General features: G+C 70.2%; 51 protein-coding genes (1 of these 51 running past the window's edge). 22 read left to right on the plus strand and 29 right to left on the minus strand.

From position 1 onward, the window contains the following. Positions 1-787, minus strand: a 787-nt coding sequence (locus AB0J09_RS02180) for a BTAD domain-containing putative transcriptional regulator (protein WP_360683665.1), incomplete at its 3' end; no start/stop codon positions are given. A 168-nt stretch (positions 788-955) separates the two neighbouring features. Between AB0J09_RS02180 and AB0J09_RS02185 the strand changes: the two genes are divergently transcribed. After that, positions 956-1,441 (plus strand): hypothetical protein, encoded by a 486-nt coding sequence (locus AB0J09_RS02185; RefSeq protein WP_360683668.1) that lies wholly within the window; start codon positions 956-958, stop codon positions 1,439-1,441. 36 nt (positions 1,442-1,477) lie between these two features. Here AB0J09_RS02185 and AB0J09_RS02190 read toward each other — a convergent pair whose 3' ends face one another. Continuing rightward, entirely contained in the window at positions 1,478-2,059 is a 582-nt protein-coding gene (locus AB0J09_RS02190; RefSeq protein WP_360683671.1) for a GNAT family N-acetyltransferase, read from the minus strand. A gap of 243 nt (positions 2,060-2,302) precedes the next feature. Between AB0J09_RS02190 and AB0J09_RS02195 the strand changes: the two genes are divergently transcribed. The 8 genes from AB0J09_RS02195 to AB0J09_RS02230 are packed head-to-tail and all read left to right on the plus strand — an operon-like array spanning position 2,303 to position 10,276. Beyond that, on the plus strand, positions 2,303-4,519 hold the full coding sequence (locus AB0J09_RS02195; protein WP_360683674.1) for a glycoside hydrolase family 9 protein: 2,217 nt from the start codon (positions 2,303-2,305) through the stop codon (positions 4,517-4,519). Between the two features lie 43 nt (positions 4,520-4,562). After that, positions 4,563-4,883 carry a PadR family transcriptional regulator gene (locus tag AB0J09_RS02200; RefSeq protein ID WP_360683677.1) on the plus strand — a complete coding sequence of 107 codons (321 nt, stop codon included), beginning with the start codon at positions 4,563-4,565 and terminating at the stop codon, positions 4,881-4,883. Continuing rightward, positions 4,880-5,791 (plus strand): hypothetical protein, encoded by a 912-nt coding sequence (locus AB0J09_RS02205; RefSeq protein WP_360683680.1) that lies wholly within the window; start codon positions 4,880-4,882, stop codon positions 5,789-5,791. The genes AB0J09_RS02200 and AB0J09_RS02205 overlap by 4 nt, the downstream gene beginning before the upstream one ends. A 34-nt stretch (positions 5,792-5,825) precedes the next feature. Continuing rightward, positions 5,826-6,092: a hypothetical protein gene (locus tag AB0J09_RS02210; RefSeq protein WP_360683683.1), complete on the plus strand. Its 267-nt coding sequence runs from the start codon at positions 5,826-5,828 to the stop codon at positions 6,090-6,092. An 18-nt stretch (positions 6,093-6,110) separates the two neighbouring features. Then, on the plus strand, positions 6,111-6,722 hold the full coding sequence (locus tag AB0J09_RS02215; RefSeq protein WP_360683686.1) for a hypothetical protein: 612 nt from the start codon (positions 6,111-6,113) through the stop codon (positions 6,720-6,722). Beyond that, complete coding sequence (locus tag AB0J09_RS02220; protein ID WP_360683689.1) at positions 6,723-8,429, plus strand: peptidoglycan-binding protein; 1,707 nt, start codon at positions 6,723-6,725, stop codon at positions 8,427-8,429. It begins immediately after the preceding gene. Then, entirely contained in the window at positions 8,422-9,096 is a 675-nt protein-coding gene (locus AB0J09_RS02225; protein WP_360683692.1) for an ABC transporter ATP-binding protein, read from the plus strand. Before AB0J09_RS02220 ends, AB0J09_RS02225 begins: the two co-directional genes overlap by 8 nt. 1 nt (position 9,097) lies before the next feature. Further along, positions 9,098-10,276, plus strand: a complete 1,179-nt coding sequence (locus AB0J09_RS02230; RefSeq protein WP_360683695.1) for an ABC transporter permease — start codon at positions 9,098-9,100, stop codon at positions 10,274-10,276. On the opposite strand, the gene AB0J09_RS02235 is transcribed toward AB0J09_RS02230, so the two are convergent. Further along, a complete protein-coding gene (locus AB0J09_RS02235) occupies positions 10,269-11,687 on the minus strand; it encodes an aspartate aminotransferase family protein (protein WP_360683698.1) in 1,419 nt (472 codons plus the stop codon). The two genes, AB0J09_RS02230 and AB0J09_RS02235, sit on opposite strands and share 8 nt — an antisense overlap. Positions 11,688-11,805: 118 nt before the next feature. Further along, complete coding sequence (locus AB0J09_RS02240; RefSeq protein ID WP_360683701.1) at positions 11,806-12,228, minus strand: hypothetical protein; 423 nt, start codon at positions 12,226-12,228, stop codon at positions 11,806-11,808. A 133-nt stretch (positions 12,229-12,361) separates the two neighbouring features. On the opposite strand from AB0J09_RS02240, the gene AB0J09_RS02245 reads away from it, so the two are divergent. Beyond that, positions 12,362-13,309, plus strand: coding sequence for an ABC transporter substrate-binding protein (locus AB0J09_RS02245; RefSeq protein WP_360683704.1), 948 nt, complete (start codon positions 12,362-12,364; stop codon positions 13,307-13,309). On the opposite strand, the gene AB0J09_RS02250 is transcribed toward AB0J09_RS02245, so the two are convergent. The 4 genes from AB0J09_RS02250 to AB0J09_RS02265 form a co-directional block, all read right to left on the minus strand. Beyond that, entirely contained in the window at positions 13,306-14,433 is a 1,128-nt protein-coding gene (locus AB0J09_RS02250; RefSeq protein WP_360683707.1) for a monooxygenase, read from the minus strand. The genes AB0J09_RS02245 and AB0J09_RS02250 overlap by 4 nt on opposite strands. 113 nt (positions 14,434-14,546) lie before the next feature. Then, on the minus strand, positions 14,547-14,828 hold the full coding sequence (locus tag AB0J09_RS02255; RefSeq protein ID WP_360683710.1) for a DUF2283 domain-containing protein: 282 nt from the start codon (positions 14,826-14,828) through the stop codon (positions 14,547-14,549). 20 nt (positions 14,829-14,848) lie between these two features. Next, positions 14,849-15,775 carry a DUF4258 domain-containing protein gene (locus AB0J09_RS02260; protein WP_360683713.1) on the minus strand — a complete coding sequence of 309 codons (927 nt, stop codon included), beginning with the start codon at positions 15,773-15,775 and terminating at the stop codon, positions 14,849-14,851. Continuing rightward, entirely contained in the window at positions 15,772-16,092 is a 321-nt protein-coding gene (locus AB0J09_RS02265) for a hypothetical protein (RefSeq protein ID WP_360683716.1), read from the minus strand. The genes AB0J09_RS02260 and AB0J09_RS02265 overlap by 4 nt, the downstream gene beginning before the upstream one ends. A gap of 136 nt (positions 16,093-16,228) precedes the next feature. Between AB0J09_RS02265 and AB0J09_RS02270 the strand changes: the two genes are divergently transcribed. Further along, positions 16,229-16,618 (plus strand): YbaB/EbfC family nucleoid-associated protein, encoded by a 390-nt coding sequence (locus AB0J09_RS02270; protein ID WP_360683719.1) that lies wholly within the window; start codon positions 16,229-16,231, stop codon positions 16,616-16,618. Positions 16,619-16,634: 16 nt separating this feature from the next. Then, complete coding sequence (locus tag AB0J09_RS02275) at positions 16,635-17,012, plus strand: YbaB/EbfC family nucleoid-associated protein (RefSeq protein WP_360683722.1); 378 nt, start codon at positions 16,635-16,637, stop codon at positions 17,010-17,012. Position 17,013: 1 nt separating this feature from the next. Here the strand turns inward: AB0J09_RS02275 and AB0J09_RS02280 are convergent, their stop codons facing one another. Beyond that, a complete protein-coding gene (locus tag AB0J09_RS02280; RefSeq protein ID WP_360683726.1) occupies positions 17,014-18,090 on the minus strand; it encodes a histidine kinase in 1,077 nt (358 codons plus the stop codon). Between the two features lie 40 nt (positions 18,091-18,130). Continuing rightward, on the minus strand, positions 18,131-20,077 hold the full coding sequence (locus AB0J09_RS02285; protein ID WP_360683729.1) for a family 10 glycosylhydrolase: 1,947 nt from the start codon (positions 20,075-20,077) through the stop codon (positions 18,131-18,133). 185 nt (positions 20,078-20,262) lie between these two features. Between AB0J09_RS02285 and AB0J09_RS02290 the strand changes: the two genes are divergently transcribed. Further along, positions 20,263-21,777 carry an N-acetylmuramoyl-L-alanine amidase gene (locus AB0J09_RS02290; protein ID WP_360683732.1) on the plus strand — a complete coding sequence of 505 codons (1,515 nt, stop codon included), beginning with the start codon at positions 20,263-20,265 and terminating at the stop codon, positions 21,775-21,777. Positions 21,778-21,842: 65 nt separating this feature from the next. On the opposite strand, the gene AB0J09_RS02295 is transcribed toward AB0J09_RS02290, so the two are convergent. The 5 genes from AB0J09_RS02295 to AB0J09_RS02315 are packed head-to-tail and all read right to left on the minus strand — an operon-like array spanning position 21,843 to position 26,047. After that, a complete protein-coding gene (locus AB0J09_RS02295; protein WP_360683735.1) occupies positions 21,843-22,601 on the minus strand; it encodes an SDR family oxidoreductase in 759 nt (252 codons plus the stop codon). Between the two features lie 20 nt (positions 22,602-22,621). Beyond that, positions 22,622-23,200: a TetR/AcrR family transcriptional regulator gene (locus tag AB0J09_RS02300; RefSeq protein ID WP_360683738.1), complete on the minus strand. Its 579-nt coding sequence runs from the start codon at positions 23,198-23,200 to the stop codon at positions 22,622-22,624. Positions 23,201-23,237: 37 nt separating this feature from the next. Further along, positions 23,238-24,431 (minus strand): hypothetical protein, encoded by a 1,194-nt coding sequence (locus tag AB0J09_RS02305; RefSeq protein WP_360683741.1) that lies wholly within the window; start codon positions 24,429-24,431, stop codon positions 23,238-23,240. Then, positions 24,428-24,937 carry a SigE family RNA polymerase sigma factor gene (locus AB0J09_RS02310; RefSeq protein WP_360683744.1) on the minus strand — a complete coding sequence of 170 codons (510 nt, stop codon included), beginning with the start codon at positions 24,935-24,937 and terminating at the stop codon, positions 24,428-24,430. The genes AB0J09_RS02305 and AB0J09_RS02310 overlap by 4 nt, the downstream gene beginning before the upstream one ends. Before the next feature lie 54 nt (positions 24,938-24,991). Then, the gene (locus AB0J09_RS02315; protein WP_360683747.1) at positions 24,992-26,047 is read right to left on the minus strand and encodes a glycosyltransferase family 9 protein; all 1,056 of its coding nucleotides are present in this window, start codon (positions 26,045-26,047) and stop codon (positions 24,992-24,994) included. Between the two features lie 221 nt (positions 26,048-26,268). Here AB0J09_RS02315 and rfaE2 point away from each other — a divergent pair, with 221 nt between their 5' ends. Continuing rightward, positions 26,269-27,684, plus strand: a complete 1,416-nt coding sequence (gene rfaE2 / locus AB0J09_RS02320; RefSeq protein ID WP_360683750.1) for a D-glycero-beta-D-manno-heptose 1-phosphate adenylyltransferase — start codon at positions 26,269-26,271, stop codon at positions 27,682-27,684. Here the strand turns inward: rfaE2 and AB0J09_RS02325 are convergent. Next, positions 27,656-29,224 (minus strand): IucA/IucC family C-terminal-domain containing protein, encoded by a 1,569-nt coding sequence (locus AB0J09_RS02325; RefSeq protein ID WP_360683753.1) that lies wholly within the window; start codon positions 29,222-29,224, stop codon positions 27,656-27,658. The genes rfaE2 and AB0J09_RS02325 overlap by 29 nt on opposite strands. Positions 29,225-29,304: 80 nt before the next feature. Between AB0J09_RS02325 and AB0J09_RS02330 the strand changes: the two genes are divergently transcribed. After that, entirely contained in the window at positions 29,305-30,855 is a 1,551-nt protein-coding gene (locus tag AB0J09_RS02330; protein WP_360683756.1) for an IucA/IucC family protein, read from the plus strand. A gap of 23 nt (positions 30,856-30,878) precedes the next feature. On the opposite strand, the gene AB0J09_RS02335 is transcribed toward AB0J09_RS02330, so the two are convergent. After that, positions 30,879-31,979, minus strand: coding sequence for a sialidase family protein (locus tag AB0J09_RS02335; protein WP_360683759.1), 1,101 nt, complete (start codon positions 31,977-31,979; stop codon positions 30,879-30,881). A gap of 145 nt (positions 31,980-32,124) precedes the next feature. Between AB0J09_RS02335 and AB0J09_RS02340 the strand changes: the two genes are divergently transcribed. Beyond that, complete coding sequence (locus AB0J09_RS02340) at positions 32,125-33,531, plus strand: NAD(P)/FAD-dependent oxidoreductase (RefSeq protein WP_360683762.1); 1,407 nt, start codon at positions 32,125-32,127, stop codon at positions 33,529-33,531. On the opposite strand, the gene AB0J09_RS02345 is transcribed toward AB0J09_RS02340, so the two are convergent. The 4 genes from AB0J09_RS02345 to AB0J09_RS02360 all read right to left on the minus strand — a co-directional run bounded on the left by AB0J09_RS02345 (position 33,519) and on the right by AB0J09_RS02360 (position 36,798). Further along, a complete protein-coding gene (locus tag AB0J09_RS02345) occupies positions 33,519-33,926 on the minus strand; it encodes an STAS domain-containing protein (protein WP_360683765.1) in 408 nt (135 codons plus the stop codon). The genes AB0J09_RS02340 and AB0J09_RS02345 overlap by 13 nt on opposite strands. Before the next feature lie 71 nt (positions 33,927-33,997). Beyond that, positions 33,998-34,507, minus strand: a complete 510-nt coding sequence (locus AB0J09_RS02350) for a MarR family transcriptional regulator (RefSeq protein ID WP_360683768.1) — start codon at positions 34,505-34,507, stop codon at positions 33,998-34,000. Between the two features lie 18 nt (positions 34,508-34,525). Further along, positions 34,526-35,524, minus strand: a complete 999-nt coding sequence (locus AB0J09_RS02355; protein WP_360683771.1) for a hypothetical protein — start codon at positions 35,522-35,524, stop codon at positions 34,526-34,528. After that, on the minus strand, positions 35,521-36,798 hold the full coding sequence (locus AB0J09_RS02360) for a hypothetical protein (RefSeq protein ID WP_360683774.1): 1,278 nt from the start codon (positions 36,796-36,798) through the stop codon (positions 35,521-35,523). Before AB0J09_RS02360 ends, AB0J09_RS02355 begins: the two co-directional genes overlap by 4 nt. A 288-nt stretch (positions 36,799-37,086) precedes the next feature. Here AB0J09_RS02360 and AB0J09_RS02365 point away from each other — a divergent pair, with 288 nt between their 5' ends. The 5 genes from AB0J09_RS02365 (at position 37,087) to AB0J09_RS02385 (ending at position 43,405) form a co-directional block, all read left to right on the plus strand. Next, the gene (locus AB0J09_RS02365; RefSeq protein WP_360683777.1) at positions 37,087-39,222 is read left to right on the plus strand and encodes a transglycosylase domain-containing protein; all 2,136 of its coding nucleotides are present in this window, start codon (positions 37,087-37,089) and stop codon (positions 39,220-39,222) included. Positions 39,223-39,402: 180 nt separating this feature from the next. After that, positions 39,403-40,374: a LacI family DNA-binding transcriptional regulator gene (locus AB0J09_RS02370; RefSeq protein WP_360683780.1), complete on the plus strand. Its 972-nt coding sequence runs from the start codon at positions 39,403-39,405 to the stop codon at positions 40,372-40,374. Then, entirely contained in the window at positions 40,361-41,596 is a 1,236-nt protein-coding gene (locus AB0J09_RS02375) for a serine/threonine-protein kinase (protein ID WP_360683783.1), read from the plus strand. Before AB0J09_RS02370 ends, AB0J09_RS02375 begins: the two co-directional genes overlap by 14 nt. 235 nt (positions 41,597-41,831) lie before the next feature. Beyond that, complete coding sequence (locus AB0J09_RS02380) at positions 41,832-42,884, plus strand: lytic polysaccharide monooxygenase (RefSeq protein ID WP_360683785.1); 1,053 nt, start codon at positions 41,832-41,834, stop codon at positions 42,882-42,884. Further along, positions 42,881-43,405: a hypothetical protein gene (locus tag AB0J09_RS02385; protein ID WP_360683788.1), complete on the plus strand. Its 525-nt coding sequence runs from the start codon at positions 42,881-42,883 to the stop codon at positions 43,403-43,405. The genes AB0J09_RS02380 and AB0J09_RS02385 overlap by 4 nt, the downstream gene beginning before the upstream one ends. Positions 43,406-43,579: 174 nt before the next feature. Here AB0J09_RS02385 and AB0J09_RS02390 read toward each other — a convergent pair whose 3' ends face one another. The 3 genes from AB0J09_RS02390 to AB0J09_RS02400 form a co-directional block, all read right to left on the minus strand. Continuing rightward, positions 43,580-45,160: a cellulase family glycosylhydrolase gene (locus tag AB0J09_RS02390; RefSeq protein ID WP_360683791.1), complete on the minus strand. Its 1,581-nt coding sequence runs from the start codon at positions 45,158-45,160 to the stop codon at positions 43,580-43,582. A gap of 65 nt (positions 45,161-45,225) precedes the next feature. Next, a complete protein-coding gene (locus AB0J09_RS02395; RefSeq protein ID WP_360683794.1) occupies positions 45,226-47,736 on the minus strand; it encodes a glycoside hydrolase family 9 protein in 2,511 nt (836 codons plus the stop codon). Then, on the minus strand, positions 47,733-50,684 hold the full coding sequence (locus tag AB0J09_RS02400) for a glycoside hydrolase family 48 protein (RefSeq protein ID WP_360683797.1): 2,952 nt from the start codon (positions 50,682-50,684) through the stop codon (positions 47,733-47,735). Before AB0J09_RS02400 ends, AB0J09_RS02395 begins: the two co-directional genes overlap by 4 nt. A gap of 301 nt (positions 50,685-50,985) precedes the next feature. Here AB0J09_RS02400 and AB0J09_RS02405 point away from each other — a divergent pair, with 301 nt between their 5' ends. Continuing rightward, the gene (locus tag AB0J09_RS02405) at positions 50,986-53,310 is read left to right on the plus strand and encodes a glycoside hydrolase family 6 protein (protein ID WP_360683800.1); all 2,325 of its coding nucleotides are present in this window, start codon (positions 50,986-50,988) and stop codon (positions 53,308-53,310) included. Between the two features lie 161 nt (positions 53,311-53,471). On the opposite strand, the gene AB0J09_RS02410 is transcribed toward AB0J09_RS02405, so the two are convergent. From AB0J09_RS02410 to AB0J09_RS02430, 5 genes are all read right to left on the minus strand, one after another. Next, positions 53,472-53,867: a DUF1992 domain-containing protein gene (locus AB0J09_RS02410; protein ID WP_360683803.1), complete on the minus strand. Its 396-nt coding sequence runs from the start codon at positions 53,865-53,867 to the stop codon at positions 53,472-53,474. Between the two features lie 9 nt (positions 53,868-53,876). Beyond that, positions 53,877-54,776: a dihydropteroate synthase gene (gene folP, locus AB0J09_RS02415; RefSeq protein ID WP_360683806.1), complete on the minus strand. Its 900-nt coding sequence runs from the start codon at positions 54,774-54,776 to the stop codon at positions 53,877-53,879. A gap of 88 nt (positions 54,777-54,864) precedes the next feature. Then, positions 54,865-55,335 (minus strand): ATP-binding protein, encoded by a 471-nt coding sequence (locus AB0J09_RS02420; protein WP_360683809.1) that lies wholly within the window; start codon positions 55,333-55,335, stop codon positions 54,865-54,867. A gap of 100 nt (positions 55,336-55,435) precedes the next feature. Then, positions 55,436-56,485: an NAD-dependent epimerase/dehydratase family protein gene (locus AB0J09_RS02425; RefSeq protein WP_360683812.1), complete on the minus strand. Its 1,050-nt coding sequence runs from the start codon at positions 56,483-56,485 to the stop codon at positions 55,436-55,438. A 52-nt stretch (positions 56,486-56,537) separates the two neighbouring features. Next, positions 56,538-57,671: the 3' portion of a zinc-dependent alcohol dehydrogenase gene (locus AB0J09_RS02430; RefSeq protein ID WP_360683815.1), read on the minus strand. 48 nt of this gene lie beyond the right edge of the window; the window shows 1,134 of its 1,182 coding nt (coding positions 49-1,182); its start codon lies beyond the right edge, outside the window; it ends in the stop codon at positions 56,538-56,540.

Below are 57,671 nucleotides of genomic sequence, written 5' to 3' on the forward strand. Positions count from 1 at the left end.
GGCGCTCGCGGGCCATCAGCGCGCGCAGGTGCCGGACGTCGTCCTGCCTGCCGATCAGCTCCGTGCCGGGCACGGGCAGGGCCGCGCGCGGGGTGTGCGACGCCCTGGGCGCGAGCCGCCGCCTGACCTCCAGGGTCTCCGGCGCGGGTTCGACGCCCAGCTCGGCGGACAGCCGCCGGCGCAGCTCGTCGTAGCAGGTCAGGGCCGCCGCCCGGTTGCCCGCCCCGGCCAGTGCCCTCATCAGCAGCCGATGCGCCTCCTCGTCGTACGGATCGAGCCCGGCCACGATGCGCGCCAGCCGTACCACGTCGTCGGAGGGGCAGGCATCCGAGCGGACGAGCAGTCCCCGCAGCAGCAGCCGCACCCGTCGGCGCTCCGACTCCAGCCAGTCGGCGAAGGCCGGGGCGTCGCCGAACGAGACGCCGTCCAGGAAGTCGCCGCGCCACAGCCGCAGCGCCTCCGCCACCGTCGGCGCCTGGGTGAGACGACGGTGGTCCACGAAGCAGGCGTGGTCGGCGCGGAAGCCCACGTGGTCGCGGGTGATGTCCAGCCAGCCGCCCACCTCCTTGCGCAACTCCGACAGCGAGAGCCGCAGGCTGCCCCGTGCGTTGGCGTCGGGACGCTCACCCCACAGCAGCCCGGCCAGCTCGGCGCGCGGGCGCGGGCCCGGCGCGGCGGCCAGGTAGCAGAGCAGCGCCCGGGTCTTGGCGGAGCGGATGCCCACGGGCGCCCCTCCGACGGCCATGTCCGGCGTGCCCAGCATGAGCAGGGTCAGTGAGTCTCCCATGGACGCAGAAGGTAGGCGCGAACCTGCCGGCCCGCTGTGGAAAAAGGCGCGGATGGAGCGTGCCGTGCGCTACTGACCTGGGCTCTAACGATGCGCTCACGATGCCTGCCCCAGCCTGATGCCACGTTTCGCGAGGGCCGCGAGACGTACCGACATCAAGGAGACAGCATGCGCTCTCACAAGCTGATCGCCGGGCTCGCGCTGGCAGCCGGCCTCGCCGCACCGGCGGTGCTGGCCGTGACGCCCGCGCACGCCACGGCCGCGTCGTGCCGCGTGGACCTCTACAAGATCGTGGCCAACAACGTGGCAGAGCGGGACGGGAAGGACGAGCTCCGCTTCAAGGTGGACGGGAACCTGTTCCCGAAGTTCGGCGACAAGTACCACGTCATGAAGAGCGGTGACACCGCGTACGCCACCGCCTTCGGCAACCCGACCACGCTCCTCGTCGTGGGCAGCGGCAACAAGCTCTTCGGCCTGCGCGAGGTCACCCCGCCCTTCGTCTCCGACGGCGACCCCCTCGGCTCGGCGACGGCGCACGAGTCCACCTGCAAGGGTCTCTCCGCCGGCCAGCACGCCGACGACCCGACCATCATCACGGGGACCGACGAGACGGCGTACACGTACACAGTCACGCTCCGGCTGACCCGTCAGTAGGTCGCCACGAAGGCCCCGCCGCGTCGCGCGGCGGGGCTAGTTCCCGTCCGCGGGCCGCAACATCGGCCAGTACAGGGTCCCGTCCGGCAGCGCGAACGGCTCACGCGCCTGGTAGCCGTGGCGCGCGTACAGGTCGCGGTTGCGCGGGTCGCTGGCCTCCAGGTACGCGGGCACGCCACCCAGCCGGGCGTGGTGGTGACGCAGCAGCGCCGAGCCGAGCCCCTGGCTCTGGCGGCCCGGGTGGACCGCCAGGAAGGCCAGGTAGTGGTACGGCTCCGCGGGATGGTTCGCCGCGAACAGCGCGTCGAGCGCCCGGAAGCGCTCGATCCACGGGCCCGTGGCCGCGACCAGCCGGCGGTCGTAGTCGGGCGGCTCGGGCAGCGGCGCGGTGCAGGGGAACCAGACCGCGACCGCGGGCCCGTCGTCGACGAGGTGGATCTCGCCGTGCTCGACTGCGTGGTCGACGAGGATCCGGATGTTGGCGGTCATCACCCGGTGGCGATCCCTGCGTACGGGCACGAGGTAGTGCACCGACCTCAGCCCGGAGAACGCGGTCGCGATGAGCTCCGCCACCTGCCCCGCGTCGTCGGCCGTCGCGCGGCGGATAACCGGCCGCATCGTCCAGGATTCTGTCATCGTGTCACGCCCGTCCTATATCGCCGCCCTGATACCCATTCCCACCCGAGATCAACGCTAAAAATGGCCACTTATACACATTGCGTCATGCCGCTTGAGAGCCGGTGGAAAGTTTCACAACGTCGCGGGATCGATGGTGCGCTGGCCGTTGACGAGGCGGCGGCAGGACAGGAGGATCAGATAGCTCCAGATTTTGGGAGCGCTCCCACCCCCCGAAGGACCTCCATGACCCGAAGCCGGGCCGCCATACTGGCCCTCCTCACCATGGTCGCCCTGTCCCCCGCCGCAACGGCGCAGGCGGACGAGGGACCCGAGCAGATCGTCAACGGCACCTTCGACGCCGGCACCGCCCCCTGGTGGAGCACCGGCAACCTCACCCTCGCGGTCGACGGCGGCCGCCTCTGCGCCGACATCCCCGGCGGCACCGCCAACCCCTGGGACGTCATCATCGGCCAGAACGACATCCCGCTGGTGGCGGGCGAGACGTACGCGTACCGGTTCAGCGCCTCGGCGAGCCCCGCCAAGGTCGGCAAGGCGCTGATCCAGCTCCCCGTGGACCCGTGGACGCAGTACCTGTCGGCCAACCCCGAGCTGAGCGTCTCGGGCAACGACTACTCCTACACGTTCACCGCTCCCGTGTCGCTGCCCAACGCCCAGGTCGCCTTCCAACTGGGCGGCAGCGACGAGCCGTGGAGGTTCTGCATGGACAACGTGTCTCTCAAGGGCGGCGCGGAGCCGGAGACGTACGAGCCGGACACGGGACCCCGCGTTCGCGTGAACATGGTCGGCTACCTCCCCCAGGGCCCCAAGAAGGCCACCGTGGTCACCGCCGCGACCACGGCCCTCGACTGGGAGCTCAAGAACGCCGCCAAGCAGACGGTCGCCAAGGGCAGGACCACTCCCAGAGGCGTGGACACCAGCTCCGGCCAGAACGTGCACACGCTCGACTTCAGCTACTACCTCAAATCGGGCAGGGGCTACACGCTGACGGCCGACGACGAGACGAGCAGGCCGTTCGACATCGCCGCCGACATCTACGACCAGCTGCCCGCGGACGCGCTGAAGTTCTACTACACCCAGCGCAGCGGCATCGAGATCCTGGACAGCCTTCGGCCCGGCTACGGCAGGCCCGCCGGGCATGCCGGCGTGGCGCCGAACCAGGGCGACGTGAGCGTCCCATGCCAGCCCGGCGTCTGCGACTACTCGCTCGACGTCAAGGGCGGCTGGTACGACGCCGGCGATCACGGCAAGTACGTCGTCAACGGCGGCATCTCCGTCTACCAGCTCATGGCCGCGTACGAACGGAACAAGGAGGCCTTCAAGGACGGCCAGCTGAACATCCCGGAGAGCGGCAACGGCCGGCCGGACATCCTGGACGAGGCCCGCTGGGAGATGGAGTTCCTGCTGAGTATGCAGGTGCCGGAGGGCAAGCCGCTCGCGGGGATGGTCCATCACAAGATCCACGACCAGAACTGGACGGGCCTGCCGCTGCTGCCCCACCTGGACCCGCAGCCGCGCGAGCTGCACCCGCCATCGACGGCCGCCACCCTCAACCTGGCGGCGACGGCGGCGCAGGCCGCCAGGCTGTTCGCCCGGTACGACCCGGCGTTCGCCGCCAGGAACCTCAAGGCGGCCCGCAGGGCGTGGGCGGCCGCCAAGGCCAACCCGGCGAAGTACGCCGACCCGAACGACGGCAACGGCGGCGGCACCTACAGCGACGGCGACGTGAGCGACGAGTTCTACTGGGCGGCGGCGGAGCTGTTCATCACAACGGGCGGGAAGGAGTTCAAGGACTTCCTGCTGGCCTCGCCGCACCACACCGGCGACATCTGGCGCGACAGGGGCTTCGACTGGGGCAACACCGCCCAGCTCGGCCGCCTCGATCTGGCGACCGTGCCCAACGTCATCCCCGACCGGGCGCGCGTGCGGCAGTCCGTGGTGGACGGAGCGGAGAAGTACCTGGCGATCCAGCGGGCGCACCCGTACGGGCTGCCGTACAACCCACCGGACTTCGACTGGGGCTCGAACAACCTGGTGCTCAACAACATGGTCGTCCTGGCCACGGCCTACGACCTGACCGGGCGCGAGAAGTACCGGGCGGCCGTGCGCGAGGGCATGGACTACCTCCTCGGCCGCAACGCGCTCAACCAGTCATACGTGACCGGCTACGGCGAGGTGGCCTCGCACAACCAGCACAGCCGCTGGTACGCGCACCAGCTCGACCCCGCGCTGCCCAACCCGCCGCGCGGCACGCTGTCCGGCGGCCCCAACTCCGGCATCCAGGACCCGCTCGCGCAGCGGCTGCTCAAGGGCTGCAAGCCGCAGTTCTGCTACATCGACGACATCGAGTCGTGGGCGACGAACGAGCTGACCATCAACTGGAACTCCCCGCTGGCCTGGGTCTCCGCGTTCCTGGCGGACAAGGGCAGGCGATCCCGATGACCCGGCGTTGCGGACGCTTCGTTCAACGGAATACTGTCTGCGCATGCCCAGGGGAACCTCTGAAGTCAGCGAGCCGATGTACTTCGTGCTCACCGCCCTACGCGCCGGCCCGCTGCACGGCCACGCGATAAGCAAGTCGATCAAGGAGCTGTCCGGCGGCCGGGTCCAGCCGTCGGTCGGCACCCTCTACGGCATCCTGGAACGCCTGAACGAGCGGGGCGTGATCACCGTGGACAGGGAGGAGATGGTCAACGGCCGCAACCGGCGCTACTTCCGGATCACCGACGAGGGCCAGGCGCTGGTCGAGGCCGAGGCCAGGCGCATGCACGAGGCCGCCCAGCTCGTGCTGCGCCCCAGCACATGACCACCACCGCGCCACAGCCCGTGACCGCCCTCGAACGTCGCTATCGCAGGCTGCTGCTCGCATACCCGAGGAAGTACCGCGCGGCGCACGGCGACGAGCTGCTCGACCTCCTGCTGGAGTCGGCCGACCCCGGCAGGACGGTCCCTGTGCTCAGGGAGGCGTGGGGGCTGCTCACGGGCGGCGTGCGCAGCCGCATCGCTCACCAGGCGACGGGCAGCGCGTGGGCGGACGGCCTGCACCTGGGCGTCACGGCGGTGGCGGCGGCGAACCTGGCCGCGTTACTCCCCTACGTGGGCGCGATGCCGCTGTGGACGCTGCTGTCGGCGCTCGCGCTGCTGGCCATCCTGCGCGGCCGGGTGCTGGCGGCGTTCCCGCTCGCCTTCGTCACCGGCATGAAGGCGGTCGCGGTCGCGGGTGGCTGGCAGGCGTTCGACCTGACGGTGGTGCCGGTGGACCCGTCGTTCCTCACCGAGCGTGCTCTGTTCGCGGACAGCAGCCCCTTCGCCGTGGCATCAAGGTACGCGGTGGTGCTGCTCGGACTGCTGGTGCTCGCGTCGAGAAGGCGGGAGGCGCCGCGGGTCCGGTCATGGTGGTGGTGGCCGGCGGCCGTGGCCGTCGCGTGGGCGGGTCCCCAGTGGATGGAGGAGGACACGATGTTCCCGCTCAGCCTGAGCAGGCTGGCGGTGGAGGCAGCGGCGTTCGGGCTGGCCGCGGCGGGCTGCTACCTGGCGCGCGACCACCGGTGGGCGCTCGCGTCGGGCATCTACCTGCTGGTGACGTCCGTCGAGCTGACCACGCACGCGGAGGCGCTGACCAGGCAGCACCTGGCCTACTGGGGCCTGCTGGCCGTCCTGACCCTCGGTGCCGCCTCCGCGCCCTTCCGACACCGGCGACACTGCCTGGATTGACCATGCTCCGTTGAACGGAGTATGGTCTCTCGCCATGACGAGGAAGACGCTGCCTACTGCGTTGCTGGCCTTGGCTGTCCTCTGCGGCTGCGGGGGCGCCGCGGAGACCGCCGCCGCACCCTCGCCCAGCGCGGCGGCCAAGGACAAGAAGCATCAGTTCGAAGCGGCCAAGGCCGACTGCATGAAGCAGAAGGGCTTCAAGTACATCCCGTACGTGTACCCGCAGCCGCAGGGGACCGAAGAGGGTCGCCGCCGCGCAGCGGGCGATTATCAGGCGATGCGGAAATATCGCGAAAAATAAGGGTTCGGGGTCTTCGCCATGTACGTCTACCCCAAGGAGATGGGCAGCCCACAGGTCAAGCCCGACAACCCTGGCGAAGTCAACCCCAACTGGAAGATCCAGTCCTCGCTCTCCAAGGCGCAGAATCAGGCATACCGGAAAGCGATGGAGTCGTGCGAGATCACGACGGCCAACCAGCTCTTCGGCCTGAGTCTGAAGCAGGGCACGGACTACCTCAGCCAGGCGGGCGAGGCCTCGAACCGGGCCGTCAGGACCACGGTCAACAGCGACCCCGAGCTCGTGGAGCTGGCCGCCGCCATGGCCACCTGCCTGAAGGGCAAGGGCCACGCGATCGCGGACACCACGCCGATGGCCATGGAGCGCCGCGGCTGGAAGGAGTTCTCCGCCCAGGAGGACAAGCTGGGCAGGGCGCAAATGGACGATGTGCCCGACGTCGCGCCTCCGCGGAAGGAGGACGAGGTGCCGATGATCTACGCGCCGACGCTCACCCCCGAGCAGGCCAGGCCGTACCTGGCCAAGGAGATCAAGGCGGCGCTCGACGACCTGGACTGCGGCAAGGACTTCTACCCCGCCTACCTCCCGAAGGAGTCGGCGATCAGGGAGCGGGTCAACGAGCAGTACGGCATGTGAATGAGACCACGCAGGCTCCTCGCCGGCGTCATCGCCGGTGTCGTGCTCGTCGCCGGGGCGGGGTGGGCGGTGAGCACGCGGTTACGCTCCCCCGCCGACGAGGCGGCCCGCCGGGCCGCGCCCAGGCCCTCGCTCGTCACCGCGGCCGTCGAGCGCCGCAAGCTGGTCAGCACCGTCGTGGTCAGCGGCACGCTGGAGTACGGCTCGCCGCTGCCGATCAGCCTGGCCGGAGTGGTCGGCGGCACGTCCGAGCTCCAGCGGGCCACCCGGGCGCCGCGCCAGGGCAAGCTGAAGGAGGGCGCGGTGCTGATGGAGGTCAACGGCCGCCCGGTGTTCGCGCTGCGCGGTTCCGTGCCGATGCACCGCACGATCGCCCCCGGCAGCAAGGGGGACGACGTCCGGCAGCTCCAGCGGGCGCTACGCCGGCTGGGGTACGGCGCCCCTGCCACGGCCGTGTTCGACCGGGCCACGATTTCGGCGGTCACCCGGCTGTACACGAAGAAGGGGTACGAGGCCCAGCAGCCCACGCTGGCCGACCGGCAGCAGTACGACACGTTACGCAAGGCCGTACAGACCGCCCAGGAGACCCTGGCGACCGAGCGGCAGAACCTGGACCAGGGGCGTGACGTGCGGCCACTGAAGATCAGGCTCGCCAACGCCAAGACGGACTTGACGTCGGCCGAGCGGGCGCTCGAGGAGGCCGAGTCGCGGGAGCTGACGCCCGAGGACGAGAGCAAGCTGGCGGCGGCGGACGCGGCCGTGCGCGCGGCGGAGGAGAAGCTCGCGCAAGCCGAGCAGGAGCTGGCCGCGGCCAGGAACCCGCCCACGTCGGTCGCCGCCGCCACACCCCAGCCCACCGCCTCCACCGACACGAGCCTGCCGGAGATGCGGGTCGAGAACGCCAGGGCCGACCTGGCGGCGGCACAGGAGGCGCGCGGCCGGGCCGTGGAGGAGGCGCGGCAGGCCAGGGACAAGCGGCTCGAGGAGCTGCGCAAGGCCGTGCGTACCGCGAAGGAGGCCAGGGCCACGGCCGAGCAGGCGCTGCGCCAGGCCAGGCAGCTCTCCCCCACCAGGCTCAAGGTGGCCGGCGCCGGGAAGGACGTGGCGGCGGCCAAGGAGATGCTGGCCGAGTTCGCGCGTACGTACGGGACCTCGGTCCCGCCTGGCGAGGTGGTGTTCCTGCCGAAGCTGCCTGCGCGGGTGGAGAAGGTCTCGGTGAAGCCGGGCCAGCAGGTCGAGAAGGAGATCGCCACGGTGACCAGCTCGGCGTTCATGGTGACCGGGTCGGTCGAGGCAACGGAGTCGGACCTGCTGCGCGTGGGCATGGAGGCGGGCATCGAGCTCGACAGCGGCAAGACGTACAAGGCGACGCTCACCGCCGTCGGCGACCAGGCCAGGATGCCCGGCGCCGAGGCGCCCGCGGACGGGGCGCAGCCGGTCCTGCTCACGCCCGCCTCGATGAAGGGGCTCAAGGCGGGGACCGCGGTGACGGCACGGGTGACGGTGGGGGCGACCAAAGAGCCGGTACTGGTCGTGCCCGTGGCGGCCGTGATCACCGCGGCGGACGGCAGGGCGCGAGTGCAGGTCGAGTACGCCACCGACAAGACCAGGGAGGTCGAGGTGCGTACGGGCCTGACCGCCGACGGGAACGTCGAGGTCACCGGCGCGCTCAAGGAGGGCGACCGGGTGGTGGTCAGCGGTGCCTGAGCCGGTGATCTCGCTGGTGGACGTCTGCAGGGAGTTCCCCGCGCAACCCCCGGTCCGGGCGCTCGACGGCGTCACGCTCCGGGTCGGCAGGGGCGACTACCTGGCCATCGTGGGCCCGTCGGGCTCCGGCAAGTCCACACTCCTGAACGTGCTGGGCCTGCTCGACCGGCCCGGCTCGGGCAGCTACCGGCTGGACGGCACGGAGACCACGACCTTGCGCGACGGGGCCAGGACCAGGTTGCGCGGCGACCGGATCGGCTTCGTCTTCCAGGCCTTCCACCTGCTCTCCCACCGCAGTGTGGTGGAGAACGTCATGCTCGCCGAGATCTACCGGAAGAAGAGGCGTGGGGGCAGGCGGGAGCGGGCCCTGGCGGCGCTGGAGCGAGTCGGCCTCGGCCACCGGACGGGGTTCCTGCCCGACCGGCTGTCCGGGGGCGAGCGCCAGCGTACGGCCATCGCCAGGGCCCTCATGGGCGAGCCGTCGCTGCTGCTGTGCGACGAGCCCACGGGCAACCTCGACAGCCGCAACACGCAGGCGGTGCTGGACCTGTTCGACGAGCTGCGGCGGCAGGGCCTGACGATCGTGGTCATCACGCACGAGCAGGAGGTCAGCGAGCGGGCCGGGCGGCGGGTGCGGATCACCGACGGCGTGCTGGTGGAGGAATGACATGCACGTACGCGACCTGATCGGGGAGTTGGTGGCCGGCATGCTCGCCAGGCCGGTGCGCTCGGCGCTCACCACCCTCGGGACGGTGCTCGGCATCACCACGCTGGTCGTCACGCTCGGCGTGGCCGCCACCGCGGGCAACCAGATCGTCGGCCGCTTCGACGAGCTGGTGGCCACGGCCATCACGGTCGAGGTGCCGGAATCGCCGAGCGCGCCGCTCGTGGGGTGGGACGCGATCGACCGGCTGACCAGGCTGCGCGGCGTGGAGTCCGCCGCGGCGGTGGCCGAGTCGAAGGACGGCGCGAACGTGTCCGTGCGCTCCAACGACATCGTGGACCCGACACGGGTCACCACGCAGTCGCTGACCGTGCTGGCAGCGACGACCGGGCTGCCAGAGGCGGCGCGCGGCAGGATGGTCCGGGGCAGGTTCTACGACATCGGCCACATCCGGCGGCACGACCGGGTGGCGGTGATCGGCGACCAGGCCGCCAGGCTGCTCGGCGTCACCCGGCTCGACCGGGCACCGGCGATCTTCATCGGCAAGCACGCGTACACGGTCATCGGGATCCTGGGCGACCTGCGCCGCGAGCGCAATCTGAGCACCGCCGTGCTCGTGCCGCCCACCGTGGGCAGGCAGTTCGGGCTGCGGGACGTCACCAGGGTGCTGGTCAACACGAGCCTGGGCGCCGCCGAACTGATCGCCCGTCAGGCGCCCACCGCGCTCAGCCCCGGGAACGGCGACATGCTGCAGGTGGTCGCCCCGCCCAGCCCGACGAGGGCACGTGACAAGGCGCAGGACGACGTCAACGCGCTCTTCCTGATCCTCGGCCTGGTCTCGCTCGTCGTCGGCGCGGTCGGCATCGCGAACGTCACGCTCGTCACGGTGATGGAGCGCGTACCGGAGATCGGCCTGCGCCGCTCGCTCGGTGCCGCCAGGCGGCACATCGCGGCCCAGTTCCTGCTGGAGTCGACGCTGATCGGCCTCACGGGCGGCGTGATCGGCGCCGCCGTGGGCATCGTCACCGTCGTCGCGGTGTCGGCAGCCAAGCAGTGGACGCCTCTCCTGGACCTGCGGCTGGCGGTCGCGGCCCCGGTCGCGGGCGCCGCGGTGGGCCTGCTGGCCGGACTTTATCCGGCCCTGCGGGCGGCCAGGATGGAGCCGGTGGAGGCGCTCAGATAGCGCTGTAGAGGGTGGACAGGAACCGTACGAGCACCGCCTCCCTGCTGGACGCGGGCAGCGCGTCGAGGATGGCGTTGACCATCGCCATCTCCGGCTGTCCCGCCCCCGGCCGCAGGTCCACGCCGACGGACGAGGCCAGTTCGGCGAACGTCGTGTCGTCCAGCGCCGCCAGGTCCATCCCGGCCACCAGCTCGACCAGCCCGTGGGGCAGCGTGACGGGACCCCGCTGCCGGGCGGCCTCGGCCGACTCGGCGATCACCTTCAGCATGGCCTCGACCCCGGCCAGCGTCACCCCGGTGACCGTGATGTGCAGGTTGGCCGGGATGCCCGCGTAGGAGAGCTGCGGCTGCAGGAACCAGCCTCGCGCCCGCGCCTCGTCCGCCAGCACGAACACGTCGATCTCGTCCCCGGCGAACGCCACCAGCGACGACTCCGGCTCGCCGAGCACCCGCAGCCCGGGGATCGCCGCGATCCCTTCGCGCAGCCTGATCGTCGCCTCCAGCGTGGCGCGGCCCAGCTCCAGGTAGCCCTCCCTGCCCAGCGCCTGCAACGTCGCCCAGGCGCCGCCGAGCGGGCCGGCCGACCTCGAGCTCTGCACGGTGGCGTTGATGATCGTGTAACCGGGCCACGCGGCCGAGGCGAAGTACGCGTTGCGCCGCATCGCGGGATCGGCGAAGAGCACGACCGAGGCGCCCTTGGGGGCGTACCCGAACTTGTGCAGGTCGCAGGAGAGCGACGTGACCCCGGGCACGGACAGGTCGAACGGCGGCACCGTCGCGCCCGCCTCGCGCAGCCACGGCAGCAGCCACCCGCCCACGCACGCGTCCACGTGGCACGGCACGCCCGCCGCCGCGGCCACGGCGGCGACCTCCTCGATCGGGTCGATCACTCCCTGGGGGTAGGAGGGCGCGGAGGCGACGACCAGGATCGTGCTCTCGTCGATCGCCGCCGCCACGTCCGAGGCCCGCACCTTGTACGTCTCCAGGTCCACGGGCACGGCGACGACCTCGACGCCGAGGTAGTGCGCCGCCTTGTGGAAGGCGGGGTGCGCGGTGACGGGGAGGACCAGGTTCGGGCTCCGCACGGGGGCGGCGTCGCGGGCGGCCTTGACCGCCAGCATGATCGACTCCGTGCCGCCGCTGGTGAAGATGCCGTGGCCGCCGCCGAGCAGGTCCGCGACCGCGCCGACGACCTGCCGCTCCATCTCGACCACGCTGGGAAACGCGGTCGGGTCGAGGCAGTTCACCTCGAGCATCTCGAAGTACGCCCGCGCCGCCGCCTCATGGACCTCGGCCCGGCCGGTGTCGTAGACGTACGCGGTCACCTGACCGCCGCGCACCGGTAAGTCGTGCTCCTTGAGCCGAGCCACCTCGGCCAGCAGGTCCTCGACGGTCCTTCCCTTCGGGTTCACACGGGCTCCTTCGCGAGTCGGCCGTACCAGGCCACGAACGGCAGGCTGATCAACATGAGCAGGGCGGGCAGCGCGGTGAACCCGAACCTCTCCGTCAATCACTTGATGGAGAGGCCGCTCAGTCCGGTGCCCAGTACTTCTGCATGATCTTGTCCAGCTCCCGCACCACCGGCTGCCAGCTGGACGGCAGCGTGTAGCGAGTGGCGCGCTGCTTCTTATAAACAAGCGTGTACTTGAGGAAGTCCGCCCCCGCCGGCTGGGCCTCGGACGGACCGATCTTCAGGTCCTTGAGGTACGTCCCGAGCCTGCGATACTCCTTGCCGGTCAGGCACTTGTCGATGGCCGGCCCGGTACGGCGGCTCAGCCGGACACAGCCGTCGTCGTAGACGATCACGCGGTCGTCGAACCCCGCGAACCCGCCTTGTCTGCTGTATTCGACCAGCACCTTCTTCTTGTGCACGGCCGCCGCCTGCGCCGGCGTCATGGACGCGATCAGCGCCAGAAGGAGCACCGGCAGGAGCACGATTCGCCATATCTTCACATCTCCATTGACGTACAAGAGCGCCGAACGGCTCAAGCGCGACACTCGGTTCAGCCAGTGAGCTCCTGAAGTTCGTCGGGCGAGTGGCCCTGAGCGCCGAGGGCAGTAGGACCAGGTGACACTACGGATCGGAGTGCCTGTATCGCTGTCCGGGAAGCATGCCCGATTCGGCGAGCAGGTCGAGGCCGGGCTGGAGGTCTGGCAGGCCCTCAACCCGTCCGTGGAGCTGATCGTCGAGGACGACTGCAGCGAACCGGGGACCCTGGACGTCATACTTCCCCGGTTGGCGGGGCAGTGCGACCTCCTTTTGGGGCCGTACTCGACGCAGCTCATGCGGAGAGCGGCCGGCCTCGGTGCCGCGCTGGACCAGCTGATCTGGAACCACGGCGGTTCGGGTGACAACGTGCAGGCGGCGCGCCCCGGGCATGTCGTCTCGGTGCTGACGCCGGCGAGCCGGTACGCCGAGCCGTTCATCCGCCACCTCGTGGAGACGGGCGATCGGAGCCCGCTCAGGATCGTGCACGGCAAGGGCGGCTTCGCCCGGCAGGTGGCGGAGGGCGCCGCGCGGGCCGCGAACGAGCAGGGCATTCCGGTGGTCCGCGGCGGGCTGGTGGAGGACTCCTGGAATCTCCTGTCCGCCGGGTCCTTCGACGAGGACGTCGAGGTCGTCAAGAGGGCCGGGCGTTCGCGCGTCGTCTGTGCCGTGGCCGCGGGGGTGCGGGAGTTCGGCGCGGCCGTCGGCGACCCTCGCGGGATCTACGGCATCGGGCAGTGGTTCCCCGGCCTGGGGGGCGAGGCAGCCGTGGGGATCTCCGAGGGGGATTTCCTCGCCGCGTACCGCGACAGGGCGGGGAAGCTACCGGACTATCCCGCCGTTCAGGCCGTCGCCGCCGCGATCATCGCGACCCACTGCGCCGAACGGGCGGGCGGCACCGGGCGGGCGGAGCTGTGGTCGGCCGCCGCCGGCCTGGAGACGGTCACCTTGTTCGGCGACTTCGCGATCGACCCGCGCACCGGTGCACAGACCGGGCACAGGACGGCGCTGACCCGGTGGGAGAGCGCCGGGCCCGTCGCCGTCTAGGAGCCGGGGGTCACGATGGCGATGCCCAGGCACATCTCGTCGCTGGTCCCGTCACCCCACACCACGTACCGCGGCGGCAGCTTCTGGAGCTGCGGCAGCTGAGCGCGCAGGCCCGCGTCGTGCGTGCACGTCACCCGTACGACGTCGCCCTGCTTGACCTTGACGGGCGTGGGCAGGACCCGCAGCGACTGGTCGTCGAAGTCGTACTTGGGCACGTCCAGGAGCGTCTGGGCCTGTGGGGTGCCGGGGTTGAGCTCGACCTTGATGGAGCGGCCGAGCAGGTGCATGTGCCCCGCCATGGCGTGGACGGTCGCGGCTCCCTGGACGGGCATGTCGCAGTGCTGGGTCGGCCCGGGTTTGGACGGGCCACAGAACTTGGTGAGCATCGCCACCTCCTCCCTGAGCTCGTCGCCGAACCTGGCGCCGACGTCCTTGACCGCGGCGGCCCGGTCGCAGAGGGGTCCCGACTCCTGCGGAGTGCAGGGGAGCTCCACCGGAGCCTGGAACAGGGCGGTCTGCAGGGGCCGCAGCGTCTGGTCGGTGAGGCGGAGCCGGATGCCGGATTGGTCGGTGGCCGTCTTTCCCTCCACGCCCAGCAGGTTGTAGTGGACCTGCATGACCAGCTGACTGCCCGGCGCCAACTCGTAGCCGTACTTGGGGTCGAGCAGCGTCTCGCTGGTGCCGGGGGCCCAGTGCGCCACCCATGAGTCGCCGTCGACACCCGAGTCGCCGAAGCACGTCCAGCCCTGGCCGGGGGTGCTGTCGTCGAGCTTGCGCGCCTCGGCGACGTGCTCGGGGTCGAGCCTGAAGAAGATCGCGTGGTGGACGAGGTCGCGGTTCTGGGGCCGGAACTGGGTGCCGGTCAGGAACACCTTGCTCGTCAGCTTGGGGTCGATGAGGAAGCAGCGGTAGTCGTCCGTACCGCCGTTGGGCGGGGCCGGCGTGTACGGCTCCGCCATCGTGAGGTCGGCGAACCGTTCGCCGGTCCGCAGCGGGGCCGCGACCGGCGTAGCACTGGCGGCGTGCCCCGCGTGACCGGCCGGGGCGGGGGTGCTCTGGGCGCCGCACGAGGCGAGCAGGACGACCGCGACGAATAGGGCGGCCGTCCGGGCTAGTCGATTCATGGAATCAACACTCGCCCGCGAGGCCGCGCCGGACATCCTTCCTCAGGACGTTTTCGTTCGTTCCCTGGTATGAAGCCCGGGTCAGCCCCTGGTCGAACCCGGGCATCACAGCCCTACGGGAGGGCCGGTCCGTACGCCGAGGGGAAAGGAGGAGACGGCGGCTCGTCGTCGTCATCGTCCTCATCGGCCCACGCGAGAGTCTCCGGCCGCAGGATCGCCGACGCTCCGAGGACCTCGATCCCCAGCAGGCGGCCTCCCGCGTCGAAGTCCAGCAGCACTTCGCCGGGCATTCCATCGCGCTCCACCAGGAACTGCGACTCCGCCTCGCCCTGGCCTATCTCCTCCACCAGATAGATATAGGCGACGTCATTCTCATCGTCACGTTCGATCCGCACGTCAGGCCTTTCAGCTGCGGCTATTTCTTCTTCTTCCAGATAGCAGACACGATGCCACCTTTGCTGTTCGTCACAACACGGACGTTCTGGGTCTCATGCACGGTGGTGCCGGGCGTGTTGCCGGGTCTCGTCTGGCCGTTCTCCACCGTTTCCCGGACCTGGTTGTCGCTGATGCCCCGCTGGCCCTGACGATCGGCTGCGTGGGACGTCGTGCCGTCGGTGCTGTTGCGGGGGCTACCGCCGCGACGCCCGCCACCGCCACGACGACCGTTGCCGCCTTTACTCGCGTTTTTGTTGCCGCGGCCCATCTTGGCCATGTAGTCGCGCGCGTGGCGAGGGCCGGTCGTCGCCCTCGGACCCACGGTGCGGCCGCCCGCGCCCGCGAATGCCGGGCGCGGCCCGCCGGGGCGGCGCAAACCCTCCAGGACGCGGCGCATCGGCTCGGTGATGCGGCGGCGCACGATGGGGGCGATCACCTTGCCGGTGCCCTCGCTGCCCTCGTGCAGGATCTTCCCGACGATCTTGCGGCGCATGAGCACGCGTGCGGTGGCGGCCGTCGCTCCGACCGCCCCGCCGAACGCCAGCAGCCTGGCCAGTTCGACCGAGGTGTAGACCGCCTGGGTGCCCGCTGCGACCTTCACCGCCGACACCACCACCGCGGCGCCTTCGATTACCGCGGGAGCCAACTTCAGAGCGGCGTTGGCCTGGGCGACGTGGCCGTTCTGCGTCCCCGTACGCTCCCAGTGGCTCTGCATGGCGGTGGCGGACTCGCCGCGGTAGACCTGCTGAGTGGCGCGGACCGCCGAGTCGGCCCCCGTCGCGGCGGGGATCGTGTTCGCGTGTGCCAAGCGTACGGCGTCGCGCTCCTGCCTGGCGTCGTCCTCGTTGAAGTTCGGCCAGGGCCCGAGCATCTGCATGACCCCGGCGACCTCCGGGGGAAGTGTCACACCCATGTCCGGCCGAGGTTCTGGATGGTCTCGGTGTTGGTGGCCTCGATGTCGCCCGTGTTCTTGACTACGGCCTGCAGGCCGTCGCCGGTCCCGCCCATCTCCTCGGAGAGCCCGGAGAGGGCTGCCATCGACACAGCGCGACTTTCGGCGTACGTGCTGGTGAATACGGCGAAAAGGCCGTCGTCCCCCCAGGAGGACACGCCATCCCCGCGTGCGTGCATCGGCGCGAGCGCGGCGCCGTACTCCTCCCCGTGGGTCCTGATCCGCGAGGCCTCCTGCCCCACCGCCCCCAAGGCGATCTCAAGTCCCGTCATACACAAGGACCATATCGGTACATATCACGGTTCGGGCAACGGTTTCTGTTCGTGAGATCTACATCTCACCGTCAAGATCACACAAGAAGGCGTCTAGACTCATCGGCTGTCCGCTCTCTGACAGTCGGAGGTCGACATGTCGTCACCTGCGCCGGAAAACGACGCCGAATATCTTGCCCAGTACGTCGCCCAAGGCCAGCGAATCATCCGCGACCTCCGGGCAGCGCAGGCCGCGATCCAGCAGTTGGAAGGCCGGGCCCAGAGCAGGGACGGCCTGCTCGAGGCGACCGCCGACGGCCAGGGCGGACTGACCCGCCTGCGCATCGACCCGCGGGCGCTCAGGCACGGCGAGGCGGCACTGGGCCGCGAGGTGGCGGCCGTGCTCAGGGCGGCCCAGAACGAGGCGGCACGCAAAGCACAGGAGATCGTCGACCAGGCTGAGGCCGGTGCCCTGGCCATGCCGCAGCCGCTCGATGAGACCTTCGTGCGCGAACGGGTCGAGCAAGTGGCCCGCGATCTTCTCTAGGCCCGGGAGGCGAGCGATGTACCAGCACAACTTCGACCCGGCCGACATCAGGGGACAGGACCTGGAGGAGGTCGCCAGGCAGCAGGAGCAGCTGGAGGCCTGGCTGGACACGGCCCAGGAGGACCTCGAAAAGATCGTCGGGACCGGCGAACGTGCGTCGGGCCAGGTCAAGGCGAGCGTGGACCTGAATGGCCAGGTCCTGGACGTCACGTACGGGCCACGGGCGCTGCGCCTGTCCAGCCACGAGCTGGCGGAGGAGACTCTCGCGGCGGTGAGCGAGGCGTGCGCGGACGTCGACCGCCAGCTCTCGGACCTCATGCGCGCGGCCATGCCCGGGTACGACCCGGCGGAGGCGACCACCCACTTCGAGCAGATGCTGAACGACTGGCGGTGACCTACGACGTGGGCAGGGTCGCCTCGACGTGGAAGCCGCCGTCGCCGTCCTCCCGCGCCTCCAGGGTGCCGCCGGCCACCTTCACCCGCTGCCGCAGGTCCAGCAGCCCCATCCCCGGGCCGGTGGCCGCGACCCAGGCGTCCGGCCGGCCAGGGGTGTTGCGGACGCCGATCCGTACCGATCCCGGGAGGTAACGGACCCTCACCCGCACCTCCGCGCCGGCCGCGTACTTGCGGACGTTGGCGAGGGCCTCCTGGACCAGCAGGTACGCGGTACGCCCCACCACTCCGGAGACGGGCACCGGCGTCCCGTCCACCACCAGCTCCACGGGCACCCCGGCGCAGGCGGACTCGGTGACAAGCGACCGGAGGTCGGGCAGCGGTAATCCCAGGTCGAATCCCTCCCCGGTGCCGCGCCGCAGCAGCGCCACCATGTGGCGCAGCTCGCCCAGCGCCTCGGCCCCCGTCGCCCGGATCTCCTCCGCCGCCGCCCTGCCTCGCTCGTCGCCCGCGGCCATGGCCAGCGATCCTGCCTGCAGCACCATCCGGCTGACCCGGTGGGTGACGACGTCGTGCATCTCACCCGCCAGCCGCTCGCGCTCCACCCGCTCGTCCCGTTCGGCCAGCTCGCGGCGCAGGCGTTCCTGGACGGCCACGTACATGCCGTACAGGGTGGCCAGCGCGATCGCCGTCTCGGTGCGGAAGATCACGGGGAGCCGGTCGGGGAGCGCCAGGACCGCGAGGGCCAGGACCATCACCGGCAGCCACCGCTGGGTGCCGCTCTGGCGCTCCCCCGCGTACGCCATCACGCCGTACGCGGCGAACGCGCACGTGGGAGGCCAGATCAGCGCCCCGGCCGGCGGCGGCACGCCCGCGATCACGTTCAGCGCGAGCAGGGCGACAGCCGTGCCCGCACTGACCCAGGCGACGGTGAGCGGCGCCCTGCGCATCCACAGCACCGGCACCGCCGCCGCCAGCAGGACCACGAGGACCGGACCGGTGTAGCCGGTCGCCGGCGTCAAGCACTCCGCGACGAGGACCGCGACCGCGTCGATCGGCCGCGGACGGACACCGTCCACCGGCTCATCGTACGATCACCCACCGGCCCTGCCCAGAGGGCTATGTCTTGGTGATGCGAACGGCGTCGGCGATCACGTAGCCCGTCGTGGAGGTCCAGCGGCTCACGCCGACCACGTTGTACGTGCCCGCCGCCAGCGTGTACGTCCCCAGCACCCGCCACTGCCCGCCGCCGCTGCGCTGGTCCACGACGACCGTCTGGTTCCCGCCGGAGGCCGCCACGATGTACGGGGTCGCGCTGTTGTACCCGGAGTTGGCGGGATACCACACCTCCACCCGATAACTCCCGGCGCTCGGAATGGTCGCCCGATACCAGGCGGGATCGCTGGCGGAGACCGGATTGGCGAAGCGGTAGTCGGTGCCGTGCAGCTGCCCGGAGTAGGTGGAGGTGCCCCAGTTCGAGCTGGCGGTGAAGCCCGCGTCCGCATTGTCGATCACCACGCTGAAGCCCGTCCCTCCCACCGCCTTGCCCGCGCTGGGTGAGCTTTCCTGGTGGGTCCGGTTGAGCGCGGTGACGAAGTAGGTGTAGGTGCCCGAGGAGGCGCCGGTGTCCGTGAACGACGTCTGCCGGGTCGTGGTGATCAGGTTCCGGGCGTCGGCGAAGAAGCACGGGTCCGCCGTGGACTGCGACCCGTCCACCCGGTACACCGCGTACGACGTGCCCGAGCCCGTCCACGCGAGCTGGACGCCGTTCGAGCCCTGAACGGCCGAGGTGAGAGCGGGGGCGGACGGCGCGGCCGCCGAACCGCGGGCCGGCAACAGCGCGGGACGGGTGTAGTGGGTGTTCACCAGCCGGGTGATCGCCCCGATCCGGTCAGCCTTGACGTCCTTCGCGCTGAAGAAAATGTCCCCGACCACCTCGGGATGCTGCCGGTTGTCGGTCAGGTGGTCGCTCAGCTCCGCCGGGTCCTGCCAGGCGGCGTCCTGCCCGGAGGCTCCGGCGCGGTAGGCGGCCTGGCCGACCACGAGCTGCACGCCGGTGCCCCGCACCACATCGGACCACCAGGCGGTGAGCACCTCGTAAGCGGCCGTGGAGAAGCCGATGTGCCAGTAGATCTGGGGCGACAGGTAGTCCACCCAGCCCTGCTTCACCCACTGCCTGCTGTCGGCGTAGATCGCGTCGTACGACTGCAGCCCCGAGGTACGCGAGCCGAGCGGGTCCGTCGCGGCGTTGCGCCAGATGCCGAAGGGGCTGATCCCGAACGACACGTGCGGCTTGGCGGCGTGAATGCGCTGGCCGAGCTCGCGTACGAGCAGGTTGACGTTGTTCCGCCGCCAGTCGCCGACGTTGCCGAACGAGCCGCCGTACTGAGCGTACGTGGCGGAGTCGGGGATGGTCTCGCCGCTCACCGGATAGGGGTAGAAGTAGTCGTCGAGGTGCACGCCGTCCAGGTCGTACCGGGAGACGGCGTCCATGATCGCGGTCTCTATGAAGTCCCGCACCTCGGGGATCCCGGGGTTGTAGTAGAGCTTCCCGCCGTACGCGAAGCGCCAGTCGGGATGCTGCCGCGCCGGATGCGTGGACACGAGTTTGCTCGGGTCGTCGTCGTTGGCGATCCGGTACGGGTTGAACCACGCATGGAACTCCAAGTTGCGGGCGTGGGCCTCGCTGACCATGAAGGCCAGCGGGTCGTACCCGGGGTTCCCGCCCTGGGTGCCGGTCAGCCATTGCGACCACGGCTCGTACGGCGAGGGCCAGAACGCGTCAGCCGTGGGCCTGACCTGCACCACCACGGCGTTCATGCGTTTCTGCACGGCCAGGTCCAGCCAGGCGCGGAACTCGGCCTGCTGCGCCGACGCGCTCAGTCCCGTGCGGCTGGGCCAGTCGATGTTCGCCACCGACGAGATCCACATGGCCCTGAGCTGCCGCTTCGGGGTGGCGGGATCGGTCGTGCAGGCCAGGGCGGCGGCTGGGGAGGAGGTGGGGGCCACGATGCTGACGAGTGCGGCGGTGAGCGCCGCCAGGACGGTACGCAGGAGCGCGGTCACGAAAGGAAGTTTCAGCGCGATCAGATGAAAGCGCAATAGTTTTCACAACTTCCGTCAAAGGACCGCAACCCAGGGCGACGGGAGAGCGGGCGGAAAGTTTCACCTAACACGGCAGTAATGTCAATTATCGACATTAGTCAGGAGATGTCTTACGTTGCACCCGTCACCCCCAACGAGGAGCACCCATGACTCTCGCCCACACGCGATTAGCCGCCCTCGCCACCTCGATCCTCGCCGTCCTCCTCATCGCCGCAGGCCAGCCCGCCCTCGCGGTGGCCAAGGACAGCCCGCTCCAAGCCGCCTTCGCCAAGGCGGCGGCCGCGCAGGGCGTGCCCCGTGACCTGCTCGTCGCGCTCGGCTATGCCGAGACCCACCTTGACGGGCACAAGGGCGAGCCCAGCGCCAGCGGCGGCTACGGCGTCATGCACCTGGTCAGCAACCCGACCAACCACTCGCTCGAGAAGGCCGCCGAGCTCACCAAGCTCCCGGTCGAGAAGCTGAAGGCCGACGACGAGGCGAACATCCTCGGCGGCGCGGCCGTGCTGCGTGCCCAGGCCGACGCGCTGGGCCTCGACGAGACGGCCAAGAAGGACATCGGCCGCTGGTACCAGGCCGTGGCCAAGTACGGCAACGCCCCCTCGCCCGAGCTGGCCCGGCTCTACGCCGACGCGGTGTACGAGCAGCTCGGCCTCGGCATCGACATCCGCGGCGTGCAGGTCAAGCCGCAGGAGATCACCGCCGACCGGGGCGACCTCGCCAACGCCCGCCAGCTGAACGCGCAGGCGGAAGTGGCCAGCCCCGACTACCCGCCGGCGGCATGGGTGGCCGCCAGCTCCAGCAACTACACCGTCTCCAGCCGTGAGTCGAGCTACGCCATCGACCGGGTGATCATCCACGTCACCCAGGGCTCGTACGCCGGCACCATCTCCTGGTTCCAGAACTCCGCCGCGCAGGTCTCCGCCCACTACGTGGTCAAGTCCTCCAACGGCGCCATCACCCAGATGGTGCGCGACAAGGACATCGCCTGGCACGCCGGCAACTGGACCTACAACACCAGGTCCATCGGGATCGAGCACGAGGGCTACGTCAGTGAGGCCTCGTGGTTCACCGACGCGATGTACCGGGCGTCCGCGGCCCTGACCAAGGCCATCTGCGACAAGTACGGCATCCCGAAGGACCGCAGCCACATCATCGGTCACGTCGAGGTGCCCGGCGCGGACCACACCGACCCGGGCCCGTACTGGAACTGGACCACGTACATGAACTACGTGACCGGTGGCGGCACCCCGTCGTGGTCCACGACCATCGACAACAGCACCTCCGGCCAGTTCACCGCCAGCGCGAACTGGGGCACCTCCACCTACTCCAGCCAGCGCTACGGCGCCGACTACCGCTTCGCCGACCCCGTCGCCGCCAGCGACCCGGCGTGGTACTCGGCCGCCATCCCCAGCGCGGGCACGTACCGGGTCGAGGTCTGGTATCCGGACGATCCCGGGTACAACAGCTCGGCGCCGTACATCGTGGCGACGTCGAGCGGCAACCAGACGGTCTACGTCGACCAACGTTCCGGCGGAGGGGCCTGGAAGAGCCTCGGCACCTTCTCGCTCAACGCCGGCACCTACAACGCCGTCGGCGTGAGCCGATGGACCTCGGGAACGGGCCTCGTCATCGCCGACGCGGTCCGCATCAGCCGGGTCTGACAGACCGGCTCGTACGGCTCGCGCCCTCTCCGCAGCGGGGGCGCGAGCCGTACCTCTGTCAGAGGTCAGGCGGTGGCGCCGCCGTCGATCACATGGTCCTGGCCCACGACGAAGGCGGACTCCGGCGACGACAGCCACAGCGCCGCGGCGGCGACCTCCTCCGGCGTGGCGACCCGGCCGATCGGCAGCGCACCCTTCATGCGCTCGTCCCGCTCCTCCCGGGTCTCCCCGGGGCGCGTCGACATGGGCGAGTCGATCGGACCGGGGCTGACGGCGTTGATCCGCACCCCGTCCGCGATGTGGTCACGGGCGGCCGTGCGGGTCAGGAAGCTCACCCCGGCCTTCGAGGCGGCGTACGCGGCCGCTCCGGGCAGCCGCCAGTGCGCGCCGAGGTTGGAGGCCACGTTGACGATGACGCCGCCGCCGTGCGCGCGCATGTGGTCGATCTCGTGCTTCATCGACAGGAACGCGCCCTTGAGGTTCACCGCGAGCACCTGGTCCCAGGTGTCCTCGTCGTAGTCGGCCAGCGGCGCCAGCGTGCCGAAGATCCCGGCCGCGTTGAGAGCGACGTGGAGCCCTCCGTACCGGGTGACCGCGGCCTCAACCATGGCGGCGACCTCGGCCGAGTCGGTGATGTCCACGGCGAACGCGCTCGCCCGCCCGCCCTCCTCCTCGATCAGCTTCACGACCTCGGCCAGCCGGGCGGCGTCGCGCCCGGCGACCAGCACCGCCGCGCCCTCGCGCGCGTATGCCAGCGCGGCGGCGCGCCCCAGAACGCCGCTCGCGCCGGTGACCAGAGCGACCTTGCCTTCGAAACGGCTCATCTATTCCATACCAATCGTTCTCAAATTTGAACGGCGACCATGGCCTGTTCGACCGCGTCACGCAGCCGGCGCGGGTCGGGGTCGGCCCTGCCGAGCACCCTGAGGCCCTGCAGCAGCACGAGCAGGAACCTGGCCAGCGCGTACGGGTCCTTCTCCGGCGGGATCTCGCCCTGGGCGCGTGCCCTGACGAGGGTGGCGGCGAGCGCGGTCTCCAACTCGGCCCAGCTCGCCGCCACCTTCGCGGCCACGGCGCCGTCACGCGAGGCGAACTCCACTGCCGAGTTCACCACCATGCAGCCCCGCCGCAGCTCGTCCGCCAGGCACTCCGCCACGTATGAGTCGAGGAACGCCCTGATCGCGGGCAGCGCGGGCCCCGGCTGGGACAACGGCTCGACCACGTTGCGCTGCCCCAGGTAACGCTCCAACGCCTTCAGGTAGAGCTCGTGCTTGCCACCGAAGGTCCCGTAGATGCTCGCCCGCGCGATCCCGAGGTGCTCCACGAGGTCCGCCATCGACGTGGCCTCGTATCCGCGCTCCCAGAACAGCTCAAGGGCCTTCTGCAACGCGACCTCGGGATCGAACTCCTTGCTCCTCGCCACGGCGTCAAGCTAACACATTTGAGAACGTTCGGTCTAGTTACCTAGGGGTCAGGACCCATCGCCAGGCGCCGTCCTTGTTGGTGTCACGGTTGGCGGTGAGCTGGGTCATCCGCTTCCCATCCACGCTCACCAGGACCATCCCGTTGTCGAACTCGTTCTCGCACGACCCGGCGCAGCCCAGCGCGATGACGTTGTCGTCGTCCGCCCAGGCGTGCAACTGCAGGACCTTCTGCCCTCCGACGGGATCGGCCGGCACGTCACGGCCCAGCACCAGGCGGCCGTTCGGCGAGGTCGCCGAGATGCCCGTGTAGTCCACGTACTGGTCCCTCTTTGGCGCCTCACGCTGCTCGCCGTCGAGGCTGTAGAAGAGCCGGTCCGGCATCGTGCTCGTAGGCGCCCAGAGCATGGTGCCGTCCAGGCTCCAGCCGAGGTCCTGGCGGCCGTTGCCATTGAAGATCTTCTCGTTGGTGAGCATCCCGTCGGACATCGGCGGCAGCTCGTGGTAGTCGGCCGTGCCCGCCTCGACGTCGACGATGTAGTAGCCGGTACGCGGGCTGTTCCCGGGCGGCGCTGCCTGGTCGCCCTTCCCCTTCAGGATGTCCGGGTAGCTGGAGTAAGCGGTGGCCAGGACCTTGGTGCCGTCGGGTGACCACGAGACCGACCCCACCGGGTGCTCCAGATCGATCCATTTCAGGATCTGCCGGGTGTTCATGTCGAGGATCCCCAGCCGCTTGCTGATCCCCTCGCCCTCGAGCACGGCCGCGACCTGCAGCCCCGGGGCCGCGTCAACCCAGGCCCACGCGGTCTCCTCGTAGCCGTCGTTACGCGGGTCGTACAACGACCACGTGTACCTGATCCGCTGCTCGTTGTCCGAGACCTGCTCCCGTCTGGTGGTGTAGTAGGCGGAGACGGCCATGCGGCCCGCGGCGATCAGCTTGGCCGGCGGGCTGTGCTCCGTGTCGGCCCGTACGTCGGTCGGCGCGGGCGAGGGACGAGGGGGAAGCGTGACGCCGGTGGCCGCGTGCATGGTGGCCTGAGGGTCATGCGCAGCCGGCTGAGTGCCGCGCAGGCCCACGGCGGACACGGCGATCGCCGCCACCAGCCCCACGGCCAGCACCACCACGCCCGCGGGCTTCCAGGCACGCCTCCGTAGCGCCCGGTCGGCCAGGTCGTGCGGCACCCTCGTCTCGTCGGCCCACTCCCGCAGGGTGTCGCGAAGCAGTGAGGTCACTTGGCCACCTCCAGTTCCTGGGCCAGCTCGGGGGCGATCTCACGCAGGCGGGCCAGCGACCTGTGGGCCGTGCTCCTGACCGTGCCGACGGAGCAGCCCAGCGCCCGTGCGACGTCCTGCTCGGGCAGATCCTCGAAATACCTCAGTACCAGCACCGTGCGCTGCCGCGCGGTGAGCCTGGCCAGCGCCGTCCGCAGCACCATGCGCAGCTCGCTCTGGTGGTTGAGGTCCTGGCCTGCCAGCTCGGGCGGCGTCGCCTGCACCACCTCGCCGCGCCGCGTGCTCGCCCGCCACCAGCTGATCTGCTGGCGGTACATGATCTGCTTGGCGTACGCCTCGGGCGCCTCCACCCGCCGCCACCTGCTCGCCAGCTTCGCCAGCGCGGTCTGCACCAGGTCTTCGGCCGCGTGCTGGTCACCACCGGTGAGCAGGAACCCGAGCCGCATCAGGGCGGGAGAGCGCGCAGAGACGAACTCGCGGAAACGCTGCTCGTCCGCGGCGTCCACGATCACCTCCAGGGGATTGATGTCACCCTGTCAGACGCCCGGGGCCCGCCCTCGCTATGCGTCCAGCAGATCGCGAACCTGCTCCATCACACTGTCCACCGAGACGTCGGTCACCCACGACAGGTCGTGCGGGCAGCGCTCGGCACGCCGGTCCATGCCGTCGGCACCGCAGATCGGGCAGGCCGTGGTCCACGAGATCAGCGGCCGGTGCCTGTCCCTGCTGAGCGGCCCGAAGTTGATCAGGTTGCCACACCAGTAGACGGCGACCGTGGGCGTGCCGACGGCGGCGGCCAGGTGACGCGGGCCCGTGTCATTGGCGATCACCAGATCGCATCGCTCATAAAGCGCCGCCAGGCCGCCGATGCCGAGCGCGCCGACGACGGGGATCGCGGGCCGGCGCATCGCGCCGACCACGCCCATCACCAGGCCCTTCTCCTCCGGAGTGCCCGTGACGGCGACGGGGCGGTCGATCCCGTCGGCCACCTCGGCGAAGCGCTCCACCGGCCAGCGCCGGCGCGGGTCCCTCGCGCCCGGGTGCAGGGCCACCAGCCCTCGCGGCGGCTCGCCGAGCGCCCGGGCCAGCTCCGCCCGGTCGTCTCCGGTCACGGCCACCCGCGCCTCCAGGCCGTCCGCCACCGCGCCGACCAGCGCGGCCACCTGGAGGAAGCGCAGGGTCTCGTGGTGGTAGTCCGTGTACGGCACCCAGCGGTCCAGGCTCTCCGCCCCGGGAGCGCGCATTCCGGCCGTCACCCTGGCGCCCAGCCGGCGGATGAACGGGTTGGAGTAGCGCCCGCCGCCGTGGATCTGCACCGCCAGGTCGAACCGGCGCGCCCGCAGCCCCTCGCACAGCTCCTCCGGCGCCGGGTACCCGCCGTCCTGCGTCGACAAGCCCGTGATCTGCGGCAGCGCCACCACGTCGTCCACCGGCCCCGGGCGGCCCTCGAGGAACTCCGCGTGCCATGGGGTGCCGAGCAGAGTCAGGCGGGCGCCGGGATAAGCCCGTTTGAGCGCTTTCAGAGCGGGGACGGCCAGCAAGAAGTCGCCGAGCGCGTTGGCTCGTAGCACGGCGATCCGCTCGACCCTTTCGACCAGCCCAGATGTGGCTCGCATGGGCGCCCGGCTACCCAGGGAGGTCGGGCGTTTAACCTGCCGCGCCGCATCCTCACGTCCCACCGCACTTCGGCTGGGGTCCTTTTCAGGGTGGGAGGTCCCTCGGGGGGAAGCCGCCTCGTGGCGATGGGCGCGTAAACCTCCGCGGGGGAACCTCCGCGGGGGCGAGCGGTTGCGGATAAACCGGGTTTGAGCAGCGCTTTCTCAGGTATTCGCTCCACATGGGCACAGAGAGGACCATCAGCGCCGTGGTCGTCGGCGACGTCATGCTCGACTCCTGGTTGCGCTGCTCGGCCAAACGCCTGGCGCAGGAGGCGCCCGTGCCCGTGATGAGCCTGGAGGCCACCGAGGACGCGCCTGGCGGGGCCGCCAACACCGCCGCCAACCTCGTGGCCCTCGGCGCCCGCGTACGACTCCTGGGCGCCGTGGGCGACGACGCCTGCGGGGACAAGCTCGTGCAGTCGCTTCACCTGCTCGGCGTCGAGACGGACCTGGTGACCGTGCCGGGCCGGCGTACCACGCACAAGCGGCGGCTGGTCAGCGGCGGCCAGCTCACCGCCCGCTACGACGAGGGGGACCTCGGCGTGCTCCCCGAGCGGACCGAGCGGGAGCTGCTCGGACGGCTGGGCGAGGCCGTGCGCGGCGCCGACGTGGTGGTCGCGTGCGACTACGGCGGCGGCGTGTTCACCCCGGCCGTGCGCCGGGCGCTCACCGGGCTCCCTCTGCTGGTGGTGGACGCGCACGCGGTCGCGCCGTGGGGGGAATGCGCTCCCGCCGTCGTCCTGCCGAACTACGCCGAGGTCGTAAGCCTGCTGGGCGACGCGGACGAGCCGGCCGACCGCCTGGCGTACCTGTCGGCCCGCTCCGACCAGCTCATGGAGCTGACCCGCGCCGGGATGGTGGTGACCACGCTGGACGGCGAGGGCACGCTGCTGCACAGGAGCGGCCGCCCGCCGTACCGCACCTATGCCCGGCCAGTGCCCCAGCACATGGCCACGGGCGCGGGCGACACCTATACGGCCGCGTTCGCGCTCTGGCTGGCCGGCGGCGCGTCGCCGGAGGAGGCCGCGGAGGCGGGCCAGGCGGCGGCCGGTGTCGTCGTGTGCCGGCAGGGGACGGCCGTCTGCACCCGGTACGAGCTGCTGCGCGCCCTGCACCGCCACGAGGGCACGGTCCAGACGGCCGAGCGCCTGGCCCAGCTCCTGGACGAGCACCGGCGCAGGGGCGAGCGGGTGGTGTTCACCAACGGCTGCTTCGACGTGCTGCACCGGGGGCACGTGACGTACCTGGAGCAGGCGGGCCAGCTCGGCGACGTGCTGGTGGTGGCCGTCAACAGCGACGCCGGCGTGGCCAGGCTGAAGGGGCCGGGCCGCCCGCTCAATCCGTGCGAGGACCGCATGTCCGTGCTGGCGGCGTTGAACGACGTGGACTACGTGACGGAGTTCGACGAGGACACGCCCGAACGGCTGCTCAGGATGATCCGCCCCGAGCTCTACGTGAAAGGCGGCGACTACACCGCGGAGATGTTGCCCGAGGCGCCGCTGGTCCGCTCGCTGGGGGGCGAGGTGCGGGTGCTCGGCTACCTGTCCGACCACTCGACCACGGCCATCATCGGCCGCATGCGCTCGCTTCCCTGAAATGGCCGAGGCTCAGCGGGTTCGGCACGGGCACGCACCGCATGTCCCCGCCCGGGGCGTCCAGCCAGCGCAGCAGGAGGTTGGCCTTGGCCGGAACGTGCGTGGCGGACAGCAGGTCACGCAGCTGATCCGGATCGCCGTGGTCCTTGCCGCAGGCGGAGAACACCTCCCTGGCCCGCGCCCACAGCTCCCCTCGCAGTCCCGGATGGCGGTCCGCCAGAGCCCCTGCGATCTCGAAGAGGTTGTTGGTCACCAGGCAGTACACCAGCCGCTCCCACCCGTACGAGGCATCTATGCCCGGCAGCAGCGGGTGCCGCTCCGCGAGCAGCTTGATCCCCTCGTGGTCGCGGAAGACCGCCTGCGCGGGGCCGCCGTGCCCGTCCACCGCGATCAGCACGTTCTGCAGGTGGCATTCGAGCACGATCCCGTGGCGGAAGTAGGCGTGCAGGACCGGGGGCACCACGTGATCGAGGTAGCGCCCCCACCACGCGAGCGCCCGGTCCTCATCCAGCCCGTCGATCGGGTTGCCGGGGAAACCCTCGCTGATCCCCGCCGCCAGCAGCGCCGTCAGCCCCGGGCGCAGGTGTTCGCGCAGCCCGTCGCGGACGATGACCGCCAGCGCCTCTCCGCCGTCCCGGCCCAGCTCCGCGCTGCGGTAGCCGCGGTCGCGCAGGACGGCGGGGCGGGACACGTGCTCCGGCAGGTCGTCGAACGCGTGCCCCACGAGGTCGGCGACCGCGGCCAGCTTCTTCAGGTCGTGCAGCCACAGCCGCCGGATGTCGTTCGTGATCCGAACGTCCAGGCTGAACTTGCAGAACAGGTCAGGCTCCGGCAGGTACACCGTGCGAACCGACGAGGTCGGCCACGCCACGGCCTGCGTGACGCCCAGGTCGCGCAGCGGCGGACCGCCAAGCAGCTCCACCTGCCAGGGATGCGCGGGCAGCAGGGCCAGGCCGTCGCCCGGCGCCGGGCCCAGCCGGTCGAGCGCGCTCGCGTCCCCCTCCTCGACCAGCCGCTCCGCGGGCACGCCGAGCAGCGGCAGCGTGAAGCTCGCGTGCGCCTCCGGCGAGTACGGGAGCCAGCCTCCAGGATTCGCACCGCCGCGGGCCTTGGGCGCGGGGTGGTAGCGGTGGCCCGCGACGAGGGCCTGCTCGGAGCGCAGGTACGGGTCCGCGGGCGGCGTCGCGGTCCGCCTGGCGACCAGCAGGGCGGCCATGACGTCCCGGCTGTGCGCGATCTCCGCGGGCAACTCGTCGTTGGCCACCCCCGTGCCGGCGCGCAGCTCGGCGGCCGTCAGCGCGACCAGGTCGTCCAGCGACAGCGGGCACCAGCCGTCCGGCGTGTGGAGCGCGGGCCTGCCGGGGAACCGCCCGTCGTCGGCACGTAGGACGTGTCCGGTCGCGGGCAGCAGGAAAGCACCGTCCCACGCGGAACGGGCCACCTCGCGCATCAGGCAGTTGAGCAGTGCCGTCACCGCGAGGGCTGCGGCTTCTCTTCGTGCCTCCCGCGAGAGAGGGAGAAGGTCGTCGGTAGCTGTCATGGCGACCTTATCCATACCCTTTGTCCCCATTAGTGCCACAAGGGTAGCTATCAGGCTTGTTTCTGGGAAAGCTGGGAAATATGAGGCGCTGGGAGGCGGAGTTCGCGGCCGACCTGGCCCTCGTGCGCCCGGATCTGTCCGCCGCGTACATGGCGGCCCTCCCAGACGCGCGCGCCGCCGTCCTGGGCCGCCTCTGGCGCAGCCTCCTGTACGAGCCGCTCCCCGGTCTGCTGGGACCGCTTCCCGGCACGGCGGGCTCGCCCGCGGGGGCCTCGGAGTGTCCACGGGTCCAGATCCCGCTGGCGGACGGGCGCAGGCTCATGGGCCGGGCACGGGAGCCGTACGACCTCGGGGGCGAGCCCGCACTCTGGCTGAACGGCCACCCGTACACGCACCCGGCCGAGCTGCTGGCCGCTCTCGGCCTGCCGGGCACGGGCCCGCTGGTCGAGGACCTGGACAACAGCGTGGCCTCCCTGGCGCTGTCCCGCGCGGAACCGGCCCGCGCCCCGGCCACTCCCGAGGATCACGAGCAGAGCGTGGTGGACGGCCACCCCTACCACCCGGGTTGCCGCAGCCGTCCCGGCGTCTCCGTGGCCGAGCAGCTCGCGTACATGCCGGAGCACCGGCCGGTCGTCCACCTGGACCTGCTCGCGGTCCCCGCCGCGGACTGCCTGATCTCCGGCCCGTGGCCGGACTCCCTCATGGACGGCGACCGGCTCCTGCTCCCCGTGCATCCCTGGCAGAGCGCCCACGTCCTGCACCGCCTGGGCCTGCGCCCGCACGTCACCGGCGCCGTCCCGGCCCGTCCGCTCATGTCCGTACGCACCCTCGCCCCTCTCGACGGCGGCCCGCACATCAAGACGGCCTTCAGCACCCGGATGACGTCCGGCGTCAGGGACATCTCGCCCGGCTCGGTCCGCGACTGCGTCAACCTCTCGCACCTGCTCACCACCCTGTCCGCCCGGCAGGGGGGACGGCCGCGCATCGCCCGCTACCTGGCTGGGGCCGCCGCGAAGGTGAAGGGCAGGCACAGCCCCGACCTGGCGGCCATGCTGCGCGAGCCGACGGGGGCCGCCATCCCCGTCGCGGCGGTCACCCCCGCGATGGTCCGCGACCCGGTGGCGTGGCTGACCGCGTTCGCCCGGCTGGCCTTGAGGGACGCCCTGGGCCTGCTGGCGCTCGGCGTGGCGCTCGAGGCGCACGGCCAGAACCTGCTGGTGGAGCTCGACCGGGACGGCATGCCGTACCGGCTGGTCTACCGCGACCTGGCCGACGTCAGGATCAGCCCGGCCCGGCTCGCCCGCAACGGCATCGAACTCCCGCCGGTCAGCGTCAGGCTGCTCGCCGACGACCCCGAGATCCTGCACGCCAAGCTCTTCGGCGGGCTCGTGGGCACCACGTTCGGCAGCCTGATCGCGCTCCTCTGCCGCGGCGACCGGGCCGCCGAGTCGCGCCTCTGGGACGTCGTGGCCGCCGCGGCACGTGACGCGTTCGACGAGCTGCCCGGCGCCGAGGACCGCAAGGCGCTGTTCGGGACGCACATCACGGTCAAGGCCCACCTGCTCGCACGCCTGGAGGGCGCACCGCCCGGCGACAGCTGGACGACCTTGCGCAACCCCCTCGCCACCTGACTCCCGCGGCCCGGGGCGCGGAATCAGGGGGTCAGTTCGGCTACGGGGAGGCGGCGGAAGGCGATGATCTCGTACGGCCCGAAGTTGCCGGTCTCGAACAGCAGCCCCACCGTGTCCCCGTCCACCCTGACCAGGTCGGAGTAGGCGGCCGGCAGCCCCGACACCGTGTGCGCGACCCGCCAGGTCACCCCGAGGTCGCCGCTGGCCCGTACCGTCATCAACGCCCGGGCATCCGGGGCGGCGGGCCCGGAGAACAGCAGCACGTCCGGCGACGAGCACCACAGCGCGCTCCCCTCCACCACCGGTCCGGCCAGCCCCGCCTGGGGGCGGAAGGGCTGGTCCAGCGTCTGCCCGCCGTCGGAGGAGTACGCGTCGGCCCTGGTGCCGGGCGCGGTGGAGTCGGTGCGGGCGTTGACGTAGAGGCGCCCGTCCGGCAGTTCGGTGGCCGTGGTCTCGTTGACGTTGACGTACCCGTCGGGGTTGTCGTCGACGTATCCGATGTGCCACGTCTGGCCGCCGTCGTCGCTCAGCAGCGCATGACCGCCGTCGTACTTGCCCTCGGTCCCGTTGTCGGACCCGGCGGGCGGCAGCGAGTGGTTGCCGGGCACCACGATCCGCCCGGCGTGCGGGCCGTGCCGCAGCTCGACCGCGTGCCCGGGAGCGGTCGCGTACCAGCGCCACTCGGCGCGCTTCACGCTGCCGGTGATCTCGCGAGGCGCCGGCCAGGTGACCCCGTCGTCCGAGCTGACCTGGACGAACACCCGCCGCCCGTCAGCCGCGGACACCTGGCCGCGCCTGATCTTGTCTTCCGTGACCGACGGGCCCTGCCTGACGTGGACGAGCACGATCCGGCCGTCGGCCAGCGCGACGGCCGCCGGGTTGCCCGCGGTGCCCCGGCGCGGCTCCGTGGCGACCACCTGCAGGGCGCCCCACGTCCTGCCGCCGTCCGTGGACCGCTTGAGCACGATGTCGATGTGGCCGGAGTCCCCGGCCGAGACGTACCGCCCCTCCGCGAACGCCAGCACCGTGCCCGCCCCGGTCACCACCGCCGCGGGGATCCGGTACGTGTGATAACCATCCGTCCGCTGCCGGTACGGCACCGACGTCGGGTAACGATCAACCATGTGGGCACGTTACGACCCCTGGGTGAACGCAGCGTGACGTTCCCTGCCCCCTCCCGCGAACGGCACGCGAGCCGCCGCGTCGCGACGAGGTGGGAGCTCCGGCATGAAAGAGTGCATTTCACAGGCGAGTGCTTCTGGAGGCAGGGTGGCTGACGAGTTCGACGTCATCGTGATCGGCGCCGGTCCCGCCGGCGAGAACGTCGTGGACCGGGCAGTGCGCGGCGGACTGACCGCGGCGATCGTCGAGGAGCGGCTGGCCGGCGGCGAGTGCGCCTACTGGGCGTGCGTCCCGAGCAAGGCGCTGCTGCGACCGGTCGATCTGGCGGGCGAGGTGGCGCGGGCCCCAGGGCTGTCGCTCGGGCCCGTCGACGTGGCCGCCGTGCTGGCCCGGCGCGACGAGGCCATCTCGCACTTCGACGACTCCGGCCAGGTGCGGTGGATCGAGGGTGTGCCGGCCGAGTTCGTACGTGGGCGCGGGCGGCTCGACGGCCCCAAGCGCGTACGCGTCACCACCGAGGACGGCGGCGAACGCGTACTGACGGCCCGGCAGGCCGTCGTGCTGGCCACCGGCAGCACGCCCGCCATACCGCCCACCCCTGGGCTGGCCGAGGCGGAGCCCTGGACCAGCCACGACGTGACCGTGACCAACTCCATCCCCGACCGCCTGGCCGTGCTCGGCGGCGGCGTGGTCGCCTGTGAGATGGCCCAGGCCATGCACGGGCTCGGCGCGCGGCAGACCACCGTGCTGGTGCGCGGCGGCGGGCTGCTGGGCAGGATGGAGCCGTTCGCGGGAGAGATGCTGGCCGAGTCGTTCGCGGAGTCGGGCATCGAGGTTCGCACCCACGTGGAGGTCGTCGGGGTCGAGCGCCCGGAGCGCGGCGGAAAGGTGACGGTGCACCTGTCCGAAGGGCCGCCGCTGGAGGCCGACGAGCTGCTGGTGGCGACCGGCCGCCGGCCCGCGACCCGCGACCTCGGGCTCAGCACGGTAGGCCTGCCCAACGGCGAGTACGTCGAGGTGGACGACAGCATGCGGGCCACCGCGATCTCCGACGGCTGGCTGTACGCCGTGGGCGACGTCAACGGGCGCGCGCTCCTCACCCACATGGGCAAGTACCAGGCCAGGATCTGCGGTGACGTGATCGCCGCGCGGGCCCGCGGTGACGAGCTGTCCGCGATGCGGGATCTGGCGGACGCGTACGGCGCCCCGCAGGTCGTCTTCACCGATCCGCAGATCTGCGCGGTCGGCCGGACCGAGGCGGTGGCTCGTGCCGACGGGTTCCGGGTGCGCGTGGTCGACTACGACATGGGGGCGGTCAGCGGGGGATACCTGATGGGCGAGGGCTACCGCGGCCGGGCCAGGGCCGTGGTGGACGAGGACAGGAAGGTGCTTCTCGGCGTCACGTTCGCCGCGCCGGGCGCGTCCGACCTGCTGCACTCCGCCACGATCGCCGTGACGGCCGAAGTGCCGCTCGACCGTCTCTGGCACGCGGTCCCGTCCTTCCCGACGGTGAGCGAGGTGTGGCTGCGGCTGCTGGAGGCCTACGGGTTGTGATCTCTTCCGGCCGCCGCCTCGGATTCGCGCGAGGCGGCGGCCGCTGCCGACTGCAGCATCAGCTCGGCCACCGTCTCCTCGACGCTCCCCCGCAGCTCCACATGTGACAGCAGATCGGTCAGCCGCAGCACCGACAGCAGGTGGCTGGAGGGCCGCACCAGGATGATGCGGCCGCTTCTCTCCTCCTCCATCCGCTGCATGGCCATCGCGAGCACCCCGATGACCGACGAATCGAAGAAGTCCAGATCAGCCAGGTCGAGCACCAGGACGGGCCCCTCCGACCAGTCCCACACGGCGTTGATGCAGGCGCTGAACCGGACCCGGCCCGCGTGGTCGAGCTCGCCCTTGGCGCGCAGCACCGTGCAATGAAGATGCCGGATCGTCTCGATTCGCAAGCCGCTGGTCACACAGGAAAACTGCCCGCTGTGCGGCGTTATCACAGGCAATTGGCATTTTTCCGACCACATTAAGCCTCTCGGCCCCCAGGCTTACCAAGCGGTCCATCGAGCAACTTGCGCAATATCGTGGCGAGCGTCTCGGTGTCCTCGCTGGTGAGGGGGGAGGCCAGACGGGCCAGGTTCGCGGCGTGCTCGGTGAGCGTCTCGTCGATGATCCGCAGGCCCTCATCGGTCAGCCGGACGCGGAAGCTCCGCCGGTCGGCGGGGTCGAGGCTGCGCTCGACCAGCCCCGCCGCCTCCAGCCGGTCGAGCCGGTTGGTCATGCCGGCTCGCGACATCATCAGCACCGCGGACAGCTCCGACGGAATCAGCGTGTACGGTGGCCCGGCCCGGCGCAGCGCGGCCAGCACGTCGAACTCACCCTGCCGCAGCCCGCGCTTGGTGAAGACCTGGTCGACCTGCGGCTCCAGGACCCTCATCACCTGTGCGAGCCGGCCGAAGACGCCCATCGCCGACAGGTCGAGATCCGGCCGCTCGCGCCGCCACTGCTCGAGGATCCCGTCGACAGCGTCGCCCATGACACCGCATCTTACGTACTAGTGCGTCGCGGCCGACTCCAGCGTGGGCATGGCGCCAAGGCAGGAACCCATGATCACCAGATACGGCGAGTTCTTGGCACTGGGCAGCATGAGCTCGGTCACGTTGCCGTCCACCCGCTCCTCGGGCCCGCCCATGTTCCCGTCCCTGATGCTGAACACGCGCTTCACGGGCGGCGCCGCCATGCCCAGCAGCTTTCTGGTGGCGTGGCGCATCCAGCGCAGTTCGCTGTTGACCCGCCGCCACGTCGCGGGGATGACGCTCGCGGGCTCCGCCTTGGTGCCCAGCCTGAACGTTATGCGGCCGCTCGACCCGAACGTGTCCTTCAGCACCGGGTTGACCACGAACATGCCCGTGCGCAGCACACGTGCGCCCTGCCGGTTGAAGTTGACCAGGCCGCCCGCGCTGATCAGCGAGGACTGCTCACAGCGGAGGCCGTCGAGCGTGTCGGGGTCGAAGTCCGCCGGCGGCGGCTCCTCGAACACCACCTTGTTCAGCCGTACCCCGGCCACCCCGTCGGGCATGACGCGCCCCCGAACGGCCTGGCGTAGCTCCCCGGAAACCCCGTCGCCCTCCGTGATGTCGAGCAGTTCGACGCAGATCAGCCCGTCGTCGGGGATCTCCTCCGGCGACAGGTCGAAGGTCACCCGGGCGTGCGCCCGCTTCCCCTTGAGCAGCACGCACTGGCGCAGCTGCCCCTGAGAGCGGACCTGCACCAGCCGGGGCAGCAAGCTCGCGGCCTCGGCCTGGCCATCGTGCCAGCCGATCACGGACCGCTCGTCCAGCGACAGCGACAGCAGCACCCGCAGCGAGCGCCCCTGCGCGGAGACCTTGAACCCCGCCAGCCCCGAGGTCTCGAACCTGCCCAGGATCTGGGTGCCCCGGTGAAAGTTGTCGGTCACCTGCAGCGCGGAGATCTGGCCGTTGTTGATGTGTACGGGCGGGATGGCGGGAAGAATCAGCTGGTCGAGCTCGGTAGCGGGTCCTGGGCTGGTCATGGGGTGCTCCTGGTGACGAACGGCCCTTCCGGGTCGGGAAACTCCTGGTGATGATCTGCTCGTCCGACTCGGCGAAACCGGTCGTGGGCGCTCCTGATGTACGGCCCCGCCGGGTCGTGGAAGTCGAAACGGGTGAGCATGGGTTCGCGCCGGTCCCACATGCGTGCGACCGCGCTGTAGAGGGGATCGCCGTCGCGCTCCACGTGCCACAGGTTGACGGCGAGCGCCCGCGCGTAATCGGCGCCGTGCTCCCAGTGCGGCAGGAGCCCGGTGGGCACGTCCGCGCCGCAGCGGCGCAGCCAGAGCCACAGGCGGGCGCGCTCGCGCTGCTCCGGCTCGAGGATGGACTCCCCCTTGTCGTGCTTGGCGATGGCCTCGTCGAGCAGCACGCGGATGTCCGACGGCTGCCGTGCGACGTGCGTGGCGCGGCAGGCTCTCCCCACCGACCAGCCTGCCTGGACGACGGGGATGCCGAACGCGGGCAGATCGCTGTCGCCGAACGCGACGCCCGCGTCCGTCATGCTCCAGAGCAGGTTCGCGGACAGGTCGCCGTCCACGCGCCTGATCCGGGAATGCGTTCTGGGGACGGGGTCGAGGAACAGCCAGTTCGCCGACACGTCCGACGCGGCGTACTCCACCGTCGACTCGAACAGGTCCGTGTCCTGCTCCGGCGTGTGGCCGAAGACCGTGATCGTCGGCCGGTCGGGATCGAGCCCCAGACGGGCGCAGCCGTAGTGGCGGAGCTGGCGGCGCTCGGTGTCGGTGCGGACCTGGTAGCCGCTCTTCGCCCGCCAGGCCGTCCGCTCCGCGTCGGGCGCGATCACGTGCCTGTGCGGCCAGACGTGCCGCTCGAAGAACGCGCCGACCCTGGCGGGCAACTCATCGTGGAACGAGCAGGGGCCCTGATCAGGGAAGATCGCGTACGCCTTCAGCGACCCCTTCCCGTGAACGTGCACGACAGGGATGTCCCTGGGCACGTCGAGATCGACCCTGCTGGTGACCAGCGCGGCCGGCGGCACCCGCGGCGCCCCGTCCGCCTCGGCCCCGAACACGTCGGCCAGCCTGCGCCACTCCGGATCGACCAGCGCGAACAGCCGCGCGGACAGCAGCTCGCAGACCGCGTTCGCCACCATGAGCGTGCGTACCACGACCCGGATGTCCTGGTCGAACGCCTCCGCCACGACGCAGCTGTCGCCGCCCGGACTCTCGCCCCAGTATGTTCTGGCGGCGGCGAGCAGCCGATCGAAGTGCTCGCCATCCCCGACACGTCGCATAAGACCTCCCACCACGACCGGTAGGAACCCGACATTGCCAGAGCAGCCAACGCCCGACCGCACGTCAACACGCTTTCTTTGACGAAAACTGAAGATCGCCACAGCCTTCACACAGGCCCCAGGCGGCCCGAACTTCGGTTAAACGGCCAGAGACGGAGAAAACCCGCTTGCCGCGCGAACAAACCGGCCCCGGGCGGGGTCCAAGGTTTTACATAGAGCACGTCATGGCGGGGTTTAGGATGCACCGTATTGCCACGAGGGGGAGGTTTTACCACCATGGGTTCCCGTATGTCGAGTATCGCGCGCCTGACCGGGGCCGCGGTCGCGGCCGGTGTGGTGGCCGCGGCCATCGCGCTACCCGCGGTCGGGGGGACGGGAGCGATGTTCGTCTCGGCATCGGAGGACCTCGGTATCAAACCGCAGGAGCTCCAGGAGCCGCCCCTCGCGGAGAGGACGACGGTGCTCGACTCCAAGGGCGACACGATCGCGACCTTCTATGAGGAGTACCGCCAGAACGTCGGGCTCGACAAGATCGCCGACGTCATGAAGACGGCGATCATCTCGATCGAGGACTACCGCTACTACGAGCACGGCCCGATCGACATCGAGGGCACCGTGCGCGCCCTGGCCAAGAACCTCAGCTCGGGCGGCATCTCCCAGGGTGGCTCGTCCATCACCCAGCAGTACGTGAAGCAGGTGCTGCTCAACTCGGGCACCACCAAGAAGGAGAAGAACGCGGCCCTCGAGGCCAGCTACGCGCGTAAGCTCAACGAGCTGCGGTACGCGATGGCCATCGAGCAGAAGTACACCAAAGACCAGATCCTCGAGAAATATCTGAACATCGTGTACTTCGGCGCCCGCGCCTACGGCATCGAAGCGGCCGCCAAGCGCTTCTTCGGGGTGACCGCCGCCGAGCTGACCCTGCCCCAGGCCGCCACCTTGGCCGGCGCCGTGCAGGACCCGCTCCAGACCGACCCCAGCCGGGGCAAGGAGTACAGGGCCCGGCTGCTGGCCCGGCGCAACGTCGTGCTCGACAGGATGGCCGAGCTCAAGAAGATCACGCCGGAGGAGGCCACCGCGGCCAAGGCCACCAAGCTCGGCTACAAGGGCACCCCGCTGCCCGGCGGCTGCGAGGCCAGCGACTACCCGTACTTCTGCATGTACGTCCGCAACGAGATCCTCAGCAACCCGGACTTCGGCAAGACGAAGAAGGCCAGGACCCAGTTCCTCAACCGGGGCGGCCTGACCATCCAGACCACGCTCGACCCGAAGATGCAGGCGGCCGCCGAGCAGGCCATCAAGAAGCACGTGCACCCGTCGGACAACCCGGTCGCCTCCGAGGCCCTGGTGAAGCCCGGCACGGGTGAGATCAAGGCCATGGCCGCCAGCCGCAACTACGGCATCTCCAAGCGCAAGAACGAGATGTCGTACAACGTGGTCGCGGACGCGGTGCACGGCGGCGGCATCGGCTTCCAGGCCGGTTCGACGTTCAAGACGTTCACCCTGCTCACGGCCCTCAAGCAGGGCATGAAGATCAACGACGGCTTCACGGTCGGCAGCGGATTCCGCGCCCCCTACTACTCCTCGTTCAAGAACTGCAAGGGCGAGAACATCGGCGACCCCTCCGCCACCATCACCAACGACGAGGGCGGCGGCGGCTTCAAGTCGCTGGCCACCGGCACATGGGGCTCGGTCAACACCTTCTTCATGACGCTGGAGCAGAAGGTCGGCCTCTGCAACGTGATCAAGACGGCCCAGTCACTGGGCATCAAGCGGGCCGACGGCAACCCGCTGCGGGAGTTCGAGACGTTCACGCTCGGCATCAACGAGATGGACCCGGTGACCGTCGCCACCGCCTACGCCGCGATCGGCGCCCGCGGCAAGTACTGCGCGCCCATGGCCATCACCTCGATCAAGGACCGCGACGGCAAGGTCACCAACTACAAGCCCAAGTGCAAGCAGGCGATCGACCCCGAGGTGACGGACGCCGCGGCGAACATCCTGTCCGGCGTGTTCACCAAGGGCACCATGCGCGGCGTCGGCGGCATCGGCCGCCCGGCGGCGGGCAAGACCGGCACCACGGACGCCCAGTCCACCGCCTGGTTCGCCGGCTTCACCCCCGACCTGGCGGGCGCGGTCAGCATCGGCGACCCGCGCGGCGCGGTCAGCTACAAGCTGAACAACATCACCATCGGCGGCCGGTACTACGGCTCGGTCTTCGGGGCCTCCATTCCCGGGCCGATCTGGAAGGACACCATGCTGTCGGCGCTGAAGGGCATCCCGGCGACCGACTTCACGCCGGTGAACAGCTCCCGCTTCGGCGGCTGCGGCCAGAGCTGCCAGCCTCAGCGGCGGGTCGAGCCCGACGACCGGGGCGACCGCAACCCGAGCGACTGGCTGACCGACACGACACTGCCCCGCTGATCCCCGGCGGGGGAAAACTGGGAAAACTCAGAAACCCCTGCCGGTTACCAATGCCTCTAGCTGAGCAAATTCGGAGTGCGTCCGCACAATGGGACGCACTCCCTGCAAAGGCCCTATTAACAGCGCCGAAACATTGGTACCGTGGGAGCGCTCCCAGGATCTTTTTCCGCGAGGTGCTCCATGACCGAGCAGCCCACACTGGCACAGGTGGCGGCCGCTGCAGGGGTTTCCCCCGCGACCGCATCTCGAGTCCTCACGGGCTCGGTGCGGGTCAGTACCTCGACCCGCCGGCAAGTCTACGACGCCGTGTCCCGCATGGGATACGTGCGCCAACGCGCCCCTCGGGGAACGGCCGCCAAGACCATCGCCGACGGCGTCACGGCAGTGATCTGCGACCACCTCCCCCGCCTCTTCTCCGAGCCGTACTACGCCAGGCTCCTGTCCGCGGCGGGTGCCGTGATCGCCGAGCACGGCACCCACCTCATGGTGACCACCGTCACTCCCACGTCATCCACCCTGCCCGTGCTGTCGGGCGCGGTGCTCATCGTGGGCGCCAGAGAGCGACATCCTCTGGCGATCAAGTTATCCACCTCGGGCGTCCCCGTGCGCAACATCGGCCGCCCGCCTCACGACCTCAAGCTCCCGTACGCCGACGTGGACAACCTCGACGGCGGCCGCCAGGCAGCCGAGCACTTCCTGCTGTCCGGCCGCCGCAACGTCGCCGCCATCGGCGGACCACCGTCCTTACCCGGCGTCCGCGACCGCCTGGAGGGCCTGGTACGCACACTCCAGGCGGCGGGCCTCCCCGACGTGCCCGTGGCGTACGGCGACTTCACCGCGGCCTCCGGCACCCACGCCATGCAGTGGCTGTTACGCCACGCCCCCGGGTTGGACGCCGTCTTCGTGGCATCCGACCTGATGGCGGCGGGCGCGATCCAGGCACTGCGCAGGGCCGGGCGCAAAGTGCCCGCGGACGTCGCGGTGATCGGATTCGACGACGCACCGGTCGCCAGGCACACCGTTCCCACCCTGACCACCATCCGCCAGCCCGTCGAGGAGCTCGCCACGGTCGCCACTCGGCTGCTCCTGACGGGGGCCGCGGGAATCGACCCCGTACTCCCCACGGAACTGGTCATCCGTGAGTCGGCTTGAGCCGGGGGATGTGCTGGCCCGCAGGTATCTGCTGCTGGATCCGCTGGCCCGCGGGGGGATGTCGGTCATCTGGCGTGCCTTCGACCAGTCACTGCACCGGATGATCGCCGTCAAGGTGCTCACCGCCTCACTCCACGCCGGCGACGGCGAACGGGTCAGCGCACGCAGCGAGGCCCGCGCCGCCGCCAGGTTCATCCATCCCGACTCCATCGAGATCTACGACTACGGCGAGACCGTCACCACGAACGGCGGCGTCGCGGCCTACGTGGTGATGCCGCTGCTCGACGGCACACCGCTGGCCGAGCGCATCGAGCAGGGCCCTCTGCCGTGGGCCGAGGCCGCGGCCATCGCGCTACGGCTGGCCCGGGTCCTGATGGCCGGGCATGCCCGCGGCCTGGTCCACCGGGACGTCACGGCCGAGAACGTCCTGCTCACCGCCGACGGCCCCAAGCTGCTCGACTTCGGCATAGCGGCCTGGGCCGGAGATCCCGACGACGATCGCGGCACCCCTCCCTACGTCGCCCCCGAGCGGCTGCTCGGCGCGCCGACCCACCCCGCGGTCGACGTGTACGCCTTGGGCGTGCTGCTGCACGCCATGCTCACCGGGCGCACGCCGTACCCGGGGACGACGTGGGAGGAGGTCGAGGCGGCCCACAGGATGTATCCCACGCCCCGTGTCCCCGGCGTGCCGCACTCCGTGGCCTCGCTCACCCAGCGCTGCCTGGCGCGCCGGCCGGACTCGCGGCCGGCCGCGGCCGAGATCGTCTCGGCGCTGACGTCCGCGCTCGGCACGGCGACACTGGGCCGGCATGTGAGGCGCGGCCTCACGGTCGCGGGATCGGCGGCCATCGCGCTCTCCGCCCTGCTGTGGTTCCAGCAGAGGGGGCTCCAGGAACTCGAGCGCGCGGTCATGCCGTCGCCGACGGCCAGGCTCGTCGAGAGCACCCCGTCCGCGACGGTCACCGTGGACCAGGCCGTGGACGACTTCAAGACCGTGCTGGAGGCCAAGACACCGTGTGGCGCGACCGACGCCGACGTCGTGCTGGACCTCAAGCAGGTGCTGCACGCCGCGGTGTCGCCGCACGGCCCGTCGACGTCGACGACGGCCGGCCTGCGCAGGAAGCTCTCCGACCGCATGGCCGAGGGCCGGCTCGCGCCCGCCTGCCTGAGCGAGCTGCAGGCCAGGCTCGACGACATCGACGCCGCGCTTCACGGGGATTGATGAGGGGTACGGCAGCACCGGCCGCACCCCTCGAAACGCGAGCCGCACCCCTCGCAAGCACGACCCACGCCATATCCCTGAGTGGGAGCGCTCCCAAGCATAGAGCACCATAACCAAGATCGACTGAAAGTTTCACAGAGCGTTGTCGGAGCCGTGCGAGGCATGATTCAATGCGCTCGCCGGGCGGGCAGGTCGTGGGCAGGTTTCCTCTGTCATCAGCGCAAGGGAATCCCCCATGAGGTTATTCAAGTCGGCGGCGATCACCGCCGTCACGGTACTGATCGCGACTGTCCTGATGGTGCCCATGCAGGCACAGGCGCACGGAGTGTCGATGTTCCCCGGCGCCAGGACGTTCCTGTGCTGGCAGGACGGCCTGCGGGAGAACGGCCAGATCATCCCCTACAACCCCGCGTGCGCGGCGGCCGTCGCACAGAGCGGCCCGACCCCCCTCTACAACTGGTTCGCGGTGCTGCGCTCCGACGGCGCGGGCCGGACCTCCGGATTCATCCCCGACGGCCAGCTCTGCAGCGGCGGCACCGGCGGGCCCTACGACTTCACGGCCTACAACGCTGTGCGCAACGACTGGCCGGTGACCCACCTGACCTCGGGCGCGTCCATCCAGATGCGGCACAGCAACTGGGCCAAGCACCCCGGCGCCTTCAACTACTACATCACCAAGAACGGCTGGAACCCGGACGGGCCGCTGAAGTGGTCTGATCTGGAGCCGTTCGGCAGCGCCACGAACCCGCCCGACACCGGCCCCGCGGGCGCGCTCAACTACTACTACTGGAACGCCCAGCTCCCGTCCGGCAAGACCGGCCGGCACATCATCTTCACGCACTGGATCCGCTCCGACAGCAACGAGAACTTCTACAGCTGCTCCGACGTCGTCTTCGACGGCGGCAACGGCGAGGTCACCGGCGTCGGCCCGGGCCAGAGCACGCCGCCCCCCAACACCTCGACCCCGCCCCCGCCGACCGGCGCCTGCACGGCGACCTGGAAGGCCACCGACAACGGCTGGGCCGGCCACTTCCAGGGCGAGGTGACCGTGAAGAACACGGGCACCTCCTCGATGAACGGCTGGACCGTCAAGTGGACCTACTCCGGCGGCCAGGGCTTCGACGGCTCGCCGTGGAACGGCGTGCTGTCCGGGCAGCCGCCCAACGTGGTGGTCAAGAACGCCACCTACAACGGGCAGCTCGCGCCGAACGCGACGACCTCGTTCGGCTTCAACGCCACCGGCTCCATCCCCAACCCGGCCCCGGCCCTGACCTGCACCAGCCCGTGATCAAGTCACGTCGCGGGCTTGCCGCGGCAATCGTCACCCTGGCCAGCCTGACCCTGGCCGGGGTGATGTTTTTCGCCCGGCAGCCGTCGTCGCAGCTGTACAAGGAGCTCGCCGCCCAGGTGACTCTGGCACTCGAGCAGTCCTCGCTCGACGAGCACCACGCGCACGGCCACGACTTCGACTCGCGCGTCGTGTGCGCCGTGGAGACCTTCGGGACCGATCCGCCGAACGCCACCTCCGTCGTGGAGGTGAAGTGGGTGTACGCGCGCCACATGTGCGCGGTCACCGGCGCGGGCACCGACTGGGCGACCTCCGTGCGGGCCTCCGGCCCGATCGCCGTCCGCATCGGCATCCCTCCCGTGGTCCAGGTGCCGGAGCCGGGCATGGGGTATCCGGACCGGGTCAGGCGGCTCATCCCCGCGCGCTACCAGGATGAGGCCTTCGCCGAGTTCGACGACGAGGACGCGATCGACGCGGCCCGCCAGCGGTTCACCGAGATCAAGAAAGCGCAGGCCAAATAACACGCGACGGCTCCCCAGCGACCGAGCCGCCTCCACGGAGTGGAGGCCATAAACACGGACGCGGCCGACTGGAGGTATCGGCCGCGTCCGTCCCATCCGGGCGGGATGGTGTCGTTAGGCAGGGATGTTGGTGTTCCGCCTCACCTCCTCATACGCAGCGATACGACGGGCGGTTCAGTTGGCACAGGTGTAGCCGGAAGGGACGGCCGTGTTGCCGCTCGGACGGCTGGCCTGCACCCCGAAACTGGTGCCGGCGTTCGGCGCGAGCGAGCCGTTGTAGCTCAGGTTCTTGGCCGTCACGGTCTGGCCGCTGACCGTCACCGCGGCGTTCCAGGAGCCGGTGACCGTGTGCCCGGCGGGCAGCGTGAAGGTCACCGTCCAGCTCGGCTTGGTCGAGGTGCTGGTGTTGGTCACGGTCACGGGCTGCAGCACGTACCCGGTGCTCCACTGGCTCTGTACGGTGCCCGCGGCCGTGCAGCCGCCACCGCTCCCGCCGCTCAGCGTGGTGAACGACGCCGTCGGCGACGCGGCGGACTGGTTGCCGGCCGCGTCCCTGGCCTTCACGTTGACCTGGTACGTGGTCGCCGCCGACAGCCCGGTCAGTGTGATCGAGTTGGTGGCCGTCGAGCCGAGCGTGGTACCGGTCGAGGTGTAGACGTCGTAGCCGGTCACGCCCACGTTGTCCGTGGAGGCGGTCCAGCTCAGGGTGGCCCCGGACGAGGTGATGCCGGACGCTGAGGGTGTGCCGGGCGCGCTCGGCGGGCTCGTGTCGGTGCTGCCGCCGCCGTAGATCGAGGCCTGCTTGGAGGTCGCGGCGATGCCGTTGGCTCCGTTGAACAGCCGCTGGCCCCAGGAGGTGAGCTGGGTGACGTCGAAGTTGGTGACCTGGTCGAGGTACTCGACGCCGCCGCCGTTACCGCTCCACGACCAGCCGAGGTAGCCGAGGCCGCGGCTCACGGACTGCGCCATGATCGTGTCCTCGTCCGGGTCGCCGTCGGAGTGGTTGAAGCCGAACTCGCCGACGACCAGCGGCAGCCCCGCGGTCTTGAACGCGTCCATGTACGCGTTGATCTCCGCGGCCGTGTCGAAGACCCCGTACATGTGGATGGAGAAGATCGTGTTCTTTGCGGGGTCGCTGTCGAAGACCGTCTTGGCGTTGTCCCGCATGCCGAACTGCCAGTCCTGGCCCCAGTTGGGCGCGTCCACCATCAGCGCGTGCTGGAAGCCGTTGCTGCGCAGCTTCTGGATCGCGGCCGTGGTGGCGGATGCCCAGCCGGGGGTGACGGCGTTGTTGCCGATCGGCTCGTTGCCGATGTTGATGATGACGTAGTCCTCCTGGCCGACCAGGGCGGACTTGACGCTGATCCAGTAGTTGGCGGCCTGGTCGAGGGTGTAGGCGCCGCTCTGCTCGCCGTACCCGGTGGTGTCGTGGTTCTCGAGCACGCAGATGAGCTTGCTCTGCTTGCAGAGCGAGACGACGTTGGCCACGTCGGAGACGGTGTTGGCGGTCCAGCGGCCGCCGCTGAGCACGACCCGGACGGTGTTGGCCTTCAGCGACTTGATGTCGGCGAACGCCTTGGTCTGCGAGGCGTACCAGGTGTGCGCGTGGCTGGTGCCGCGCATGATGAACTCCTGGCCGTTGCCCTCAAGGATCTTCGTGCCGCTGACGTGAATGCCGGTGGCGGCGCTCGCGGGGAGGGCAGGGGCGACGAAGAGGGCGAAGAGGCAGGCCAGCGCGGTGAGCAGTGGTCTCATGTGCTGCCTTTCACTGAGCTGTGGAACCGCCCCCGTCGCTGCTGCGACGGGGGCGGGGTCTTCACTCAGGCGGGGGTGCAGGTGATCGGGGCGGGGACGGTGGATGTGCCGTTGGCGATGAAGCCGAACGTCGTGCCGGCGCCAGGAGCGAGTGCGCCGTTGTAGGCCTCGTTCTTGACGGTGACGGTGGAGCCCGACTGGGTGTGCTTGCCGCCCCAGAGCTGGGTGATCTGGTTCGCCGACGTCCAGGTGACCGTCCAGCCGGTGGTCGCGGCCGTGCCGTTGTTCTTCACCGTCACCTCGGCCTGGAAGGCGCCGCTCCACGAGCTCGTCACCTTGTACGTCGCCGCGCATCCGCCCGTGGGCGGCGGCGTCGTGTTCGTGGTGGTGAACGAGGCGCTGTCGGACGGCGCCGAGGTGTTGCCCGCCGCGTCCCGCGCCACCACGTAGGCGGTGTAGGCCGTTGCAGGGGTGAGCCCGCTCAGGTCAAAGGATGCGCTCGTGGCCGTGCCTACCTTTGTGGACCCCAGGTAGACGTCGTAGCCGCTCACGCCCACGTTGTCCGTGGAGGCGGTCCAGCTCAGCTTGGCGGTCGAGCCCGTGATCCCGGATGCCTCGGGCTTGCCCGGCTTGCTGGGCGCTGTCGTGTCCTGTTCCTCCGGACCCGGGGGCTCACCCCAGATCTTGGTCGCGCCGCTGTAGAGAGTGATGTTCCCGGTCCGCACCGGCGTCGCGCCGGGCGTGGTGGGGATGTTCCGGTACGACCAGTCGTTGGCCGGGTCCCACGTGCCCGAACTGGTGATCCTGAACTGCACCTCTCTGCGGTGCTGCGACTGTCCCGCCGGCGCGATGACCTGGCCGGAGCAGTCGATGTTGACGTAGTACGTGGTGCCGCTCGCCTGGTTCAGCGTGGGCGCCTTGCACTGCGTGTAGGCGGACGACACGGTGATCTGCGAGGCGGTCGTCGTGCCGTCGAGCGTGAAGTAGTAGCGGAAGGAGCCGTCGGACAGGACCCTGGCGGGCCAGGCCGACTGGTTGCGGACGATGGCCTTGATCTCGGTGAAGTTGCTCCCCGAGGCGTTCACGCCCGCCTCGACGAAGAGCTCGGGCCCGTCCGGGGTCTCCTGCGCCGGGAAGCCGGCCGCCGGGGCGCCGCCGTACTCCTTGTAGAGCCTGACCAGCGCGCTGGTGAAGCCGGCGTTGTAGTCGGTGGCGACCTCGTTCATGACGTAGTCGTCGCGCTTGTCGGTGTAGGCGTCGTTCGCGTCGGGCGGGCCGCCGACGAGCGCGCCGTACAGGGTGTGGCGGGTCTGCTCGGGATTGGTGATCTGGTCGGTCCACGAGCCGTGCGCCGTGCGGTGATGGGGGTTCTTCGGCGGGTTGTTGCCGAACCCGATCATGTACGAGGAGTTGCGCGGGTTGTCGCCGAGCGCGTAGTTGATCTGCCGTACCGCGAAGTCGTGGTAGCGGGCCTTACGCGTGGCGTCGGTGATGGTGTCGCTGTGCACGAGCGCCGCGAACGAGGTGTTGGCCGCGTACCGCAGCGAGCCCCACCGGTCCAGCACGGCCTCGCCGCCCGGCGAGTAGGCCACCTTGGAGCCGTTCACGCCGACCGTCCACCAGTCGAGCCAGCGGTTGGCGTCGTCCAGGTACTTCTGCTTGCCGGTCAGCTTGTACAGCAGCACGTACGCGCCGTAGGACTTGTCGTCCCACGCGATCGTCCACTTGTACGACTTGGTGGTGGTCTGTGGCTCGCTGCCCAGGCTGTCGTAGCCGGTCTCGGCCTTGGCCAGATAGGAAGCGTCGTTCGTGGCCCGGTAGAGCCAGATCGCGCCCCAGACCAGCTCGTCGTTGTAGCCGCTCCACGAGTTGTAGTAGCCCTGGGCGTCAGTGATGCAGTCGCTGTACTTCTTCCTGACGGTGTCGGCGAAGGAGTACAGCTGCTTGGCGTGCGTCAGCAGCGTGTCAGCATAAGTCGGATTTGTCGGGCGGAAGACCATCGACGAGGCCGCCATCGCGGCTGCCGTCTCGCCCGCCAGGTCCGACCCTCCGCACGAGGCGTCGATCTTGTACGCGGGCCGCGACATCTGCATGGCCTCGGCCGGGCCCCACCAGGCGTGGTCCGTGCCGCCGTTGCCGACCTGCCCGTAGAGGACGTTCGGCGACGGGTGGGCCTTGATGAAGTAGTCGTTGACGTACTTGAGGTTGTTGAGCAGGTGCGTGAGCTGGCCGGAAGAGGAGTAGGCGTCGCGGTACTCGACCGCGCCCCAGGCCAGCATCGTGGTGGAGAACGCCATCGGAAGGCCGAACTTGACGTGGTCGCCCGCGTCGTACCAGCCGCCCGTGAGGTCCACGCCCACGTCCTTGCCGTCGTTCATGCCGGAGTCCCCGCGCCAGGAGACGCGGTTCCAGCTCGGCAGGTCGCCGGACTGCTGGGCCTCGTAGAACCACAGCGCTTTCTGCAGCGCCTCGCCGTAGGCGAAGGCCGGTGCGGCGGCGGCGTGGGCCGCCGGCCCCGCCCCTGTGAAACACAGGGGCAGGACCAGCGACGCCACGGCGATCAGTGCCTTTCTCATGGGAAGAGCCGTCCGTACTCGGCCAGGGCGACGGCGACGTCCACCTGCGCCCAGAACCGGTGATAGTTGAAGACGGGCGCGGGGCCGGTGCCGTTGATGTAGGCGTTGACCTTCGCCCAGTCGGGGTCATTCTTGTAGAAGGACCTGATCGAGATGAACGTCGAGCTGGAGTTGATGGTGTCGCCGTTGGGCATCTTGCCGCTCCAGCCGGACGGCACGTAGACCGGGTCGGCTATGCGCTTGTAGTCGGTCTTGGTCTCGGGGACCGACACGCCCTTGGCGTCGCGGTACTTCCACACGCCGTCGAGCAGTGACTTGGCCATGTTCTTGGCCGCCGTGTTGTTCGCCTTGGCCGCGTAGTACATGAGCGCCTTGGCGTACGCGCCCGCCACACCCACGTCATTCGTGTAGTCGGCGACCGTCACGTGCAGGCCGGGGTTGGCCGGGGGCATCCCGGAGGTGGCGGTGAAGTCGCCCACGGGCTGACCGGTCCACTTCAGCGTGGACGGGATCTGGTACGAGCCGTCCGCGTTGATCGTGGTGTTGGCCATCGCCCAGGTGACCCACTTGTCGAGCAGCGCCTTCGCGTCGGCGTTGCCCGAGGCGTAGTACAGCTCGGCGACCCGCTCCATGGTCCACGCCTGGAAGCCGAACCACTGGTTCGACGGCGGGTCATGGTAGACGGGCTGCCAGTCGTAGGTCAGGCCGTGGAACTTGGGCAGGCCGGCCGGCGGCGTCGCGTAGTGGCCTTCCCAGCTGTTGGTCGCGCCACCGGCGATGGCGCCCTCGGCCGACTGCAGCCAGCCGTAGAACTGCAGCTGCCGGGTGAGGCTGGTGCTCCAGTCGGTCACCGCGGTGCTGCCCTTGGGCTTCAGCTCGGCCACGTTCGCCAGCGCCCAGGCCGCGAGCGGGTTCTGGTAGCCGGAGTGGTTGTGGCTCGAGCCGATGCGCCACGCCCAGCCGGCGTTTGAGTCGGTTGCCCCGCCCCAGGCGTAGTACCAGCTCAGCAGGTAGTTGGAGGCGTCCTTGCCAGTGCCCGCCGCGCACGAGGGGCTCGTGCAGCCGGGCTTCTTGAAGTACTTGTCGTACATCGCGTAGCGCAGGTAGTCGCCCATCTTCGCGGCCTTGGTGACCGACGCGGAGATCTGCGAATCCTTGCCCTGGGCCTTGGCCCACGTCTCCGCCCAGTACGCGGCCTGCACGGCGCGCGCGTCGGCGTCGGGGGCGTTGGTGTACTTCCACTGCTTGGCGTAGGAGCTGTCCTTCACGAACAGGTCCAGGAAGCCGTTGGTGCCACCGTGCTTGAACGTGTCGCAGGACGGCTGCGGGATGGTCTCGAAGACCGACTCCTCGGGACCGCGCTGGTAGGTGTTGATGTAGGCGGGCTTGGTGGTGCCGTCGCCGCAGCGGCCGAAGCCGTAGGTGTTGTCGACGTCCAGCAGCCAGTGCATGCCGTAGATGTCACGGGTGCCGTACGCGCTCTGCAACTCGCCCGCGATCGGATCCTGGCCCACGGACACGCCGCTGTCGAGCGCCGCCGGGTAGCTGCTGATCGTGTTCGACTCCGGCGCGTACGTGGCCGGCTTGGACGGCGTGTAGAAGGAGTTCGTCGGCTGGTCGGCCGTGGCCGGGATGATGTACTTCTCCATCGAGGCCCACGCGTTGTTGAACTTCGACCAGTCGCCGGTGGCCTGCCCGTACGCCGCCTCCAGCCACAGGTAGTAGCTGTAGGCCTCGGACGTGGTCTCGTGCCCCTGATCCGGCGCCTCGACCATGAACGTCTCGATCGAGTGGTAGGGCACGCCCTCGGGCGAGAAGTAGCCGTTGGCCGGGTCGTGGATCTCGTTGTACATCTCGACGAAGCGCTGGACGTACGTGTTGTCGCCGCCGACGTCGTCGTCCGCCTCGGTGGCGGTCACGTCCACCGCCGTGTAGCCGGTGGCGCTCACCCTGAACACGCCCGAGCCGGCGGTCGTGTCGGAGTCGTTGGCCGCCGCCAGCGTGACGTTCTGGGCGGTGTTCCAGTTGGACGGCGTGAAGGTCAGGCTGGCGCCGCCGGAGACCGTGAGGTCGGTGTCGCCGCTGGCACGCGCCGTGGTGACGGTCACGTTGGCCGAGGGCGCCTGCGACAGCTTCACCCCGAAGCTCGCGGTCCCCGCCTCGGGTACGGACAGGGTCGTCGGGCTCACCACGAGCGCGGGGCCCGTGTTCTGGGAGACCGTGATGCCGACCGGCGACGAGGTGGTGGTCGCGCCGCCGTTGTCGGTGGCCTTCGCGGTGATCGAGTAGCTGCCGGCCGCCACGTTCGTCCAGCTGTAGCTGTACGGCGCCGAGGTGTCGGTGCCGAGCAGCGTGGAGCCCTGGTAGAAGTCGACCTTCGAGATCGTGCCGTCGGCGTCGGAGGCGTTCGCCGCGATCGGCACGGTGGCCGGCGCGGTGAACGTCTGCCCGGCGGTCGGCGAGGTCAGCGACACGGTGGGCGGGGTGTTGTTCCCAGCGCCGCCACAGGTGGTGCCGTTGACACTGAAGCTGATCGGGTTCGGGTTGCTCCCCGTCCAGGTGCCGTTGAAGCCGATGGAGACCGAGCCGCCGGTGGACAGGCTGCCGTTGTACGACATGTTCGTAGCGGTCACGCGAGTGCCGGACTGGCTCCAGTTGGCGCCCCAGCCGGTGGGGGTGTACTTCTGACCCGTGGTCGGGAAGTCGAAGCCCAGATTCCAAGACGTGATGGGGTCGCCGGTGTTCTTCAACGTGATGCTCGCGGTGAAACCGCCCTGGCCAGGGCTGCTCGTCCACGAGTTGGCCGCGTACGTCACGTCGCACGCCACGGCTGCCTGTGCCGGACTGGCCGCCACGGCCGCGGTCGCGCCCGCCACGAGGACGAGCGTCGTGGCCACGGCGAGCCGCCTCGATAAGCGGGTGAGGAGGGAAGGAGGTCTGTACTTCACGGGGTCTCCATGGGGAGTAGAGGAGTGGGAGCGCTCCCAAACGGGATTGTGGGTGCCCTCCCGCGTATGTCAACGGAATGGCGGTCCGGTAACCCCCGTGTTTCCTCTCACCAGGCTGCCCGGGATGAAAGTTTCATCCGGGTTCCGGGGCATTCAACGAGCATGTGGGGCGGCGGACACCTTTTGGAACGCCGGCCGCTGTACACGGATGCGACCGCGGCAGACCATGGGAGCGCTCCCAGCCCTCTAACACTGGAGATGATCGCTCGTGAGACTCCAACGCGGCCTTCGCAAATGGGCCGTGACCGCGACCGCCGCGAGTGTCGCGGCCCTTGGGCTCGTCGTCGGCCAGAGCACGGCCGCGAACGCCGCGGTCGCCTGCGACGTGACCTACTCTGCCAACTCGTGGACGAGCAGCCCTGGCCAGGGCGGTTTCACCGCGAGCGTCACGTTGAAGAACACCGGAGACCCGATCACGTCGTGGAATCTGGGCTTCGACTTCCCGACCACGGGTCAGAAGTACACCCCCACCGGCTGGGGCGCCAACTGGAGCCAGTCCGGCACTCGCGTGACCGCTACGAACATGTCGTACAACGGCAGCCTGTCCACCGGCGGCTCGGTCTCCATCGGCTTCAACGGCACCTGGACGGGGAGCAACCCGAACCCGACCAGCTTCAGTGTCAACGGCACCACCTGCGGCGGCGGTGGAACCCCGACGACCCCGTCGGTGGTCACCTCGGCCAGCTCGGTCGCGGTGAACGAGGGCGGCACGGCCACGTTCACGGCCAAGCTCTCCTCGGCGCCGTCCGCCAACGTGACCGTCACCACGACGCGGACCACCGGTGACACGGACCTGTCCGTCAGCTCGGGCGGCTCGCTGACCTTCACCCCGTCCAACTGGAACACCGCCCAGACGGTCACCCTGGCCGCGGCCCAGGACTCCGACACCACCGCGGGCACGGCCGCCTTCACCGTCGGCGGCACGGGCGTCACCCCGGCCACTGTCAACGCCACCGAGGTGGACGACGACGCCGTGGTGGAGCAGTCGATCATCGTCACGCCGACCTCGGTGACCGTGCCGGAGGGCTCCACCGCCACGTACACCGTGCGCCTGGCCACCGCGCCGGCCTCGAACGTGACCGTCACCTCGACAGCGGCGAGCAGCGGTGACACCAACATCACCGTCTCCAGCGGCGGCAGCCTCACCTTCACGCCGTCCAACTGGAACACCCCGCAGACGGTCACCCTGGCCGCCGCGGAGGACTCCGACACGGCCAACGGCAGCCGTACCATCACCGTCGCCTCGACCGGCCTGACCTCCAGGACGGTCACCGCCACCGAGGCCGACAACGACGGCGGCACCACCCCCGGCGGCCACGTCGAGAACGCGTACGCCGGCGCCACCGGCTACGTCAACCCCAACTGGAAGGCCAAGGCCCAGGCCGAGCCCGGCGGCTCCGCGGTGGCCAACACCTCCACCGCCGTGTGGCTGGACCGCATCGCGGCCATCGCCGGCTCCTCCTCCGCCATGGGCCTGCGCGCCCACCTGGACGAGGCCGTCAGGCAGGACGCCGCCAACGGCTCCGCGCCGCTGACCGTGCAGTTCGTCATCTACGACCTGCCCAACCGCGACTGCTCGGCGCTGGCCTCCAGCGGCGAGCTGCTCGTCGCCGAGAACGGCCTCAACCGCTACAAGACCGAGTACATCGACCCGATCGCGGCGATCATGAGCGACCCCGCGTACGCGAGCCTGCGCATCGTCACGATCATCGAGCCCGACTCGCTGCCCAACCTGGTCACCAACCTCAGCTTCGCCAAGTGCGCCGAGGCCAACTCGACCGGTGCCTACGTCGACGGCGTCCGCTACGCACTCAACAAGCTGCACGCCATCACCAACGTCTACACCTACATCGACGCCGCCCACCACGCCTGGCTCGGCTGGGACTCGAACTTCAACCCGTCGGTGAACATCTTCTACAACACCGTGTCCGGCGCCACCGCCGGTGTGGACAGCGTGGACGGTTTCATCGTCAACACCGCGAACTACTCCGCGACCACGGAGCCGTACTTCACGATCAACTCGACCGTGAACGGCACGTCGGTCCGCCAGTCCGACTGGGTGGACTGGAACTACTACGTGGACGAGTCGACCTTCGCCACCGCCCTGCGCAGCGCGCTCATCGCCAAGGGCTTCAGGCAGGGCCTCGGCATGCTGATCGACACCTCGCGCAACGGCTGGGGCGGCAGCGCCCGCCCGAGCGGGCCGAGCACGTCAACCGTCCTGAACGACTTCGTCAACCAGTCGCGCACCGACCGCCGGATCCACGCCGGCAACTGGTGCAACCAGAGCGGCGCGGGCCTGGGCGCGCGGCCGACCGCCAACCCCGCGTCCGGGTTCGACGCCTACGTCTGGATCAAGCCTCCGGGCGAGTCGGACGGCGCCAGCACGGACATCCCGAACGACGAGGGCAAGAAGTTCGACCGGATGTGCGACCCGACGTACCACGGCAACAACCTCAACAAGAACAACCTGTCGGGCGCGCTGGCCAACTCGCCGCTGTCCGGGCAGTGGTTCTCGGCGCAGTTCCAGGAGCTGCTCAGGAACGCGTACCCGCCCGTCAACTAGCAACCGACACCGCAGGGGCCCGGACCTTGATCCGAGCCCCTGACACAAGCCCGAGCGACCCGCCTGACCCGGGTCTCTCGGAGGGGCCCGCCTGACCCGGGTCCCTCGGCCAGTCGAAGGGGCCCCGATCTCGGGGCCCCTTCTTCTCTTTCTGGGCCCTGCTATTTCTGCGCCCTGCGCCACTCCGACACGATCTCGTCCACGTCGAACGGCATCAGGTTGAGCGGTGGACCGGACAGCCCCGTCCTGATCGCCTGGCGGATCTTCTTGTTGATCTCCTCGAGGATCTGCCGCACCTCGGTCTCCGACCTGGCCCCGCGCGCCTCGGCCAGCGCCTCCTCCGCCTCCTTGCGCAGCGCCAGCGTGGGCGGCAGGGGCATCGACAGCCCCTCACTCTCGATCTTCTGCTTGATCCACCACATGTCGTCGTGCGGCCGGTCCGGCAGAGGTTTTCCGGCCCCCGGCAGGTCGTCGAACTCCCCGCGCTCCTCCGCCTGGCGAATCTGCCGGTCGATCCAGCTCTCGAACGGCATCCCCAGTGGTTTCCGCTCGGTCAATTGACCTCCTCAGGCCAGATTGTGACTCGGGATCAGCGGGCCACGCCAGCCGAGCATGGCCTCGGTCATGCGTACGGAGGCAAGCGTGGCGGCCACGTCGTGCACCCGCAGGATGCGGGCGCCCTTGACGATGGAGAAGACGTTGGCGGCGATCGTGCCTTCCTTCCGCTCGCCCTGGGGGCGGTCGAGCGTCTCCCCGATGAAGTCCTTGTTGGACAGGGCCACCAGGGTCGGGTATCCGATCGAGGTGATCTCGTCGAGCCGGCGCGTGATCTCGAGCGAGTGGAAGGTGTTCTTGTTGAGGTCGTGGCCGGGGTCGATGATGATCTTGTCTTCCGCGATGCCGGCCTTCAGCGCGTACGCGACCCGCTCGCGCAGGAACGCGGCCACCTCGGAGACGACGTCGGCGTAGCTCGGCCGGAAGACGCGCTTGCCCGGCCCGCCGAGGCTGTGCGTGACGATCACGCTGACCCCGGACTCGGCGGCGAACTCCGCCATGCCGGGCTCGCGCAGGCCGTTGGTGTCGTTGATCACGTCGGCCCCCGCCTCGACGGCTGCCCGCGCCACGTCGGGCCTGTGGGTGTCGACGGAGATGACGGCGTCGGTGGCCTTCCGCACCTCGGCGATCACCGGCGCGACCCGGGCGATCTCCTCGTCCGCGCCGATCTGGGCCTGGGCCGCGCTGAAGGCGAACCCGCCGATGTCCACCCAGTCGGCCCCTTCGTCCACGGCCTTGCACGCGGCCGCGACCGCGCTGTCGAGCTCGAACGTGCTGCCCTGGTCGTGGAAGGAGTTGGGCGTCCTGTTGACGATGGCCATGATGGCGACCTGGCGCGCGAAATCGAACTCCCGCCGCCCGATGCGCCGGACGGGCTTGATCATCCCGGGGGAAGGCGTTTCGCCGCTCACCTTTGTGAGCCTACCTGCCCGTTGCCCAGGCCAGCCGCCCGCCCGGACGCCAGGGGTGCGTCGGTGACACACGGCGCCGGGGCGGGTGTCAGGCTGTGAAGCGGCCGGAGGGGTGGTGGCCGGCGTCCACCCGGATCCGCTTCATGGCCCGATGGGTGGTGCGATGCGGCGCTCGTGGCAGCCGCATGGTGAGCAGAACAGTGGTGCCGCCGGGGCCGGTGTCGAAGTCGGCCATGTCGCACAAGCGGCGGATGAGGAAGATCCCTCTGCCCTCCTGGGACAGGTCGGGCGGCTTGAGATCGGCGTCCACGTACGCGCCGGGGATGCCCGAGCCTCCATCGGTCGTCTCGGAGCGGATCACGCCGTTCACCGTCCACAGCTTGAAGTACCCGTGCCCACCGGCGTGCTCCACGGCGTTGACGACGCTCTCGTGGACGGCCAGCACGAAGTCGTGGAGCCGGGGACCGCTGAGCCCGCAACTCCGGGCCAGCTCGGCCACGGTGCGACGCAGTCTCGTGACGTCGTGGAGGGTGAAGGGCTGGGCCATCAGGGTGCGCATGCACTCCTCCGTGTCGTCCGACACACAGGCCGCGCTTCAGGACCTCGCGTTGTGTCTCCCGTTCCCCGAAGCCGAGGACTTACACACCCCAGGCCTCACATTACGAATGCCCGCGCACACCGGTGGCGAGCTCCTTCACTCGTTCGACCGGTCCGCCGTCGGGAGCGAGCGGCGCGGTTTCCATACCGGCGCCGTCGTGCAGCCCCTCGAGCAGCTCCCGCGTGGCCTCCCACGACGAGTACCGCGGCGTCCAGCCCAGCACCTCCCTGGCCCGGTCGGTCTTCATGACCGGGATCCGCAGGACCAGGTCGAGCAGCCCGGGCGCGGCCGGTATGAGCCTCAGGTGCCAGCCCACCGCCATGATCGCCCTGGCCACGCCCGGCGAGACCGGCACCGTGCGGGCGTCGAGCAGCTTGGCCAGGTCGGGCGGGTCGAGCACGGGCTCCGCGGCGATGTTGAACGCGCCCCGCACCTGCTTGGTGACGGCCAGCCGGTACGCCTCCGCCGCGTCCTCCGCGTGCAGCACCTGCAGCCGCAGGCCGGGGATGTCCGGTACGAACGGGATGCGCCCCGCCCTGATCAGCCGCCGCGGCACGAACGGCCCACCGAACAGCCTGCGCTGCTCGGTCGCCGCCACCCGCTGGAAGACGAACCCGGGCCTCATCCGCACCACGCGGATGCTCGGGTGATCGTGCTCGAAGACGTCGAGCACGCGCTCGACGTAGGCCTTCTCCCGCCCGTACGCGGCCCCCGGCCAGCCGTGCGTGGGCCAGCTCTCATCCACCGGCCGGTCCTTGGGGCCCGGCGAGTACGCTCCCACGGACGAGGCGTGGATCAGCGCGGGCACCCCCGCCTCCGCGGCGGCGCGGAAGACGCGCATGCTGCCCAGCACGTTCGCCCGCCAGGTAGTGGACGGGTGCCTGGTCGGCTGGAACAGCCACGCGAGGTGCACGACCGCGTCCGCCCCGTCGAAGATCCGCGTGAGGTCCGCGGTCGCGATGTCGGCCTGCCGCCAGTCGGTGCGGTCGATCCGCCACCCGGGCAACCGGCGGGCGACCCCGACGATCGAGGTCACGCCGCCGTCCGCGGCCAGCGCGCGCACCACGCTGGTGCCGACGTTCCCGGTAGCTCCAACCACAACGACTCTCATGGAAGCTGCGCTGCCCGCCCTTAGGGCCGGAAAATCCCCGTGACCTGCCAAGTTATGGCTGTAGGAGCATCTTGACCGCTCCGTCCGACTTCTTCTGGAACATCTCATACGCCAGGGGCGCCTGCTCCAGCGGCATCCGGTGAGTGGTGAGGTCCATCACGCCGAGCGGATCGGACTCGTCGGTCACCAGCGGCATCAGCACGCTGGTCCACCGCCTGACATGGACCTGGCCCATGCGCATCGTGATGCCCTTGTCGAACATGCGCAGCATGGGCATGGGATCCGTCATGCCGCCGTAGACGCCGATGACGGAGATGACGCCGCCGCGCCGTACCGAGTCGATGGCCTGGTTGAGCGCGGCCAGCCGGTCGATGCCCGTGTGGGTCATGAGCGGCGCGGCGACCCCGGCCGGCAGCATGCCGGTGAGGGTCTGGGCGAGCTTGGCGGCGGGCGAGCCGTGGGCCTCCATGCCGACCGCGTCGATGACCGAGTCCGTGCCGCGCCCGGAGGTCCGCCGGCGGATCTCCTCGGGTACGTCGGTGACCTCGCTCGCGTCGATGACGTCGATGCCGTGGCGGCGGGCCATCTCAAGGCGCTGCGTGACGCCGTCCACGCCGATCACCCGGTAGCCCAGGTGGCCGGCGATGCGGGCGCACATCTGGCCGATCGGGCCGAGGCCGAAGACGGTGACGCTGCCGCCCTCGGGGATGTCCGCGTAGGCGACGGCCTGCCAGGCGGTCGGCAGCACGTCGGACAGGTACACGAACCGCTCGTCCGGAGGGCCCTCGGGCACCTTGATGGGGCCGAACTGCGCCTCGGGCACGCGCAGGTATTGAGCCTGCCCGCCGGGCACCTGCCCGTAGAGCTTGGTGTAGCCGAACAGCGCGGCGCCCGTGCCCTGCTCGCGCACCTGGGTGGTCTCGCACTGGGCGTAGAGCTCCATGGAGCACATGTGGCAGTGGCCGCAGGAGATGTTGCACGGGATGACCACGCGGTCGCCCGGCTTGATGTTGTCGATCGCGGGGCCGACCTCCTCGACGACGCCCATGGGTTCGTGCCCAAGGATGTCGCCCTCGGCCATGAACGGCCCGAGCACCTCGTACAGGTGCAGGTCGGAGCCGCAGATGCCGGAGCTGGTCACCCTGATGACCGCGTCGTTGGGCTCCTTGATGGCGGGGTCGGGGAC

Origin of the sequence: Nonomuraea sp. NPDC049784 (genome assembly GCF_040659615.1) — a bacterium.
GTDB lineage: Bacteria > Actinomycetota > Actinomycetes > Streptosporangiales > Streptosporangiaceae > Nonomuraea.

Coding starts and splice junctions, on each gene's coding strand:
- AB0J09_RS02185 (WP_360683668.1), top strand. CDS start 956: ATGCGCTCTCACAAGCTGATCGCCGGGCTCGCGCTGGCAGCCGGCCTC.
- AB0J09_RS02190 (WP_360683671.1), bottom strand. CDS start 2,059: ATGCGGCCGGTTATCCGCCGCGCGACGGCCGACGACGCGGGGCAGGTG.
- AB0J09_RS02195 (WP_360683674.1), top strand. CDS start 2,303: ATGACCCGAAGCCGGGCCGCCATACTGGCCCTCCTCACCATGGTCGCC.
- AB0J09_RS02200 (WP_360683677.1), top strand. CDS start 4,563: ATGCCCAGGGGAACCTCTGAAGTCAGCGAGCCGATGTACTTCGTGCTC.
- AB0J09_RS02205 (WP_360683680.1), top strand. CDS start 4,880: ATGACCACCACCGCGCCACAGCCCGTGACCGCCCTCGAACGTCGCTAT.
- AB0J09_RS02210 (WP_360683683.1), top strand. CDS start 5,826: ATGACGAGGAAGACGCTGCCTACTGCGTTGCTGGCCTTGGCTGTCCTC.
- AB0J09_RS02215 (WP_360683686.1), top strand. CDS start 6,111: ATGTACGTCTACCCCAAGGAGATGGGCAGCCCACAGGTCAAGCCCGAC.
- AB0J09_RS02220 (WP_360683689.1), top strand. CDS start 6,723: ATGAGACCACGCAGGCTCCTCGCCGGCGTCATCGCCGGTGTCGTGCTC.
- AB0J09_RS02230 (WP_360683695.1), top strand. CDS start 9,098: ATGCACGTACGCGACCTGATCGGGGAGTTGGTGGCCGGCATGCTCGCC.
- AB0J09_RS02250 (WP_360683707.1), bottom strand. CDS start 14,433: ATGAATCGACTAGCCCGGACGGCCGCCCTATTCGTCGCGGTCGTCCTG.
- AB0J09_RS02265 (WP_360683716.1), bottom strand. CDS start 16,092: ATGACGGGACTTGAGATCGCCTTGGGGGCGGTGGGGCAGGAGGCCTCG.
- AB0J09_RS02270 (WP_360683719.1), top strand. CDS start 16,229: ATGTCGTCACCTGCGCCGGAAAACGACGCCGAATATCTTGCCCAGTAC.
- AB0J09_RS02275 (WP_360683722.1), top strand. CDS start 16,635: ATGTACCAGCACAACTTCGACCCGGCCGACATCAGGGGACAGGACCTG.
- AB0J09_RS02290 (WP_360683732.1), top strand. CDS start 20,263: ATGACTCTCGCCCACACGCGATTAGCCGCCCTCGCCACCTCGATCCTC.
- AB0J09_RS02295 (WP_360683735.1), bottom strand. CDS start 22,601: ATGAGCCGTTTCGAAGGCAAGGTCGCTCTGGTCACCGGCGCGAGCGGC.
- AB0J09_RS02315 (WP_360683747.1), bottom strand. CDS start 26,047: ATGCGAGCCACATCTGGGCTGGTCGAAAGGGTCGAGCGGATCGCCGTG.
- rfaE2 (WP_360683750.1), top strand. CDS start 26,269: ATGGGCACAGAGAGGACCATCAGCGCCGTGGTCGTCGGCGACGTCATG.
- AB0J09_RS02325 (WP_360683753.1), bottom strand. CDS start 29,224: ATGACAGCTACCGACGACCTTCTCCCTCTCTCGCGGGAGGCACGAAGA.
- AB0J09_RS02330 (WP_360683756.1), top strand. CDS start 29,305: ATGAGGCGCTGGGAGGCGGAGTTCGCGGCCGACCTGGCCCTCGTGCGC.
- AB0J09_RS02335 (WP_360683759.1), bottom strand. CDS start 31,979: ATGGTTGATCGTTACCCGACGTCGGTGCCGTACCGGCAGCGGACGGAT.
- AB0J09_RS02350 (WP_360683768.1), bottom strand. CDS start 34,507: ATGGGCGACGCTGTCGACGGGATCCTCGAGCAGTGGCGGCGCGAGCGG.
- AB0J09_RS02355 (WP_360683771.1), bottom strand. CDS start 35,524: ATGACCAGCCCAGGACCCGCTACCGAGCTCGACCAGCTGATTCTTCCC.
- AB0J09_RS02360 (WP_360683774.1), bottom strand. CDS start 36,798: ATGCGACGTGTCGGGGATGGCGAGCACTTCGATCGGCTGCTCGCCGCC.
- AB0J09_RS02365 (WP_360683777.1), top strand. CDS start 37,087: ATGTCGAGTATCGCGCGCCTGACCGGGGCCGCGGTCGCGGCCGGTGTG.
- AB0J09_RS02370 (WP_360683780.1), top strand. CDS start 39,403: ATGACCGAGCAGCCCACACTGGCACAGGTGGCGGCCGCTGCAGGGGTT.
- AB0J09_RS02380 (WP_360683785.1), top strand. CDS start 41,832: ATGAGGTTATTCAAGTCGGCGGCGATCACCGCCGTCACGGTACTGATC.
- AB0J09_RS02390 (WP_360683791.1), bottom strand. CDS start 45,160: ATGAGACCACTGCTCACCGCGCTGGCCTGCCTCTTCGCCCTCTTCGTC.
- AB0J09_RS02395 (WP_360683794.1), bottom strand. CDS start 47,736: ATGAGAAAGGCACTGATCGCCGTGGCGTCGCTGGTCCTGCCCCTGTGT.
- AB0J09_RS02420 (WP_360683809.1), bottom strand. CDS start 55,335: ATGCGCACCCTGATGGCCCAGCCCTTCACCCTCCACGACGTCACGAGA.
- AB0J09_RS02425 (WP_360683812.1), bottom strand. CDS start 56,485: ATGAGAGTCGTTGTGGTTGGAGCTACCGGGAACGTCGGCACCAGCGTG.